Below are 56,274 nucleotides of genomic sequence, written 5' to 3'. Positions count from 1 at the left end.
CGCCGGCAAACCGCAGGCCCAGATGGTCGAGCAGATGCTGGCGTTCAAGAACGGCCAACGCGCGGGCACCGTCATGCCGCAGCTCGCGCGCGGCTATAGCGACGCGGAGATCGTCGCCATCGCGGCGTGGTTCGCCGACAGGGGAGGCAACGGCGGCGACAATCCCCGCGGCATCGACGCCATCGACCACGGACAGCCCCGGAGATAGCAGGCCATGCAACGACGATCGTTCCTCCGCGCGCTGTCCGGCGCCGCGGCACTGAGTACGGGTCTGGGCATGCTGACCGCACGCGATGCCCGCGCCGCCGCCAACGCAAAGGTGGTGGTCATCGGCGGCGGCTACGGCGGCGCCACAGCGGCGCGGTATCTGCGCGCGTGGAGCCGCAACACGATCGACGTTACGCTCGTCGAGCCCGACGCGTCGTTCGTCTCGTGCCCGCTGTCGAACCTCGTGGTCGCCGGCCTGCGTTCCATGGCCGATATCACGCGGCCCTACGACACCCTCGCCAGCCGTCATGGCATCCACATCGTCCGCGACACCGTCACCGCCATCGATCCCGCGCGCCGGACGGTCAGGCTGGCCGGCGGTACCACACTCGCTTACGACCGGCTGGTGCTGTCCCCCGGCGTGGAGATGCAGACCAGCGCGATCGCGGGACTGGGCCGTCCCGGCGCCGACCAGATCGTGCATGCATGGAAGGCCGGCCCGCAGACCGAGGTCCTCGCGAAACAGCTGGCCGCCATGCCCGACGGTGGCACATTCGCGATCACCGTGCCGCTGGCTCCGTACCGCTGCCCGCCCGGCCCCTACGAGCGCGCGAGCCTCGTGGCCGACTACCTCAAGCGCAACAAGCCGCGCAGCAAGGTGCTCATCCTCGACGCGAACCCTGACATCACGTCCAAGGGCGCGCTGTTCCGGCAGGTCTGGCAAACGCGTTACGCGGGAATGATCGAGTACCGCCCGCAATACGACACCATCGACGTCGATCCCGCCACGCGGACACTCAAGTTCGATGTGCAGGACGACGAAAAGGCCGACGTGATCAACCTCCTGCCGCCGCAGCGCGCGGGCGCGATCGCGGTGGCCACGGGCCTCGCCACGGCCAACGGCCGCTGGTGCGAGGTGGACTTCATGACGATGGAGTCGCGCGTCGCACCCAATATCCACATCATCGGCGACGCGATCCAGATCGCGCCGCTGATGCCGAAGTCGGGCCACATGGCCAACCAGCATGGCAAGGTGGCCGCGGGCGCCATCGTCGCGCTGCTGGCGGGGCAACCGCCGAATCCCACGCCGCTCTATAACAACACCTGCTACAGCTTCACGTCCGCAGACGAGGCGATCCACATCGCCAGCGTGCATCGCTACGATGCCGCGCAGAAGACGATGGTGACGGTGCCGGGTTCGGGCGGCCTCTCGCCGGCACCGAGTCCGCTCGAGGGCCGCTACGCGCAGGCCTGGGCGCAGGGCATCTGGACGGACATGCTAGGCTAGCGGCCCCCCAGGTCCCTTGTCCGCCCCGGCGGCTCCCCCCTCATGCTAGCTAAAGACCGCCTGCTCGCCCTCGGCATCATCCTCGTGTGGGGTCTGAACTTCGTGGTGATCCGGGTCGGACTGAACGGCATGCCGCCGATGCTGCTTGGCGCGCTGCGATTCCTGTTCGTCGCCTTCCCCGCCATCCTCTTCGTGCCGCGCCCGCGCGTGCCATGGCGGAAGCTGCTGGCCTACGGCGGCTTCATCAGCCTGGGGCAGTTCGCGTTCCTGTTCTATGCGATGGCCGTCGGCATGCCCGCCGGGCTGGCCTCCCTCGTGCTGCAATCGCAGGTGTTCTTCACCGTCGCGTTCGCGGCCCTGTATCTGCGCGAGCCCGTGCGCTGGCACCATCTGGCGGGGATGCTCGTCGCCGCGGGCGGCCTCGCGCTGATCGGCACGGGAATGTCCGGCAGCGCGGGAAGCGGCCACGGCATGACGCTCGCCGGCTTCGTGCTGACGCTGTGCGCCGCGGCCAGCTGGGCCACCGGCAATATCGTCAGCAAGACGATCGGCCCCGTGGATCTGCTCGGGCTGGTCGTGTGGGGCGCGCTCGTGCCCATCGTGCCATTCGCGCTGCTGTCGCTCGCGTTCGAGGGCCCCGCGCGCATCGAGGCCAGTCTGACGCACCTGTCGGGCATGGCCATCTTCGCGGTTGCCTATCTCGCGTACGCCGCCACGATCTTCGGCTACACGATCTGGGGCCGCCTGCTGAACCGCTATCCGGCCAGCAAGGTCGCGCCGCTCACGCTGCTGGTGCCGCCGGTGGGGCTGATCTCCTCGCACCTGCTGCTGGGCGAGGACCTTGCCGCCGCGCAATGGATCGGCGCCGCCGTTGTCATGGCGGGCCTGCTCGTCAGCGTGTTCGGCGGGCGCCTGCCCGTTGCAGGACGGCTGGCCGCATCGCCGGCCTCGTCACGATCGCCCCAAAATAAGGGTTAACCCTCGGGTCGGGGCCGCGACCATTCGCCGCGGGTATATCGCGCTGTCATATCGCGCTGTCATATCGCGCTGTCATATCGATATCACCGCAGCGTCCGTAGGGCATTGGATTCTTGAGGCAAAATAGCGGACTGGCCGCTTATGCCCGGGGAACATCGGGCACCGCCCCCCATCCTGATCACCGATTCGATGCGGGTGGCCAGCCCGCGCCGCGCGACTGCGGCGCCTTTTGCCGTCCCCACGGCTTACGAGTTTGGAGCCAACGAAACATGAAGCAGTTCGTAATCGCAACGCTGATGCTGGCGGCCGCCGCGTCGGCGCACGCCGTCGATGCCGCCAAGGCGCAGGACATCGCCAGCAAGAATGCCTGCATGGGTTGCCATCAGGTGGACAAGAAACTGGTGGGTCCGTCGTTCAAGGACGTGGCGGCTAAGTACAAGGGTGACAAGGGCGCGCTGGCCAAGCTGACCGCCAAGGTCAAGAACGGCGGCGCCGGTGTCTGGGGTCCCGTGCCGATGCCCGCGAACGCGGGTGTCAGCGATGCGGACATCAAGACGGTGGTCGAGTGGGTCCTCGCGGGCGCGCCGGCGAAGTAAGCCTGACAACGTAAGTTGCAGAAGTAAGTTGCAGAAATAAGCGTCATCAGCAGTCACGGCGGCGGCCACCGACACGACAGGGTGGCCACCGCCGGCAGCGCAGTCAAAACGGGTAGAGACAAGAGACGACATGAACCAGAAACGACGAGACGTCCTGCGGGTCACCGCCGTGCTGTCGCTGATGGCCGCCACCGGCCTGATCAGCGAGGCGCAGGCCGCCGAATGGAACAAGAATGCGTTTGACGGCAAGAGCGTGGCCGACGTGATCAAGGCGCTCGGCGGCAATGGTACGGAGAAGTCCGGTTCCATCACCTTCACCGCGCCCGACATCGCCGAGAACGGCGCCGTGGTGCCCGTGGCCGTGACGAGCAGCATCCCCGATACCGAACAGATCGCGATCCTGGTGGAGAAGAACCCGTACACGCTGGCGGCGGATTTCAGGATCCCGGCGGGTACGGAGCCGTTCGTTTCCACGCGCGTCAAGATGGGCCAGACCTCGGTCGTCTACGCGGCGGTCAAGGCCGGTGGCAAGTGGTACGTGGCACAGAAGGAAATCAAGGTCACGCTCGGCGGCTGCGGCGGCTGACGACCTGACGACTTTCATCCCCATCCACGACCAGCAGGAGAGAACACATGGCAGATCCGATGCGCGTCCGCGCCACCGAGAACGGTGGTGTCGTTGACGTCAAGATTCTGATGAAGCACGACATGGAAACGGGCCAGCGCAAGGATGCGAGCGGCAAGACCGTTCCGGCCTGGCATATCCAGACCGTCGTCGCGCAGTGCAATGGCAAGGAAGTCTTCAACGCGCAGTTCGGCACGGCGGTGTCCAAGGATCCGTTCCTGAACTTCAAGTTCAAGGGCGGCAACAAGGGCGACAAGGTCACGGTGACCTGGGTCGATAACCGCGGCGACAAGCGCACCGACGAAGCGACCATCGCCTGAGTCGGCAACGCGTTCACACGCAAAACAGGAAGGAACGCAGCATGCGGCGAGCATTCTTCAAGGCCACCGCGGCGCTCGCCGCGGCGGGTCTGTCCGCGAAGGCGATGGCGCAGGGTGGCGCTGCCACGCAAGCGAAGGGCGGAAACCAGGTCAAGGTCGTCTATCAGATGTCGGAGGGGCTCGATCAGGCCGTTCGCATGATGAGCAACCTGCGAAACCATCTGAACGGGGCGCCGGGCACGAAGATCGTGGTGGTGGCGTTCGGGTACGGCATCGACTTCCTGCTGGAAGGCGCCAAGGATTCGCGCGGCAATGCATTCGATGCTCCCGTGGCCGCGCTGGCCGCCGACGGCATCGAGTTCCGCGCCTGTGGCAACACGCTGGCCGCGCGCCGGATATCGCCGTCGAGCCTGCTGCTCGAGGCCAAGGTCGTTCCCGCGGGCGTGGTGGAAGTTGCCAACCTGCAGTTCAACGAAGGGTACGCGTACATCAAGCCGTAACGCTGTCACGGCCCGTACGCCCGAATCCCTCCATAACGCGAACGATGCGGGAGCCACCGCATCGCGAGGAGAAGGTCCCCATGCAGAACCATCGACGCCGCCCCGCTGCGGCGCTGCTGGCCATCGCCGGCGCAGCCGCCGTGGCTGCCACGGTCGCCGCGCTGCCCGCACAGGCGCAGGGCAGCACCGCCGAAGAGCTCGCCAAGTACCGCCAGATGCTGGCCGAAGGCAATCCCGCCGAGCTGTGGGAAGCCGCCGGCGAGGAACTGTGGAAAAAGCCGGCCGGCCCGAAGAACGCATCGCTGGAACAGTGCGACCTGGGCAAGGGCCCGGGCGTGACCAAGGGTGCGTACGCCGAGCTGCCGCGCTACTTCAAGGATGCGGGCAAGGTCATGGACCTCGAGCAGCGGCTGGCCTGGTGCCGCGTGACGCTGCAGGGCCTGACGCCCGCGCAGGCGACGGCGAACCCGTTCTCCTCGCCGGGCAAGGCCTCCGATATCGAGCGCCTGGTGTCGTTCGTCACCGGCGAATCCCGCGGCGTGAAGATCAACGTCCAGCTGAACACGCCGGAAGAGAAGAAGACGTACGCCCTCGGACAGAAGATGTTCTTCTACCGCGGCGGCGCCTACGACTTCGCCTGCGCCACCTGCCATGCGGTGGATGGCCAGCGCATCCGTCTGCAGGACCTGCCGAACCTGCTGCACGCGAGCGGCGCGCAGGCGGCCTACACGACATGGCCCGCCTATCGCGTCTCGCAGGGGGAGGTCCGCACGATGCAGCACCGGCTGTACGACTGCCTCCGCCAGCAGCGCTTTCCCGAACCCGACTACGGTTCCGACGTGATCACCGCCCTGACGATGTTCCTCGCGAAAAATGCGAATGGCGGCACGTATGACGGTCCGAACCTGAAGCGCTGAGCGGGAGAGCCAATATGAATCGAATCCATGCATGGATGCTGACGACCGCCGTTTCCATGGCGGCGGGCGGCATCGGAACCCACGCGCTCGCACAGGATGCGAAGTCCGTGGCGCCGAAGGCCAGGGCTGCGGCCAGCAAGGCGGTGCCGGTTGCCGACGTTGGCGACGGCGACCTCAAGAAGCTCATCGCGCTGTCATTCCACTCCAAGGGGCCCGCCACGCTCGATGGCGTGCTTCAGCAGGACCCGACGCAGCAGGCGTGCAGCCAGTACCCGGATCGCACCAGCGTGCCCGAGCCGGTGGCGAAGAAGATCGAGGCCGCCGAGATCAGGCAGGTCAAGTATCCCGCCGACGGCAAGTACCTCGGCGACTGGAAGGTGGGCGAGCAGATCGCGCAGAACGGCCGCGGCATGCAGTTCTCCGATCCTGTCGGCGGCACCAACGGCGCCAACTGCTACGCGTGCCACCAACTCACCAAGGCCGAGATCTCGTTCGGCAATATCGGTCCGTCGCTGTATCAGTACGGCAAGCTGCGCGGTAACTCTGAAGCGGTCATCAAGTACACGTGGGGCAAGATCTGGGACTCGAACGCGTTCAGCGCCTGTTCCAACATGCCGCGCTTCGGGCACAAGGGCATCCTCACCGAGCAGCAGATCCGCGATGTGATGGCGCTGCTGCTGGACCCGGCCTCGCCGGTCAACCAGTAAGCCCGATGCGCGCGCGCCGTCGGTTCCTGACGCTCGCGCTCGCCGCCGGACTTGCGTCCGTGGCCGGCGTGGGTGGCGTGGCGGGGGCAGCCGAGGTGGGTGACGTCGTCACGCTGCCCGCCGTGCCACTGCTCGACGGCCGTACGGTGCCGCCATCCCACTGGGCCGGCAAGCCGCTGGTCATCGAGGTGTGGGCGTCATGGTGTCCGTTCTGCGCGCTGCAGAACCCGCGTCTGCAGGCGCTCTACGACAGCACGCGCAAGGCCGGGCATCCGCTTCAGGTGCTGACCATCAGCATCGACAAGGAACCGAAAGTCGCCGCCGACTACCTGAAGCAGCGCGGCTACACGTTCCCGGCCACGATGGACTCGCCCGATCTGCGCAAGGCGCTGGGTCCGCGCAAGGGCCTGCCGGAACTGTATGTCCTGGACGCGCGCGGACGCGTCGTCCAGAAGGAGCTCGGCGAGATGCTCGACGACGACGTGGCCGCGCTGGCCCGTTACGCGAAGTAGGCCAAACACGCATGAATCGGCGCGAATTTCTCCAGATACTGGCCGTCGCGGGGGCTGGCGGCATGGCGTTCCCCACGAACGATGCGCTGGCCGCGAAGGCTGTGGATAACCTCTATGACGTGCCGCGCTTCGGCAACGTCCATCTGCTGCACTACACCGATTGCCATGCGCAACTGCGGCCGATCCATTTCCGCGAACCCAACGTCAATCTCGGCGTGGGAGAGTGGGCCGGCAAGCCGCCGCATCTGGTGGGCGACGCGTTCCTGCGCACCTACGGCATCGCGCCGGGCAGTGCCGCCGCGCATGCATTTACCTGTCTCGACTTCACGCAGGCGGCGCGTCGCTATGGCAAGGTCGGCGGGTTTGCGCATCTCTCCACGCTGGTCCAGCGCATGAAGGCGAGCCGGCCGGGCGCGTTGCTGCTCGACGGCGGGGACACGTGGCAGGGTTCCGCCACCGCGTTGTGGACGCAGGGGCAGGACATGATCGATGCCGCGCTGCTGCTCGGCGTCGATATCATGACGGCACACTGGGAAATGACGCTCGGCGCGGAGCGGGTGCGCGAGGTCGTGGACAAGGATTTCAAGGGGCGGGTCGCGTTCCTGGCCCAGAACATCAAGACCAGCGATTTCGGCGATCCGGTGTTCGACGCGTACACGATGCGCGAGATGAACGGCGTGCCGGTGGCGATCATCGGTCAGGCGTTTCCGTACACACCGATCGCCAACCCGCGTTATTTCGTGCCGGACTGGACGTTCGGCATTCAGGAAGAGAGCCTCCAGCAGGTCATCGACGATGCGCGCGGCAAGGGCGCAAAGGTCGTGGTGCTGCTGTCGCACAACGGCATGGATGTGGACCTGAAACTCGCCTCGCGCGTGCGCGGGCTGGATGCCATTCTCGGCGGCCACACGCACGACGGCATCCCCGCGCCGGTGCCGGTACGCAATGCGGGTGGCACGACGCTGGTGACCAACGCGGGCTCCAACGGCAAGTTCCTCGGCGTGCTCGACTTCGACGTCCGCAACGGCCGCGTGATGGACTTCCGCTACAAGCTGCTGCCGGTCTTCGCGAACTACCTGCCGGCGGACGCACGGATGAACGACCTGATCACGCGCGTCAGGGCACCGTTCGAACCAAAGCTCAACGAAGTGCTGGCGGTGAACAAAGGCCTGCTGTACCGCCGCGGCAACTTCAATGGCACCTTCGACCAGCTGATCCTGGACGGCCTGATGGCGGTGCAGGACGCCGACATCGCGTTCTCGCCGGGCTTCCGCTGGGGCACGACGCTGCTACCGGGCGAACCGATCACGATGGAGGCGCTGATGGACCAGACGGCCATCACGTACCCGTACACCACCGTCACGCCGATGACCGGCGAGACGATCAAGACGGTGCTGGAGGACGTGGCGGACAACCTGTTCAATCCGGACCCGTACTACCAGCAGGGCGGGGACATGGTCCGGGTGGGCGGCCTGCAATACACGATCGACCCCAACCAAACGATCGGCCACCGCATCACGGATATGCGCCTGAACGGCAAACCGCTGGAGGCCGGCAAAACCTACAAGGTCGCCGGCTGGGCCCCCGTCTCCGAAGACGCCCGCCAGTCCGGCGGCAAGCCGATTTGGGACGTGATGGCCCAATGGCTCCGCACGAACAAGGAAGTCACCGCCCGCCCGCTGAACGTCCCCAAAGTGGTCGGCATGGACGGCAACCACGGCATATCCCCCGCCTGAATCCCATGGTCGTGCGCCTGCAACGGCACGATTGAAAACGCAAAAGGTTTTGCGCTAGAATCATCCGCTACGGGCCGATAGCTCAGCTGGGAGAGCGCTGCGTTCGCAATGCAGAGGTCGGGAGTTCGATCCTCCTTCGGTCCACCAATTTCCTTTCAGAACAACGCACTACGTCTGACGATGTGGTGCGTTGTTTTGTTTTATGCGGCGGAAGATCCTAGGGACAGATATGTCACGTTAAGCGTCCTGATCTCGTCATAGCGCAGAACGAAAACGTCCCCCGCGATGGGATAGAAGCGACTTGTGTCTTCCTTGTGCTGACCCATTGCGGCGTCGTACGCACGATCGGGGGCTAGCTTACGGCGCTGGGCATGCACCAGGAGGAGCCGGTCCAGGTCGCCGGCTTCGCTAACTTCGTAGTCCAGCATCATGCCTTGATACAGGTACGAGCCTTCTGCCTTGAACTCGACGACTGCCGCCACCACCGTACCGTCCACCTCTCGGGCGTCGGGATGGTCGAGCCCCGAGAAAAGGTAATACCAGGGTGCCTCTCCTCGTACCCACTGTGTCGACCATTTCCCGCGGCAGTCCAGACCGCAGCATTCGACGAGCAGACGCCAGGCCAAGGCGCTTGCCAATGCCAGGCCGATGGTAGAGGCGAAGTACTTCAGCGGCGCCGTCGGATGGTCATTCAGCCAGGCGAGGCCGCTCGCGACATCCGTCAGCGCGCTAGTGCCGCCGACAAGGAGTCGGACAGCGTCTCCGATATCGATTCTGTAACCCAGCCACTGTGTGGCAATCGCGGCCACAACGAGGTTCGCGCAGGCGGCACATAGCAACGCTTGCAGCGCAACGGCACTGAATGCGGTGTGGTCAAACGTTCTGACTTCCCGTCTCTGGACGAAGAGCCGGAAGACAAAGCCCGGAAGGACCAGTAGAAAGAGAAGGACGGCCGGAAATGCAATATTCATCTCACGCGCCGCTGCCGAAGACCCGAAGCAGCTTGGGCCAATAGCAGACAGGCTTGCCTTCCGCATCAAGGGTTTCGATCTTCATCTGGGCTTCGCCACCAACGTTTGCGGATGCCAGAAAGACGCGCAATTGCTCCGCCGCTGCGGGGTCGCGTAGAACGTTTTCGAGCCTTTTGCTGCGTATCACTTTCATGCGTCGCGGCATGGTCTTCTCCAAGATCAGGGCAAGGCGACGCTTCAGATGCGCGCTTCCTCATAGCCCTCGCGATCCTCGCAAGCGGTCATCAACCGGTGCGCGAAGCGGAAGACCATGAAGGCAAATCCGCCCGCAACCAGCCAGCCGGCGGCGAGCAAGGCGTGCTCCGACCATGGAGCGTCCGGGCGATAGGCAGCGACGAGGCTTGCGACCCCGGGAATCAATCCGAGGACGCCGTACATATGGGCGACAAAATGGGAAGCGCGCATGGCGGGCATGGGTCGATCTCCGGCGGGGAGGTGCCCGGCTCGCCTCGATGTTTGCGACGCTGGGCAGCAATGTTTCCGGCCATGCTAGCGCGCTTCGCAATGGCGCTGGTGTGTCAACTTGTTAAATCGCGAGGGCAGCCGGTTCGCCCTGTCGCAATCAAGGGACAGTCGGCGAAATTAAGCGTAGAGCGATTTCCATCGCCATGCTCAGGCCCTACCGCGTCGCGTCGATGATTGACCCCAGCCGCTCCAGCGTCGGAATCCGCAACCGTTCGATTTCCTTCGGCTCGAACTTCGTCAAGCCTCCCGCATAGGTCCGCCCACCGCCGGTATCGATATTGGCATTGAGCCACGCCGTCAGCCCATGCATGACCTCCGGCGCCAGCACCTCGCGCGGATACAGCCCGTGCGCGATGTTGATATGCCGCGCGTCGCATGTGTTGACCGTGAACTGCGGCGGGCGTCTGGCCATGTAGGTGCAGAGGATCGGGGCAGGGGCCTTGAGGCCGACTGACCACCATGCCTTGCGGTGGGTCGCGATATAGCCCTCGTGCGCGCCTTGCTCCCGGGCCCACGACAGGAATGCGTCGATATGTTTTCGCTCCTCGTGCGAGAAGCCGTCGAAGTCTCTCGGCAGGTCGATGACGAGCCGTAATGCCCCGGCCTTATGCAGATGCGCGCCCGCCTGAATCAGGTCCATCGCCTTGGTGACCGATGGATACTTGACCCGCGCCGGGAGATCGCGCGCGTGGGGGCCCGCGATCCAGATGTCGTTAGCGCCCGTGACCTGTCCGCGATGCACGCGGAACAAGTCACCGAGTTCGATCTCGCCGGCGCGCGGCGCCGTCGAGGGGCGCACGATGATCGACCACTTGTGCGCGGACTGCAGTGTCTTGCGCGCGATGGGTGTGCCGCCGTCGAGCGTACCTAACGCCGGCAGCGCGTCCACCGCGTGCACGGTGACGGGCTCGGTCTGCTCGCCAACCCGGAAGCACGTGATCGCCGCGGTCGTGGCCGTGCCGGGAAACGCCTCGACCGTTGGTGCGAGCACGTGCAGTGCCGTGCCACCCAGTTGATCGATCAGCAGCTTGCGAAGCGCGGACCCATAGTTCACGTCCATCCACTCGGCCGATGTGATGAACGCGCCGACATCGCCCTCTTGCGCCAGCAACCGCGTTTGCAGAAAGAAATGCAGATGGAGCCCTGCCAGCGCGCTCGCCTTGATGCCGAGCGATGCAAAGCGCTCGGCGTACCAGGCCTTCCATTCCTCGCCGATATCGTGGTGCCGCACATAAGGCGGATTGCCGATGAACGCCGTCATGCCGGCCACGCGCGGCAAGCTGACTCTGCGGTAATCGTCGACTATCACCGTCACGCGATCCTGCCACCCGCGCGCGGCCACGTTCGCTCGCAGCATCAGCGCGGCAAGCGGGTCCATTTCCACGGCGACGAGCTCCGCATCGGGGAACCTCTCGCCCGCGGCGAGGATAAAGCGCCCGGAACCGGCGCCGGGATCGACGATCCTTGCGGGCGTGCCCCGCGTGACCAGCCACGCCATCATCGCGTCCACGATCCGCTGCGGCGTGTAGACGGCACCCGCGGCGCGACGGTCCTCGGCTGCGCGAAGGATGGCAAACGCGTCGCCCAGCGGATCGCCACCCGACGCGATCTGCGCGCGCACCGCGCGCACGGCGATGTGATCCACAGCCTCGGCTGAGGCCGACCACCCGCGCTCGGCTTCGGACAAGCCGCTGCCGTCTCCCGCGAGATCGCCCATGACAGCGCCACCGACAGCGCCACCGACAGCGCCCATAGCGTCGTCCATCGCGTCATCCATAGCGTCCCCGATGAGCGCGCGACACATCGCCACCAACGCCCCTTGGGTCCGCAACGCGAACGCCTCGCGCGGAACGTCTTCGGCCGTGATACGCATGCGGGGATCTTTGAGCGACATGACCCGGAGCGTAGCATGCTAGTCTCGTACGCTCACACTCAGCACCGCAAGGCCGTTCAAGCCCGGTACCATCAAGCCCATGATCCCGAGCCAAGCCGAAACCGCCACGCCCTCGGTGGACTCCTCCATCGACGCCTCCATCGACGCCGACGCGATGGAAGTCCGCCACGCCGCCGCCCGCCGCAGCACCCTCGTCAGCGTGTTCGTCAACATCGCGCTGACCATCGTGCAGGCGGTCATCGGCGTCATCGCCGGCTCGCAGGCGCTGATCGCCGATGCCGCGCACTCGCTCTCGGACCTCGTTTCGGACTTCGTGGTGCTCATCGCGGGCCATCACAGCCGCAAGGACGCCGACCTCGATCACCCCTATGGTCACCAGCGCTTCGAGACCGCCGCCTCGCTGGCGCTGGGCGCGCTGCTGCTCGCCGTCGGTGTGGGCATGCTGTGGACGGCGGTCCAGAAGATCGAGCATCCGGAGCAGGTCCAGCCCGTCAAGCTCGTCGCATTATGGGTGGCCATCGGCGCGCTCATCGCCAAGGAACTGCTGTTCCGCTACATGCTGCGCGTGGCCGAACGCGTGCGCTCGAGCATGCTGGTCGCCAATGCGTGGCACGCCCGTTCGGACGCCGCGTCATCGCTCGTGGTCGCGCTCGGTATCGGCGGCAACCTGCTCGGCTATCACGTCCTCGATCCCGTGGCCGCGATCGTGGTCGGCCTGATGGTCGCGCGCATGGGCTTGCAGTTCGGATGGGACGCGCTCAGCGACCTGATGGACCGCGCGGCCGACGAGGATACGGTTGAAGCGCTACGCCAGGCGATGCTGGAAACCCCCGGCGTGCTCGGGCTGCACGACCTCAAGACGCGCAAGATGGGCGACCTGATCCTGGTCGATGTCCATCTGGAAATTGCCGCGGATCTGACCGTCGAGCAGGGACACGCGATCGCGGTCGCCGCCCGCGAAAGCGCGATGCGCCGCGACGACGTGCTCAACGTGATGACGCACGTCGATCCGGTAAGACGATAAGGCGCGATGCCTGGTCAGCGCAGGTCAGCCCGCCTATAGAGACTCAAGCCTACCGCCAGAAACGCCAGCATTCCCGCGCAGCTCCGGTTGATCCATTTGAGCGTCCGGGCCGATAACGTGCGCACCGCGTGGCGTCCCCCCAGCGCATAGATCGTCATCACGATCAGGTTGATCGTCGCGCTGATCGCCGCCAGCACCGTGTACTGCAGGGCGATGGGCCCATCCGCATGCACGAACTGCGGCAGGAACGCCGACACGAACAGCAGCGCCTTGGGGTTGGACAGCGCCACGAACAGCGCGCGCAGGAACGCGGCCCGCCCGCTGGCGGAAGCATCGTCTCGCTCGGCCACTAGCGCGTGCGTCGGCGAACGCCAGATGACCCACGCCAGATAGAGCAGATACACCGCGCCGATCCACTTGATAGCCTCGAACAGCCGCTCGGACGCCAGCAGCAGCGCGCCCAGCCCGCAGCCGACCGTCCCGATCAGGATCAGGTCCGCCAGCACGGCGCCCGCCATGCCGCAGGCGGCCACGCGCATGCCACGCGTCGCGCCATTGTTGAGAGCAAGCAGCACGGTGGGGCCCGGCGTGGCGATCACCGCCGATACCGCCATCGTGTAAAGCAGCAACGTCGTCGCGTCCATCGATCCAGTCCTGTGGAAAACTTCGGGAAAACCCTGTGGTCACGCTGGGGGCTCGCCAGGGGATGCGCTGTGGAGCGTATACGAACAACTCGGCCGCCTCGACGTATACGCGAAAGGGCCTGTGGATGAATCGACGTATACGCACAGCGTTGCCCAGATGGTTGTGGGCGCCGCAACTCCCTGAACCAGAAGAGAAAGTTACGGTTATCCACGGCGAGTGGCGTGCGTTAACTACTACTACTACTATTTTTGTATACGTAAACCTTACGGTAAACCGTAAACGTATACGCGCCGCGCCCAGATCAGCGCGGCACCTTGAAAGACTTCCTCGCCCGCAGAACTTCCGCGCGCGTCGCGCAACCTTCCACGTGATCGTTGACGAGGCCCATGGCCTGCATCAACGCATACATCGTGGTCGGCCCGACAAACTTCCAGCCACGCTTCTTGAGATCTTTGGACAGTGCAATCGATTCGGGCGACGTCGTCATGGCGGCCAGCGCCTCGCGCGTGATCTTCTTCGGCCGGGTGGCGGGTTTGGGTTCAAAGCGCCAGAAGTAGGCGGCGAGCGAAGGCTCGGTCTCGAGCAGCTCCAGTGCGCGCTGGGCATTGTTGATGGCGGCCTCGATCTTGCCGCGATGGCGCACGATGCCCGCATCGCCCAGCAGCCGCTCCACGTCGCGCTCGTCGAAGCGTGCGACCTTGCGGATGTCAAAATTGGCGAAAGCCTTGCGGAAGGCCTCGCGCTTGCGAAGGATCGTCAGCCAGCTCAGGCCGGACTGGAAGCCTTCCAGGCAGAGCTTCTCGAACAGGCGCCGGTCATCGTCGACCGGAAAGCCCCATTCGTTGTCGTGATAGTGGCAGTAGTCCTCGATGGTGCCGCACCAGCTGCACCGTTGGGGAACCGCACTCTGGGATTGGGTCATCTTGATAAATCCGCGGGAAGAAGGGTGAATATACCCAATCTCCCCCCGGGTGAGCGCGCCCGTTGCAGGCGCGCCCCGGCCTCGAATCACGAGGCCGGAAACAGCCAATCAGGCGATCGGCTTGCCGGTACGATCGTGCATGAACAGCAGCGCGAGGAAGCTCACCGCGGCCGCGGCAATCGCGTAATAGGCGGGCGCATGCTTGTCGCCGCTCGACTGGATCAGCCAGGTCACGATCAGCGGCGAAAAGCCGCCAAAGATGGTCACGGCGAAGTTGTACGCCAGCGACAGGCCCGTGGAACGCACGTCGGTTGGGAACTGCTCGGCCAGTACAGCCGGTGCCGGGCCCGTGAACGCGGCCAGCAGGATGCCCAGCACGATCTGCACCTGCAGCAGCGTGCTCGTGGTCGGCGACACGTTGAGCCAGTGGAACAGCGGGTACGCGAGCACGCCGATAAGGAGCGCCACGGTGCCGAGCATGCGCTTGCGGCCCACGCGGTCGGACAGCATGCCCATCAGCGGGCACAGCACGAGGATGATCGCGCCGCAGATCGCGGTCGATTCGAACGTCGCGCCCAGCGGCAGGCCGAGCTGCTGCTTCGCGTACGACGGCATGTAGAACACGAGCACGTAGGTGCAGACGGTCCACAGCACGGTCACGCCGAGACCGGCGACGACTTCGCGCGGATGCTCGCGCAGGACCTGCGACAGCGGCGAGAACTTGACCTTGGCCGCGGCGCGCTCCGCCTGGCGTGCCTCGAACTCGGGCGGCTCCTCCAGCTGCGAGCGGATGTACATGCCAACCGGCGCGATCAGCAGACCGAACAGGAACGGAATGCGCCAGCCCCAGGCATCGACCTGTGCGGGCTCGAGGCCGTTGATGACCAGCGCGCCCATCGCGGCGCCGAGCATGAACGAGATGCCCTGGCTCGCCTGCTGCCAGCTCGCGTAGGCGCCGCGCTCGCTGTCGGGCGCGTGTTCGATCAGGAAGGCGGTGGCGCCGCCGACTTCGCCGCCGGCCGAGAAGCCCTGGATCAGGCGGGCCAGCACGATCAGCGCCGGCGCCCACGGGCCGATCGACGCATAGGTCGGCGCGAAGCCGATGATCGCCGTGCCGAGTGCCATCAGCAGGATGGTCAGCGTGAGCGCCGCCTTGCGGCCAACGCGGTCGGCATAGACGCCGAGCACGACCGCGCCCACCGGGCGCATGACGAAGCCGACGCCGAACGTCGCCACCGTCAGCAGGAATGACGTGATGTCATCGCCGGTGGGGAAGAACAGCCGCGAAATGATGACCGCGAAGAAGCTGTAGACCGTGAAGTCGAACCATTCGAGACCGTTGCCGATGGTCGCGGCGAGGATGGTGCGTCGTCGCTTGGCGGCGGAAGGAAGGGAATGTTGCGTAGCAGTGGCTTGCATGAATTGTTTTAGGAATCACCGAAATTGGGCATTGGACGCCCAACGCCATCTTAAGCGATTCCTTACATGCCGCCGAGCGAACCGGGGGCCGCCGAGCCCGCCAACAGGCGACCGGGCCTCAGCCCGGGTGATGCGGTTCGTGCGAGGGATCGGCCGATGCGGCACGTCCCGCGTGCGCGGCAGGCCGCCCATGCGGACGCCGGCGGGTGAACCAGAGCCAGACCGCGCTCGCCAGCCAGCCCGTCACGAAGACGGTGTCGCCGGCGTGGTTGAACAGCGCCGCCGCCGTCATGGCATTGCCGAATAACAGATACAGGATTTCCGCGGGAAGGCGCGCCACGATCCACAGCAGCACGGCCGGCAGGCTGCCATAGACGCCAGCCTGCCACCACAGCGCGTGGGGCAGGGTCGGGTCATGGGGCGTGCGCTTGGCCACGGTCGTGAGGGGGCGAAAAAGGAGTGGAAAACACGCGTGGGCGGGACCGTCCTCGCGTTGCCGGGCGGTACGTATCCGCATTGGCCGCCCTGTTTGCATCATAGGCCTATTCCGTTGAGTCCGGCCGCTCCAGTGCCGTGTATGCCATCCGGGTGTGTGCGTTCACCCACGCTTTTGTGGCGCCCCGGTGCCGACCGGAACTTCAGTTTTTTTGCACGACCCCTTCGCATTTGACTCCCTCCACGTCCATCCATATTGGCCACACTGAATACATCGAAGAAAGCGTTTGAAGGGTGCAACATGCTTCCCGCCATTTATGTTTCGCACGGTTCCCCCATGCTGGCGATCGATCCGGGCCCTACGGGCGCGGCGTTCGACGCGCTCGGCGCGCGCCTGCGCGCGCTCGCGCCCAAGGGCATTGTGGTGATTTCCGCGCATTGGATCTACAGCACGCTGGCCGTGAGCACACGTGAGCGCCAGGAGGCGTGGCACGACTTCGGCGGCTTTCCGCGCGAGTTGTATGCGCTGCGCTACGACGCGCCGGGCTCGCCCGCGCTGGCCGGCCGCGTCAAGCAGGCGCTGGAGCGCGCAAAGCTCCCCGGCATCAGCTACGTGGCCGAGGACAACGACCGTCCGCTGGACCACGGCGCGTGGATGCCGCTGCGGTATTTCTTTCCCGATGCCGATGTGCCCGTGATCCAGCTCGCGTTGAACCCGTATTTGCCGCCCTCGCGCCAGATCGAGATCGGTCGCGCGCTCGCGCCGCTGCGCGAAGAGGGTTACCTGATCATCGGATCGGGCAGCTTCACGCATAACCTGCAGGAAGTGTTCGGCGGCGGCCGACCGGTACAGCACGGCACGGACGTGGCGCCGTACGTGGACGCGTTCCGCGACTGGATGCGGGCGGCGCTCGACGAGGCCCTGGCGACGGGCGATACCAGCCGCATCGCCGCTTACCGAGAGCAGGCACCCTACGCACGGCGCGCGCACCCCAGCGACGAGCATCTGCTGCCGTTTTATGTCGCGCTGGGGGCGGCCCTTGGTCCAGTGCCCGGGGAAGGCGACGCACGCGTAGCGCGTGTGGCCGACGACGTCACCTACGGCGTACTGGCCATGGACACGTTCGTGTTCGAAGGCATGGGCGCCGGCGCCCATGCGCCTGCACACGCCTGACCGCTCAGGCGGGCGTCGTGAGGTAACGCCGCGCGGCACGGGCGCCGAATAGCGCGATCCAGCCCATGGTCAGCGCCACGAGCGCCAGCCCGATGCGCAGGTTCGTCAGATGTGCCGCGCCGCCAATCAGGACGGGTCCAAGCAGCAGGCCGACGTAGGCGAAGCGCGCCACCCGCGCGATCGCTTCGGCCGGCGCCACGCCCGGCAGCCGCGATGCCGCCACGAAGAAGATCGGCACCATGTTCGCGGCGCCCAGGCCCATCAGGCAGAAGCCTCCGAGCGCTGCAATGGGTACGGGCAGCAGCAGCGCGAGCACGATACCCGCGAAGCCCATCCAAGCGCTCGCCGTGAGCGTTGGCCCGTCGCCAAGCCGCGCGCGCAGCCAGTCGCCCCCGAAGCGGCCGCATGCCATGCCCCCCGAGAACGCGGCGTAGCCGAAGCTGACCCAGTCCGCCGGCGATGCCGCAACGTCACGCATATAGACGCTTGTCCAGTCGTACATCGCGCCTTCGCCGATCAGGCCGAGGAAGGCCATCAGACCGAGCAGCCACAGCGCGCGCGTCGCATGCTCGCGATGATGCGCCGCGGACGGCATGACCGGATGATCGGCGAGCAGACCGGGCAGGGTGACCACGGCCACGGTCGCCGTCAGCGCGGCCATCATCGCCGCATGGACGAGCGGCGCGACGCCCAGCGACAGCATCAACCCGCCGAACGCGGCGCCGGCCATGCCGCCGAGGCTGAACATGCCGTGCAGCGCTGACATCACGGGCCGCGTGCGGCTTGCCTCCACGGTGGCCGCCTGCGCGTTCATGCCGACGTCGAACGCTGCATTGCACATGCCGAACATCAGGAGCGCGGGCAACAGCAGGACGAACGACGGCATGGCAAGGATGGCGATGGTCGCGAGGGCGTAGGCCAGCCCGCTGAGCATCGAGGCGCGCGCGCTGCCGACGCGCGCGACCCAGCGTCCGACGGGACCCATGGCGAGAATGGCGCCGCCGGCCACGGCCAGCATCGCGAACGACAGCATCGCGTCGGATAGCGCGAAGCGCGCCTTGATGGTCGGGATATGCACGCCCCACGTCGCGAACGTCGCGCCGTTGACGAAGAACAGGGTCATGGTGCCGCGCGTGGCGCGGGAGACTGAATCAGTCGATACGGTAGTGGGATCGGACATCGGGGGCCATGCGAAGGACAAGCCGCATGGTCTCACAATGCCGTGGCGGTCGCGTGCAGCAACCCCCGCCGTCGCAACGCGAAGCCGAACGCGGCAAGGCCGCCAAAGGCCAGCAGCACCATCGTCCACAGCATCAGCCAGTACCCGTCGGCCGCCCGCCACATCAGCGCGCCGAGCCACGGCGCGACGGCCTGCGCGAGCAGCACCGGCGTCATCATCAGCCCGTTCAGCGTCGCGTAGTGGTGGCGCGAGATCAGCTCGGGCATCGCCATCGCGCGCAGCATCGTGTTGACGCCGTTCGCGCAGCCATAGAGCACGGCCGCGAGCATCAGCCACCAGCCCTTGCCGAGCGCCAGGCAGGCGAGGCCGATGCCCAGGACCGTATAGGTGGGCAGCGACAGCCGGATTGGCTGCCGTACCGGCCATTGCGTCATCACGAGCCGGCCCGCGACCTGCGCGGGGCCGATCAGCGCGGCCACGACGAGCTGCTCCGCCAGCGGCAGGCCCTTCTCGTTGAGCATCGGAATCAGATGCGCGCCTAGCAACGAGGCGATGACCGCAGTCGCCGTGAAGGCGAGAACGACCGCCCAGAACACGGGCTCGCGCAGCGTCGCGCGCGCGATACCGGCATTGGCGCCTGCGGCGGCGCCCTCCAGCGGCGTGGCGGGCTGGACCGCGTGGTAGGTCGGATGGATCGTATAGCGCAGCAGCCGCGCATGCATCGGCGCGCAGACCAGCAGGTTCAGCGCCGCAAAGCCGATCAGCGTGGGACGCCAGCCGAGATGCAGCACGAGCCATTGGGCGAGCGGAATGAACACCGTGCTGGCGAGGCCCGCCATCAGCGTCACGTGGACGATCGGCTTCTGATACCCGTCGCCGAACGCCTGCCGCAGCACCACGAACGCGGGTTCGTACAGCGTGGACGCCATCGCCACGCCGAGCGGCAACCACATCAGCAGGAACATCGTCTCCGACGGACTCCATGCCCACAGCAACAGTCCGATTCCGGCCAGCACCGATCCGCCGCACATCACGCGGTGCGCGGGCACGCGGTCAAGCAGCCGACCCACGGCGAACGAGCACAGCGCCCAGACCAGCAGCCCGAGCGAGAACCCGCCCGCGAGGAACGGCTTGCTGAAGCCGAGCGCCCTCTGCATGGGATCGATCAGCACGGTGAAGGAGAAGTACAGCGTGCCCCAGCTGATGACTTCGGTCAGGCCGAGGGTCCAGACGAGCGTCCGGGGGGAAGGTAAAGGCCGGCGATGCGCGTTCTGCGGTGAGGGAGCGGACTGGGTCATGGCGCGCCCGCGGCTGCGCGCGGGTCACGGAGATGGGGTCGGCTCATTGTATCGGCGGCAGCCGCGCGTGACCATGGCGTCGCATCGCGGCCACACGTCATGGCACGTCGTCGGCAAGGTCTGGCGGCCCCTTGAGTTCGACCATGTTGCCGTCGGGATCGTGCAGATAGATCGACGGGCCCAGACCCTCGGCGCCGTAACGCTGCTCGATGGGCCCCGCATCCACGCCATGAATACGGAAATGCTCGTAGATGTCCTTTGCATCGAATGGATCGATGCGCACGCAGAAATGATCGAGGTTCCGCCCCTCGCGGCCCGGACCGGCCCCGCCCATGCGGCCCAACTGGCCATCCAGCGAGATCACGTCGATCAGGGCATTGCCCGCGCGAAGCTGCGTCAGGCCGAGCGCGGCCTGCTCGCGTTCGACGTGGCAGCCGAGCACATCGACATAGAACCGCACGAGGCGCGGCACGTCGGCTGTGCGGAGCACGAGATGATCGATACCGGCAATGCGGAACATGCTCGCTCCTGGTCAGTGATCGGGAATCAGACGTTTGCCAAGACTCACGGCGGCATCGGCCCCATACCCAAGCTTCTCGTAGAACGCCATCACGGCGTCGTTGCCCTTGCGCACGAGCAGATTGATCTTCGGGCAGCCGCGTTCCAGCAGCAGCGCCTCGGCGCGCGCCATCAGCATGCGCCCGTAGCCGCGGCCCTGCAATGCGGGCTCGACCGCCACGTAATACACCCAGCCGCGATGGCCGTCGTACCCGATCATCGCCGTGGCGACGACGCGGCCTTCCACGTCGCCGACGAGGAACAGCTCGGGCTGCTCGGTAAGCTTGCGCGCGATGTCGCGCTTTGGATCGTTCCAGGGACGCGTGAGGCCACAGGCGTGCCACAGGGCGATGACGGCCGTTTCGTCGGCCGGGGTGTAGGAGCGAAGGTGCATGGGGACTGGTGTCGGGCCAAACCACCAGTGTAGCCAACACTGGTGGCAGGCCCATTACGGTTCGTCAGCGGAAGCGTCCCCAGCCAATCAAGCCGCGCGCTGTCCCGCCTCCGGATGCCGGAACTGCTCGAGCAGTTTCGCCCAGCGCGAGCGCGCCGCCGCGAGGTTGTTCTCCTTCACGTGGCCGAAGCCGCGAATATCGTCCGGCAGGTTAGCCAGCGCGACCGCGGTCTCATGATTCGCCTGCGACAACCCGCCCGCCAGTTCCTCGACCAGCGCCCGATACTCGCCGATCAGCGCGCGTTCCGTCCGGCGCTCCTCGGTGCGGCCGAAGATATCGAGCGCACCGCCACGCAGCCCCTTGAGCTTCGCCAGCATGCGGAACAACGTCATCGTGGACGGCCCGAAACGGCGCTTCACCAGATGTCCCTTCTCGTCGCGCCTGGCCATCAGCGGGGGCGCGAGCCAGAAGTTCAGCTGATAGTCGCGGCCGGGCTCGCCTTCGAACTGCGCGCGCAGCTTGTCGAGGAACACGGGGTCCGTATAGAGCCGCGCCACCTCGTACTCGTCCTTGTACGCCATGAGCCTGGCCAGATTGCGCGCCACGCCCTCGGTCACCGGCAGCGGCTTGCCACTCCCCACCAACGCCGACTCCGCAGCCCGCATCCGCTGCACCACCTCGCGATACTGCTCGGCATACCGAGCGTTCTGGTACTTCGTCAGCAGCTCCACTCGGCTGGCGATCAGTTTCTCCAGCAGCGCGCCGGTCGACGTCGGCAGCTTCACCACGTCGCCACCCTCGGCGACGTTGCCAAGCTTGCCCGTCAGCGACAGCACATGCTCGGGGTCATGCGCCATATGGCGGCCCCAGTCGAAGGCGGCCTTGTTCTTCTCGACGGACACGCCGTTGAGTTCGATGGCGCGTTCGAGCGCTTCGAGCGAGAGCGGAATCCAGCCCTTCTGCCACGCATACCCCAGCACGAGCGGGTTCGTATAGATGGCGTCGCCGATCAGCGCGACGGCCAGCGCGCTCGCGTTGATGAAATCGCAAGACTCGCCCACCGCATTGCGCAGATCCTGCTCCGCCGACAACCCGGGGAACTGCCACTTCGGATTGCGGATGAACTCGGCCGTCGGGGTTTGCGCGGTATTGACCACCGCGCGCGTGCGCCCCGCCTGCGTCTTCGAGATGACCTCGTCGGTCGCGGAGACGATCGCGTCGCAGCCGATCACGAGGTCGGCTTCGCCCATGGCAATGCGCGTCGCATGCAGGTCATCGGGCCGCGCGGCGATCTGCACGTGCGACAGCACGGCGCCACCCTTCTGCGCGAGGCCGGCCATGTCGAGTACCGTCACACCCTTGTTCTCGAGGTGCGCGGCCATGCCAAGCAGCCCGCCGATCGTCACGACGCCTGTACCGCCAACGCCCGTCACCAGGACGCCATACGCGCGGTTCAGCGCGGGCAGTGCCGGCATCGGAAGCGCGGGCAGGCTCGACATCGAGATGCCATGCGCCTCGGGTTTGCGCACCTGCGCGCCTTCCGCCGTCACGAAGCTCGGGCAGAAGCCGTTGAGGCACGAGAAATCCTTGTTGCAGGACGATTGGTTGATCTGGCGCTTGGTGCCGAGGTCGGTCTCGAGCGGCTCCACCGACAAGCAGTTCGACTTCACCGAGCAGTCGCCGCAACCCTCGCACACCGCGTCGTTGATGAAGGCGCGGCGCGCGGGATCCGGATACGTGCCGCGCTTCCGGCGGCGGCGCTTCTCGGTGGCGCAGGTCTGGTCGTAGATCAGGATCGTGCAGCCGGGGACTTCCCGCAATTCGCGCTGCATGGCGTCGAGCTGTTCGCGGCCATGCACGGTCACGCCTTCGGGCAGCTTGATCGCGCTGTTGTACTTCTCCGGCTGGTCCGTGACGATGACGATGCGCTTCGCGCCTTCCGCATGCACCTGGAACGCGATGTCCTGCACGGACAGCTGCCCATCGACAGGCTGCCCACCAGTCATGGCCACCGCGTCGTTGTAGAGAATCTTGTAGGTGATGTTCACCCCCGCGGCGATCGACGCGCGCACCGCGAGCAGCCCCGAGTGGAAGTACGTGCCATCGCCGAGGTTCGCGAACACGTGCTTGTCGCCCGCGAACGGCGCCTGCCCGATCCACGCCACGCCTTCACCGCCCATCTGGCTGAACGTGCTCGTGTTGCGGTCCATCCAGACCGTCATGTAGTGGCAGCCGATGCCGGCGAGCGCGCGCGACCCCTCGGGCACGTTGGTCGACGTGTTGTGCGGACAGCCCGAGCAGAACCACGGCTTGCGCTCCGCCGTCACGCGCGGCGTGGCCAGCGCGCGTTCCTTCGCTTCGATGATCGCGAGGCGCGAGGCGATGCGCGCGCGCACATCGGCGGGCAGGTCGAATTTTTCCAGCCGCGTGGCGATCGCCTTCGCGATGATCGCGGGCGACAACTCGTAGTGCGCCGGCAGCAGCCAGTTGTTCTGCGGAATCGACCATTCGCCGCCCGCATTGTCCTTCTCGTCGAACTTGCCGTAGACCTTGGGCCGCACGTCGTCGCGCCAGTTGTACAGCTCTTCCTTGAGCGCGTACTCCATGATCTGGCGCTTCTCCTCGACCACGAGGATCTCCTGCAGGCCTTCGGCGAACGCGCGCGCGCCGTGCGCTTCCAACGGCCAGACGCAACCGACCTTGTACAACCGGATGCCCAGCTGCGCGCAGGTCTCGTTGTCGAGGCCGAGATCGCACAGCGCCTGGCGCGTATCGAGGTAGGCCTTGCCGCCGGTCATGATGCCGAAGCGCGCGTGCGGGGAATCGATCTCGATACGGTCGATCTTGTTGGCGCGCACGTACGACAGCGCCGCGTACCATTTGAAGTCGAGCAGCCGCGCTTCCTGCTCCAGCGGCGGATCGGGCCAGCGGATATTGAGGCCGCCCGGCGGCAGGATGAAGTCCTCCGGCAGCACGATGCGCACACGGTGCGGATCGAGTTCGACCGATGCCGACGATTCCACCACGTCGGTCACGCACTTCATTGCCACCCAAAGGCCCGAATAGCGACTCATCGCCCAGCCATGCAGGCCGTAGTCGAGGTACTCCTGCACGTTGGAAGGGAACAGCACCGGCAGGCCGCATGCCTTGAAAATGTGCTCGGACTGGTGCGCGAGCGTCGAGGACTTGGCCGAATGGTCGTCGCCGGCGAGAACCAGCACGCCGCCATGGCGCGAAGAGCCCGCGGAATTCGCATGCTTGAACACATCGCCCGTGCGATCGACGCCCGGTCCCTTGCCGTACCACATGCCGAACACGCCATCGAACTTCGCGTCCGGGTACATGTTGACCTGCTGCGAGCCCCACACCGCGGTGGCGGCGAGGTCCTCGTTGAGTCCGGGCTGGAATACCACCTCGTGCGCGGCCAGATGCTTCTTGGCCTTCCACAGCGACTGGTCTAGCGCGCCGAGCGGGGAGCCGCGATAGCCGGAGATAAAGCCGGCGGTGTTCAATCCGGCGGCGCGGTCGCGCTCGCGCTGGAGCATCGGCAGGCGTACCAGAGCCTGCGTGCCGCTGATGTAGATACGGCCGCGCTCGAGCGTGTATTTGTCGTCCAGGGAAACGTTGTCGAGCGCGCGACGGATGGCGTCGCTGACCGGGGCGGTCAGGGGTGCGTTCATGAAGGCTCCTCTATGGGGCATGCTGTCGGGATCACCGACACATCATTTATGGGGCAGCCAGGCATTGCCTCTTGTGAAGGCGCCGCATGGCCGTGTCTCTGCGGCGATGGTAGCACTCCCTCCACGCCGGCGGTACCTTGCCATGCAGCATAAAACGGGCCAGCTACCCCATGGTTTCCCCTAGGGGCGCGGCTATCGCGTGTACACTGCGGTGCATCCAGGACCGCGCCGCCGGGTGTCTTTCCCGTGCCAATGAAGCGCATGCGCCGCATCGCATCTCGCCCCTTACCGGCCCGGCCGCTGATTTCGCCTGCTTACTCCGCAAACGACATGACCATTGTTTCCCGCCAGGGCACCGCGACCCTGGCCGTGCTGATCGACGCCGACAACGCGGCGCCCGCCATCGTCGAAGGCCTGCTGGCCGAAGTGGCCAAGTACGGCGTGGCCGCCGTCAAGCGCATCTACGGCGACTGGACCAAGCCCAACCTCGCTGGCTGGAAGGAAAAGCTGCTGTCGCACTCCATTCAGCCGATCCAGCAGTTCCGCTACACCGTAGGCAAGAACGCCACCGACAGCGCGATGATCATCGACGCGATGGATCTGCTCTACACGGGCCGCTTCCAGGGCTTCTGCATCGTGTCGTCCGACAGCGACTTCACGCGGCTGGCTTCGCGCATTCGCGAGCAGGGGCTGACGGTCTATGGCTTCGGCGAGCGCAAGACGCCCAAGCCGTTCGTGACGGCTTGCGACAAGTTCATCTACTCGGACGTGTTGCGTGCGGAGGTGGATGTGGAAGGCGAGGGCGTGGAAGGCGCGGAAGGCGTCGAGGGCGCGGCCGCGCCGGCACGCCGACGCAGCACGGGCGAACTGCGTCAGGACTCGCGCCTCGTGCGTCTGCTGCAGAGCGCCTCGAAGGCGGTGTCCGACGAGGACGGCTGGTCGACGCTCGGCGGTATGGGCAACCACATCGCCAAGCAGGCGCCGGAATTCGACTCGCGCAACTATGGCTACGGCAAGCTCTCCGAGCTCGTGGCGGCCACGGGCCTGTTCGAGGTCGAGACGCGCAATGGCGGCAACAACAAGACGATCTGGGTCCGCCTGAAGAAGCGGAACAAGGGCGGCGGTCAGGACGTAAAGACCCCGCCGCCGCAGCAGCAGGCGCAGCGCCCCGTACCTGCGCCTGCGCCCATGCCGCACATCTCGGCGGACGCCTTGCCGGAAAACCCACCAGAAACATCTCCGGTCGAATTCGACCCGATGGCGGCCGCATCCGCCCTCGACACCGGGCTGGATGCGGAACCCGAACTCGACCTGACCCCGGAACCGGCACCGGTCACGCTGACGCCAGAGGTGGAAGAAAACGCGGGCTCGGCGTCGACGCTGATTCCGGAAACCGTCGAGCCGGAAGAGGAAGAGGCTCCCCGCCCCTCGCGCTCGCGGGGCAAACGCCCGAAGCGCCCCGAGGTCACCCTCGGCGAAAAACCGTGGCCCATCGACGCCTCCGTGTTCGCGGCGCCGGGCACCACCGTGCTATCCGCCCAACCGGCCTCGACCGTGCAGTCCGAACCAACCCCGGAACCCGAACCCACGGCGGAACCGGAAGCCGCGGCACAGGCCAGGAAAGCTCCGGCCAAGAAAGCTCCCGCCCAACGCGCGCCAAGAAAACGCGCACCGAAGAAGAACGAGGCTTGATGCTTACCGCACCAGCTGGTTGATCTCGATAATCGGCATCAACACCGCCAATACGATGAGCAGCACCACCACGCCCATCGTCAGGATCAACAGCGGCTCGAGCAGGCTGGTCAGAAACAGCGTCCGGCGCTCGAGTTCCTGCCCCTCGCCGGTGGCGGCCCGCTCGAGCATCACGGGCAGGTTCCCGGTAGCCTCGCCGGAACGAATCAGATGCACCAGCACGGGCGGAAACTGGTTCTGCGCCGCGAGCGCGCGGGCCAGTGACGCGCCTTCCCGCACGCGCGTCGTCGCATCGTCGACGTTGGTCTTGAGCGCCTGATTGGTCAGGGTCTCTCCAGCCGCCTGCAGGCTGCGCAAGATCGGCACCCCCGCGGAAACGAGAATCGCCAGCGTGCTGGCAAACCGCGCGGTGTTGTAGCCGCGAATCAGCTTGCCCATCAGCGGCGCCGTCAGCAGCCACCGATGCCACGCCAGCTTGATATCGGGCTGCCGCAACAGGCTCCGCACGATCAGCGCGATCACCGCGATTACCCCCAGCGCCGCCCACCACCAGTTCCGCACGAAATCCGACAGCGCGAGCATGACGATCGTCAACGTCGGCAGCTTCTGCTTGGTGTTGGCAAACACGCTGACGACCTGCGGCACAACATAGGACAGCAGGAAGATCACGATCGCAAACGCCACCACCGTGACGATCGCCGGATAGGTAAAAGCCAGCCGGATCTTCGATGTCAGCGTATTGCGCGTCTCGATATACGTTGCGAGCCGCTCGAGCACCAGCCCCAGATGCCCCGAGTGCTCACCCGCGGACACCAGCGCACGGTAGATATCCGGAAAATCCTTTGGATGCTGCGACAAGGCCACGGACAGCGAACTGCCCCCCATGACCTCCGCACGAATCCCCGCCAGCAACTCGTGCACATACTGGCGTTCCGCCTGATCGGCCAGCGCGCCAAGCGCCTCGTCGAGCGGCAGTCCGGAGACGATCAGGCTGGCGAGCTGCCGCGTGAACAGCGCCTGCTCCTGCGTGCTCAGGCGCCGCACAAAAAGCGCGCTGCCACCCCGCTGAGCCGCGCCGCTCCCCGCAAGCGGATCGACGATGATGGGCGTCAGCCCCCGCGCGCGCAACTGACTGCGCGCCTGCTTGGGACTGTCGGCTTCGATGACGCCGCGATCGGCACGCCCTGCGGCGTCCGCGGCTTCGTAACGATAGGCGGGCATGCTGCGTCAGGCTCCCCGGCTAGTCGCGCGTGACACGCAGCACTTCCTCGAGTGCCGTCGCGCCACTGTCGATCCAGCGCTGCGCATCGCCACGCATGGTGTGCATGCCCTTGGCCAGCGCGGTCTGCTTGATTTCGGACTCGGGCACCTGTCGATGGATCATCGTGCGAATCTCGTCATCGACACTCAGGAGTTCGTACACGCCCATTCGTCCCTGATAGCCCGAATGGCCGCACTTGTCGCAGCCCACCGCATGCCAGACGCGCTGCAGCGGCTTCCCTTCAGCCTTCAGCACGTCGGCCTCCGCCGCGGTGACCTCGATCACCTCCTCGCGCTTGCAGTGCGGGCACAGCCGCCGTACTAGCCGCTGCGCGAGCACGCCCAGCAGCGACGACGACAGCAGGAATGGCTCGATCCCCATATCGACGAGACGCGTCACGGCCGAAGCCGAGTCGTTCGTGTGCAGCGTGGCGAGCACGAGGTGACCCGTCAGCGAGGCCTGCACGGCAATCTGCGCGGTCTCGAGGTCCCGGATTTCCCCGATCATCACCACGTCCGGATCCTGCCGCAGAATCGCGCGCAGGGCCTTGCCGAACGTCATGTCGATCCGCGGATTGACTTGCGTCTGACCGATACCGTCGAGGTCGTACTCGATCGGATCCTCCACGGTCATGATGTTGGTCGTGTGCGAATCCAGCCGCGACAGCGCGGCGTACAGCGTCGTGGTCTTGCCCGAACCCGTCGGCCCCGTCACGAGCACGATGCCGTGCGGCTGATGGATCAGGTGATCGAAATTGACGAGCGTCTCGCGCGCCATACCGAGCTTGGCGAGGTCGAGGCGGCCCGCTTCCTTGTCCAGCAGACGCAGCACCGCGCGTTCGCCATGACCGGTCGGAAGCGTTGACACACGAACGTCGACCGGACGCCCGCCCACCCGCAGCGTGATCCGGCCATCCTGCGGCAGGCGCTTCTCGGCGATATCGAGTTGCGCCATGATCTTGATCCGCGAAATCAGCGCGCCATGCAGCGCCTTCTTCGGCCGCACCACGTCGCGCAGCGTGCCATCCACACGGAAGCGCACCACGGAGGACGACTCGAACGGCTCGATATGGATATCGGAGGCGCCTTCGCGCGCGGCCTGCGTCAGCAGCGCGTTGATCATGCGGATGATCGGCGCGTCGTCCTCGGACTCCAGCAGATCCTCGACCGCCGGAATGTCCTGCATCAGGCGCGACAGATCGACTTCGCCTTCCACCTCGCCCACCACCTGTGCGGCGCTGCCATCCTGGCGGTTGTAGGCGTCGGACATCGCGCGCTCGAGCGCGTCGGGTTCCAGCACGCGCAGGCGCAGCGCGCCATGGACGCGCGTCACTTCGGCCAGCGCGGACGGCGAAGTCGCGCGGCTGACCCAGACCTCGAGGCCGTCGGGACGCTGATGCGCGATCAGCAACCCGGCTTCGCGCGCAAAGCTGTACGACACAAGCCGCGCGGCGATGGCCGAAGGCGGCTCGAACACGTCGAGCGCGCCCGGTGCAAGGTCGGTCTCGTCAGGCTGGGTGGAAACGTCGGTGGCCATGACAGGACTTTAGTTGATGGGGCCGCGCGAGAAAGCATCGGCCAGCGCGATAGCCGGATTCTGGCGCGACGCCTGCGGTGCCGGCACCTGCACGGAAGGCTTGGGCTGCTCAGGTAGCGACGACGGTTGCGACGTCGCTTGCGGCGACGGCTGCGACCGTTGCGACAGCGGCCGCGACGGCTGCAGCGCCGGATCCGGCACCTGCTGCGGCGGCATCATCGGCTGCGGCGACTGCTGCAGCGGCAGCGGCGGCGCGAGCGGCGTCGTGCTGCGCGGATCGACGAACGGCGCCACCGGCGCCTCGGGCGGCGGCAGGACCGGCGTGTTGCGATCCGGAATCATGATGTTCGGCGACACGTAGCCGGTCTGCTGCGCGCGCATGAAGTCGTAGCGATCCTGCGCCAGGCGATCGGTCGCCCCGCCCGTGCGCATGACATAAGGCCGCAGGAACACGAGCAGGTTGGTCTTCGCGCGGTTCTTGTTTTCGTAGCGGAACAGGCCGCCGATCCACGGCAGGTCGCCGAGGCCCGGCACTTTCTGCACGCTGTCGCCGTAGTTGTCTTCGATCAGGCCGCCGAGCACGATGATCTGGCCATCGTCCACCAGCACGTTGGTCTCGATCGACCGCACGTTGGTCGTGGGACCCGCCGTGTTGTTCTGCGTGCCTTGCACCACCGACGACGATTCCTGGTAGATCTGCATCTTCACCAGGCCGCCATCGGTGATCTGCGGCCGCACGCGCAGCGTGATACCCACATCCTTGCGGTCGAACGTGTTGAACGGCGTCACCGTGGAGGTGCTGCCCGTCTGCGCATAGGAACCGGTCGTGATCGGAATGTTCTGCCCGATCAGGATCTTCGCCTCCTCGTTCTCGAGCGTGATCAGGTTCGGCGTGGACAGCAGGTTCACGCTGGAATTGGTGCCGAGCGCGCGCAGCAGGGCGCCAAGGCCGATGGCCCGGTTGACGATGCCGAGGTTCAGGCCGCCAAGGTCCGGCACGAGCTGGGTCGCCGCCGCGAGGCCCGCCGTGGGATTCTGGTTGTACGCCGCCACCGCGCCGGTCAGGTTGATGATGTTCTGGCCGCCCGACCCGAAGTTCGTGCCCGCGAACACACCGGTGTTGTTGTTGTTCGAGGTCAGCAGACCCTGCCACTGAATACCCAGCTCGGCCGAGTTCGTGGACGACACTTCCACGATCATCGACTCGATGTAGACCTGCGCGCGGCGCTGGTCGAGGTCGTCAATCACGGTGCGCAGGTTGCGGTAGACCGGCTCGGTCGCCGTGATGATCAGCGTGTTGGTCGACGGATCGGCCTGGATGATGCCGCCCGTGGTCGGCTGCTGGTTCGTCGCGAACGAGGCCGAGAACGCGTTGCCGCCGCCGCTGCCGAAACTCGAACCGCTGCTGCCGGACCGGCCGCCACCGAAGCCGCCATAGCCGCCCGAGCTGCTCGAACCGCCGTATTGGCCACCGGTCTGCGCGGTCTGCGATTGCCCGTACGCCCCCGTACCCCCGGCCGCGGTCCCGCCCGCGCCGCCCGGCGTCGTCGCGGAGACGAAGCTGCTATCGGCGGCGACGATCGCGCGCAGCGTGGCCGCGAGCTTGACCGCATCGGCATTGCGCAGGGGCACGACCCAGATGTTGCCGGGGCGCGCGTAGGGCTGGTCGATCTTCTCGATCAGCATGCGCGCCTGTTGGACGCGCGCGCGGCTCGAGGCGCGGATCATCAGCGAATTGCTGCGCGGCTCGGCCACCACGGTCGTGCGCAGGCTTGCGTCGCCCGTACCCGCCGCCGCGGTACCGCCGGCGGCGGATGGGTCGAGCAGCTTCTGCAGCGTGACGGCCGCATCGCTGGCAATCGCATTCTTGAGCGGCACGATCTCGACTTCCCCCGTGGCCGGCGCATCGACGGCCGCGATGATGCGGGCGAGGCGGCGCAGGTTGTCGGCGTAGTCGGTGATGACGAGCGTATTGTTCGCCGGGTACGCGGTAATCGTGTTGTTCGGCGCGATCATCGGGCGCAGCACCGGCACGAGGTTGTTGGCCGACTCGTAGTTCAGCCGGAACACCTGCGTCACGACCTGATCGCCACGGCCCGCCGCGCCGCCGATGACGGTGGGCGATCCCTGCAGCTTGGCATCGGCTTCCGGCACGACCTTGGTGAAGCCGTTGCTCTCGACCATCGCATAGCCCTGCATGCGCAGCACGGAGCCGAGTGTTTCAAGCGCCTGTGCGCGCGACACCGGCTGTTCGGTCACCAGGTTGACGGTGCCCTTCACGCGCGGGTCGATCACGAAATTCTTGCCCGTGGCCTGGCCCACCGCCTTCACGACGGAGTCGAGGTCGGCGTTGACGAAGTTCAGCACGACCTGGTCGCGGTTTGGCGGCGAGACGTCGGTCTGCTGGGCCCACAGCGGCGCCGGGGCCAGCAGGGAGAGGCCGCACAGCAGGGCGGTGGCGCGCGCGAGGGCGGTGCGGATGAAGGGTCGGTGTGCTTGGGTTCTCATAATCGGTTCCAGCCGGCTTCGGTTGCGTCGTGGTTCAGAAGCGCAGCCTTGTCACATTGTCCTCTCGTCGTCCCAGCAGGCTCAGCAGCCCAGCCAGTTGCGCGGCGGCTTCGGGGTCGGCTTTCGCCGTGCCTTCGAAGCGCGCCGTCTTGCCCAGCGTGCCGCTGCCCTCCAGGTACAGCGGCCCCGCCATGGTCTTCAAATCCAGTCTTCCCGCGGCGCCGGTCCAGTCGATTTCGGCGCGGTAGCTGCCCAGCGGCCGCAGCCGGCTGACCGCCGATGATACTTGCTCGATGCGCAGGGTCAGATGACCCTCCAGCGCGCCATCGGCAAAGCGTCCGCGCATCGCCGTCCAGTCCAGACGCATCTGCCCATCGGGGCGCAGCGTGTTGAAGGGCGCGCCCACGCCTTCCAGCAGCGACGCGGGCAGACGCATCGCGCCGGCCTGCGCGGTCCAGCCGCGCGGCGTCACCGCCAGCGCAACCGGCGCGGCGAGCGAATGGTCGTGCGACACGACCACGCGCAACGTGCCCGTGAGCAGCGGCCAGAACGGCACGGTCCACGCCAGCCTTCCCGGCAATACCGTCGCCGTCTGGCTGCCGGCGCCCGCGGACAGCGCCACCGTCGCGCTGCCATGCCATATCGTGCCGGCCGCGTCGGCGAGCAGCACGCGCTGCCCAGACCGCGCGGCCACGCTGTCCGCCAGCCACGCGGCGGGCAGCTGCGCGATCAGCGTGACGATGACCACCAGCACGCCCAGCAGCGCCCAGCGCAGGCGCCGCCAGAAACTCGACTCGCGCCGGCGCCGGCGCGGCAGCCGGAGGGACTCCAGCCGCGCCATCAGTTGCGCCCGCCAGCGCCGGGGCCTTGCAACGTGGCGGTGACGTTGACCAGCGCCGTGGCGCCGACGTACTGGAATCGCGCATCCGTGATCTTGAGGCGCTGCTGCAGACGCACGTCCTGCAGCCAGCTCGCCACCGATCCAAAGGCTACCTTCTCGAGTTGCACCTGCACGGCGTTGTCCCCGGTCGTCGCCAGACGCGTGGCCTTGAGGCCGTGCTGGCCCAGGCTGTCCTGCAGCGCCTGCGTCAGGGCGTCGCCGCGCAGGGACGGCGCGGGGCTCGCGGACAGGCCGCGCGCTTCCTGCGCCAGCGTTTCCATTTCCGCGAGGTCCGCGCGCAGGCCCGGCAGCTGCTTGGTCAGCGCCACGCGTCCCGCCGCGGCCGGCTCCCACAGCAACGTGTAGCCGACGACCAGTACCAGGATCAGCGAACCGCCGCCGAGAATCGCCTGCTCGCGCGGGTTGCGCGCTTCCCAGAACGCATCGAAGCGCTCATGCCACCGCTCGGGGATGCGCGGACGCAGCCGGGAGAAGCGGGCCATCACGTTCGCGCCGCGCGCGCTCTTGCGGCGGCCGGCGCTGGTCCCGGAGGTTGTCGTGTCTTTCATGATCCGGGCTTCACCATCCAGCGCGAGCCCGCGGGCCCGGGCGTGCCGGTGGCGCGCGTCATCGCGTCCGGCGGGTTCTTGTCTTCATCCATCTGCAGGCCCGACTGGCGCACGGTGTTGCGCAGCGCGTTGGTGTCGGTGCCGGGCTTCAGCGTGACGTACAGCGTGCGGCCGCGATATTCAAGCGACTGCAGCGCATCGGGCGCGAGGCTGCGCGCGGCGTTCGCGAAACGGTCCGCGAGCGGCAGGAAATCGTCGGGCGTGCTGCGTCCGGACGCCAGGCGAAGCTGCTCGACCTGACGGCGCATCTGCAGCGGCGGGTCGATGACCACGGGAATCTGCGGGAACGCCGTGCGGAGTGCCTGCGTCTGTGCCGCCTCCAGCCGATCGCGCTCCTTGCGCAGCATCAGCCAGTGAGCGTTCATGCCCACGATCTGCACGAGCAGCACGCCGCAGGCCAGCGCGAGCGGCAGGCGCCAGGCGCGCAGGTTCCAGCGATCGATGCGGCCCTGGGCGAATTCGAACTGCGCGAGGTCGAGGTCGCGTTGCCGCAGGCAATCCTCGGCGCCCTCGAGCCAGACGCGCCAGTCGTCGAGGGGCCGGGGCGCGCGGCCCGTATGCCGGCGCTCGTAGAGCGCGGGTACCGGCGCGTGCGCGAGCGCCGTGCGGTCGCCATGCCAGCGGCCGGCCGGCGCCAGCGCCTGCCATGCCGCCAGCGCGTCGTCGCCCAGCAGCAGGCCATAGCCTTCGTAGGCGCCCGTGCGGACCGTCACCTGCCAGAGCCGGTCATTGCCGATGCGCGTGGCCGGCGCATTCTCGAGCAGGGCCGCGGATTCGGCGAGCGCCGCCGTGGCGGCCTCGACGACCAGCGTCGCCAGCTGCACCGGTGCCTCCGCAGGTGTGGCGGCTCCGCTTGCCGCACCACCGTCCGTACCCGGCTCTGCGCTCGGGTCCGCGCTCTCATCCTCCGGATCCGCCAGCGGATCGACCTCGGCATCCACGCCCTCGGTCGCCGTGGCCAGCTTCGGCTCATACCGGCGCAGGACCTCCGGCGACGCCAGCGGCGTCAGCGGAATGCACAACTGGGCGGGCACCACATGGCGCCGCCGGTGCTTGTGATCGGCAAAGGCATCGAGCACTGCCCGCAGCCAGGCCCGGTCGGCGACCATCAGCAACCGTCGCCGTGCCCCGCGCGGCGGCGCGCCGGGCTCCAGACCCGGGCCGATCGCGATATGGCAGGGCTGCGCGTCGGTCGCGAGCGCATCCTCGACCAGATTGGGCAGCGCGAGCTTGAGCCGGGCCGGCGGCAGCGGCGGCACCATCGCGTGGGTCAGCAGCACATCGCTGGCGGCGACGATGAGCACGAGGCGATCCGCAGCCGGCAGCTCCGACACGGAAGCGTGGCCTTCGCGCAACAGATCGGGCGCGCTCGCTTCGCCGACGCGGCGGCTCTTGTCCACCACGGGCGTGCGTACCAACGCAAACGGCATCGCGCCGAGCTGCCACGGTTGCGGCTGGTCATGCGGCCGTTGCGGCAGGCGGACGTAGAGGGTGGTACTCAAAATATCCTTGGATTCACGGAATACGGATCTGATGGACGCTTGTCGCCGTCACATCGCGAACGTTGGCGCCGATTTTCGCGCAGGAACTCACGCGGAAACCCATGCGGGCATGTCACGCGATCATGCGAGAACGTCTCGGCGGCCGCCCGCAGGCGGTCTCGATGACCGGTGCGCCGGGCAGGCGCAGCAGCATACCTTGCCTGTGTGACTAACTGGCGTCAATAGCAGTCCGTCTGATTGCGCGCGCCCCGAAATGGCCCTAGTTGACACGCGCCGCGCGCGGACAGGGCTAGCGCACCTCGGGCAGACGGTCGGTGTCGTGCACCCACACGACGCGCGTCGTGTTCCCGCTGCCGAGCACGTCCGCGCGGAACACCAGCGACACCTGCAGCCGGTTGGCACGCTCATGCCGGACCAGCCCGTAGATGAAGAAATAGTGCGTGCGCACGTCCAGCAGGCTGGTGGCGGTACTCGCATTCACCTGCGGGGCAATCGCGGAGAGCTGGTTGACGACGTCGTTGGTATTGTTGAAGTACGCGCGATCGCGCTGGCGCACGAGTTCGCGCGCCTTGTCGATCGGCATGTTCATGACCGCCGCGAGCACTTCTGGGTCCGCGGTGTTGGCATTCACCTTCGTGGACTCGGGCAGCACCGCCACGAACGGTTCGAGCAGCGCCACCATGTCCGGCGAGAAGCCCGGCACCGCGAGCAGATCGTCGGCGCTCTCGGGCGGGCGCGGCGCGGGCTCGCCGTTGCTGCTCGTGCCGCGCGCCGCGCGCACCATGTACTGCGCGGTGGGCTCGGCCAATGACGCATTGAGCCCGAGCATCTGCAGCAGGCGCTGGAAGGCGACCATCTGCGTATTGTCCACGCTGTACGCGCGCGTATTGCCGTCCGCCGACCGCAGCACGAGGTTCGTCAGATTGAACCGCGCCTGCGCATCCATGATGCGGCCGGACAGGAACGAGACCTCGCCCGCCTGGTCCGTCCGCAGCCCGGCGCCAAGGAAGTCGGAAAGCTTGGTCTCGGCCACGGGCACCGACCACGGCTCGCCGATGTAGTCCACCTGCGAGCGCCGCTGGTCGTCGCGCAGGATCAGCCGCGCCCAGTCCACGGCCGCGCGCTGGATCCACGTAGCCTGCGCAAGCAGCCGCTGGTTCTCGATCGAGCGGATCTGCACCTGCTGCCGCCACAGCATCCCGGATACCACCACCACCGCAAGCGTGACGACGAGCAGCGCCGTCACCACCGCGGCGCCGCGCTGGGCGCGCCCCCGTAAGTGTCGCCGTAAGTGTCGCCGTGAGTGTCCCGGTGAGTGTCCCGCAGAGTGTCCCGGTGAGCGCGCACGGTCCGCCGGGCGGGCGGACGAAGGGCGGCCGGAAGGGCGGCCGGAAGGGCGGACCGATGAGAATAGGGAAGGGCGTACGTCCGGCATGCTCATAGCCCCGTCATGCAGACTTTCTGGAACTGCCGCGGCGAATCGCCATCGCCCATGCGCGCGATGATCGTGAGTTCCACCGCGCGGATCGCCGTAGCGTTGGCCACATTGCCGAAGTCCGCCTGGGCATCGCTCGCGCCCGTCGCGCCGGCGATCGCCGCGCCCGCCGCCGCGGCGGCACTGGCGGCCGCAATGCCCTGGACCAACGCGCCATAGATACGGCCCGTGTCCGCCTGCCAGCCGCCCGGTTCCACCCAGGCGCGGGCGGACATACTGTTCACGTCGCGCACCAGCGGCCGCACCTGTACCGCCTGCCCCCCGGCCTGCCGCATGTTCAGCAGCGCGCCGCGCACCTCGTTCCGCGAACCAAGATACGGGCTCGCCGCGCGAACCAGCGTATTGCCGTCGAGCCGGTACGCAATGACCTGCCACGCCGTGGGCTGGCCTGTGTCGCGGCGGTCGCGCACCATCAGCAACTGGCCCGGACCGAGCTCGAGCGGGCTCGCCTGCAGCAGCGACGCGGTCGCAAGATGCTCGCAATCGGACTGGAGCTGGCCGTACAACACCTTGAGCGCGTCCAGACGAAGATCGTGGTCGGTCAGCCGCTCGCGGCTGCGCGTCAACGAGTCCAGCGCGCGCCAGCCAATCACGGCCATGACCGCCAGCAGCGTGATCGCAACCAGCATCTCCAGCAGCGTGAAGCCGCGTGCGTGCGGTCGGTCAGAGCATGTTGCGCGTTTCATTGGGGACGAGGGTGACGAGCCACGCGAGCCGCACGGACTTGTTCGCAGCGGAAGGGTAGACCGCGATCTCCACGCGGCGAAAAGACGGATTCGGTGTGCCGGAGACCGTTTCCTCGCACCACAGCGGCGTGCCGCCCTGCGGGCAGTCGTACCCGCGCGTGCCCGGTTCGGGCCAGGTCTTGGCGAGGCGCAGCGTGGCGAGGTGATTCTCGGCGCTCCACTCGGCGAGCATGCGCGACTGCAGCGAGATACCGGCTTCCACCATGGACCCCATGGCGCGCATGGCTGCGGTGAGCGCCACGGCGAGAATGGTGAGCGCCACGAGGACTTCAATCAGCGTGAAGCCCCGCGCGGGGCGTTGGCGTCGGATCATGGCCGCGCCGTGGCGAGATAACGGCCGCTGCCGTCGCCGGTCACATCGACGCGGATCGCACCGCGCGCGAGGACCAGCCGCTGCGGGCCATCGACGAGCTCCCGGCCGAAGACCAGCCGGAAGATACCGTTGCCGCCCGAACGGCCGCCCTCGGCGATCGCCACGCTGTCCATGGCGAGCCGCCATTTGCCGGGCGCGAACACGTCGGTGCGCATCGGTTGCCAGCCCTGTGGCGTGGCCTCCAGAAACCGCCATCCCCGCGCGTCGCCTTCCCATGCGATAGGACGCGCGCCGAGCTGCGCTTCTTCCTGCGCGAGTTCGAACAGTCTGGCAATGCGCTGGCCGTCGTCAAGAATGCGCCCGCGCTCGTTCGGCGAGGCATTGACGGCGACCAGCGAGATCACGATGCCGGCAATCACCATGACCACCAGCAGTTCCAGCAGCGTGAAGCCGCGGGTGGCAAGGGAATGTCGGCGCATCGGAGGCGGGTGGCTTAGTCCCAGTTGCCGATGTCGGCGTCGTTACCGGCGCCGCCGGCCTGACCGTCGGCGCCAAAGCTGAAGACGTCGATCTCGCCGCGCACGCCGGGGTTCAGGTACTGGTACGGATGGCCCCAGGGATCCTTGGGCAGCTTCTCGAGGTAACCCTCGCCCTTCCAGTTGTTGGGCACGGGTTCGGTCGTCGGCTTGGAGACCAGCGCGGGCAGGCCCTGCTCGGTCGTCGGATAGCGGCCGTTGTCGAGACGGTACAGCTTGAGCGCCTGCATGATCGACGAGATGTCCTGGCGCGCGGCCACGACCCGCGCCTCATCGGGACGGCTCATGATCTTGGGGACCACCAGTGCCGCCAGCACGCCGAGGATCACGATCACCACCATGATTTCGATCAGCGTGAAGCCACGCGCACGATGGTTGCGGGCGAGCGGGTGTCGGGTACGGGTGGAATTGGCGAATCTATGCATCGTATCTGGCCTCGTGCCTGGTCTGCCGGGATCATCCCCGCCGGGCAACGTCGGCGTGGCCGGAATGGCCAGCCAGTATAACGCCACGGGGATGACCGTTTGATGTGCGGGCGCATCCCGTTCCACATTTCGTCATTCGGCGTCCTGCCATCAAAAACTTGCATATAAGATGCATCTTATCTATCATGGGCCTCAGAATTCGTGGTTTCCCGAGCCGGCACATCCACCGCCGGCTTTTGATTGCCCTAAAACATGCATTTTCCATGCATTATTAACGGAGTTTCCCGATGCTGTCCGCTGCTTCCCGCCCCTACATCGATGCAAGCATCCCCGTCCTGCGCCAGCACGGCGTCGCCATCACCACGCGCTTTTACGCGGACATGTTCGCGGCGCGGCCGGAGCTGACCCGCCTATTCAACATGGGCAACCAGGCCAACGGGTCCCAGCAGCAATCGCTCGCATCGGGCCTGTTCGCCTACGCGGCCAACATCGACAACGGTGCCGCGCTGGCGCCCGTGATCGAACGCATTGTCCACAAGCACGTCGCCGTCGGGCTGACGCCCGCGCACTATCCGATCGTTGGCAAGTACCTGATTGGCGCGATCAAGACCGTGCTCGGCGATGCAGCGACACCCGAACTCATTGCTGCGTGGGACGAAGCGTACTGGCTGCTCGCCGGCGAGTTCATCGCCGCCGAATCGCGTCTCTACGATCGCAGCGGCATGGCCGCGGGCCAGTTGCTGCCGGTGCGCGTCATCGCCCGCGAGGCGCAGAGCGAGGCCGTGATGTCGCTCACGCTCGCGTCGCCGGACGGCAAGCCCCTGCGCGATTTCGAGCCGGGCCAGTACATCAGCGTGGAGGCGACGTTCCCCGACGGCCGGCGCCAGCTGCGCCAGTACTCGCTCTCCGCCGAGCGTGGCCTGCCGACGTGGCGCATCTCGATCAAGCGCGAGACCGGCGGGGCGGACACGCCCGAGGGTGCGGTCTCGAATTGGCTCCATGACACCGTGCAGGTCGGCGCGACGCTCCATGTGAGCACGCCATGGGGCGAGTTCACGCCCGAAATCGACGACCGGTCGCCGATCGCGCTGCTGTCCGCCGGCATCGGCATCACGCCGATGCTCTCCGTGCTGCGCACGCTCGCGGTCGAGCAGCCGAACCGCCCGGTGCTGTTCGCCCACGCGGCGCGCCACGGCGGCCATCACGCCCACCGCGCGGACCTCGCATGGGCGCGGGAGAGGCTCACGACGCTCCATACCCATATCAGCTACGAAACCCCGACCGACGCGGATGTGGCTGGCCGCGATTACGACCATGCCGGCACCATGCCGACCGCCGCGCTACTCGCGCACCGCGACACCGCGCGGTTCGCGGATGGGCGCTTCTATCTGTGTGGCCCGCTCGGCTTCATGCAGGCTCAGCGGCATGCACTGATCTCCGCGGGCGTGCCTGTGCAGAACATCCATCGGGAAGTCTTCGGTCCGGACCTGCTCGACGATCTGCTCTGATCCCCGGCCGCATCAATTGTCGGTCTTGTATGACAGACAGTTGCCGCATGGCTCTGGTACGCTTGGCGCCTGACTTCATCCGACCCAGCGTACCCGTGCCTGCGATCTCCCGGCCTGCTCTCCGGCCTGCTTTCCGCTTCGACCCCTCCGCCGCCTGGCTGCCGAGGCTTGCGAGCCTCGTGTGCTTCGTTGCCTTGTGCGCGCTCGCCACGCATTGGGTACTCACTTTCAGCGCGATGAAGACGATCCCGGTGCCGAACACCGCGCGCGTCGCGCAGACGGAAGCCGTGGAGACCGGGGCGATCGCCACGCTGTTCGGTGGCAGCGCGCAGGCAGGCGTCCGCGACGTGCAGTTGATCGGGGTCGTGGCGAATGTCGATGGCACCGGCCCGAGCGCGGCCATCCTGTCGCTCGACGGCGGCGCGCCGAAGGCCGTTCGCGCGGGCGCCGCGCTGTCGCCGCAGATCAAGGTAGTCGAGATCCGCGGCCGTGGCATCGTGATCGAGCGCAATGGCGCGCGTCAGGAAATCGCGCTGCCTATCCAGAACAACGCGCTGGCGGGCCGTGGCGCGGGCCTGCCCGCGGCGCCGCCGTCGGGCGCCGCCGCGCCGCTCTCCACGCCGATGCCGGCAACGGCCGCTCCGGCCCCGGCGGTGAGCCAGCCGACCACCATTCCTCAGCAGTCGTTCACGCCGCAGCCGCAGCAGCAGCCGTATCCACAGCAGATCCCGGCACCCTCGCAGCCCATTCCGGCGCCGCCGGGCTACACGCCGCAGGGCGTGCCGGCCGACCAGATGGTGCCGAAGGACTGAAATCCGGGCCCAGGCCCCGTCGAACCGTAACGCACTGTTAGCGCAACATATGGCTTAGATTTCGTTCGATTACGACAGAGTACGACTTCTGTGAGCCCGGTAACATCCTATTAAAAGCGCCAACTTCGCACGATCCACTGCGTTCTAATCCGTACATGCACAACGCATGAAGAGGAGCACGGATATGCAACGCATGCAGAAGACCCACACGATCAAGACCTTCCTGGCCACGTCGGCGCTGTTCCTGGCAGCTGGCGCCGCCTTCGCCCAGACCACCGCGCCGGCGCCGTCGGCACCGACCGCCCCGGCGGCCACGGCAGCGCCTTCGGCTCCGCCGGCAGGCGGCCCCGGCCAGATGCGCGGCGAGCACCGGCACCACCATCACGGCGGTGGCATGTGGCTGAAGTCGGTGGACACCGACGGCGATGGCGCGATCTCGAAGGCGGAGGCCGACGCGGTCTTCAACAAGATCGACACCAACCACGACGGCAAGCTGGACAAGGCGGAACTGGCCGCCTATCACAAGGCCCAATGGGAAGCCCGCCGCACTGAGATGAAGGCGAAGTTCGACGCCAAATTCAAGGAAGCGGACAAGAACGGTGACGGCGCGCTGACCCGCGACGAGATGAAGGCCGCGTTCCCGCGCATGGCCGCCCATTTCGACCAGATCGACGTCAACAAGGACGGCAAGGTCACGCAGGACGAAATCCAGAAGGCCATGGCGAAGATGCACCGCGACGGCCCGCGCGATGGCGCCAAGCGCCGCGGCCCGCCGCCGGCTTCGGCACCGGCTGCCAACTGATCGTCTGCTGGCAGTACAAAGCGACCCCGCGGGGTCGCTTTTTTTGTTCTTGCCTTGCCGGCGCAAGGCGTTGGCACCACTCTTGCCTGTCCCGTTGAGGTAGGCCCAGGGTAGGCCCGCGCGCTTTGTGCTAGGGGAAAGTACGGGTCCCGCATCAAAAAAATTGCAGGCTTGTGCACGACTTGTTAAATTTGCGCAAAAAAATTGCCGACAAACATATTGCGGAGCAACAAACCGTGAGCAAGGTGGAGCTGGATAAGATCGATCGCAAAATCCTCGAGGTGCTGCAGACCAACGGAAGGCTGACGAACCTCGAAGTGGCGGAACGCGTGAACCTCTCGCCGAGCCCCTGCCTCCGCCGCATCCGGCGGCTCGAGGAAATCGGCGTGATTCGCCAGTATGCCGCGCTGCTCGAGCCCAACAAGATCGGGCTCGGACTGCTGGCCTACATCAACGTCCGACTGGAGAAGCAGGGCGGCACGCCAAAGGGCAAGGCCCCGTTGGATCTGTTCCGCGCGGCCATCGCGACGTGGCCCGAGGTGGCCGCATGCCATGCGATGACGGGCGAGATGGACCTGCTGCTCAAGGTGTATGTCGAAGACATGGAGCATTTCGCGCGCTTCATGCAGGAGCAGTTGCTTGCCCATCCGTCGGTGATCGACGTGCGTTCGAGCTTCGCGCTGGAATCGATCAAGGACACCACCGCGTTGCCCGTCGCGGGCGGTTGACCGGTCCACTGAATTCGGGCGGCACAAACGCAAACGGCGCACCACTGCGGTGCGCCGTTTGTATTTGGACGGGGAGCGATGCGCTCAGACCGTACGCTTTTGCGGCACCATCGAGCGCCAGAAGCGCAGGCCGAAGCGGCGCGCGTCGCGCAGGTTGCGGCGGACCACGTAGTCGAGGTCGGCCATCTGCTCGTCCAGCGCTTCGGTCAGGCGGCTGACGGTGTCGGCGGGCGGCAGTTCCAGATACGCATCGGCTTCGCCGTAGGCATACTGCACCTTCATGCCAGCCTTCTTGGCGATGTGCATCATCGCGGCATTGCGGGAGAGGCAGTGCATGTACAGCGTGCGGACATGGGAGTTGCGGCCGTGCATCGCGGCGCGCTGGAACAGCGCACTGCCGATACCGCGACCGCGCGCGCTCTTCGACACCGATACGCCGAACTCGGCGACGCGGCCCTGCGCGTTGTCACGCAGGTTCGCAAAGTGACCCACGCCAACCAGCTCCAGATGCTCGTCGTAGACGCCGAACACGGTGTCGTGGTCGAAGTCGATGCTCTCGACATAGGCCTCGATGACATGGTCCCCGACCGATTGGCCGAAACGGAGCAGGCGATCTTCCTCGCCCAGCGCGAGGAAATGCTTCACCAGCCGCGAGCGATGATGGGCGGCCAGTTCGCGCACCAGCGCATTCGGGCGCTGGGTGGCCTTGGCGGCGCGGCGAAGATCTTCGTCGGAGACAGCGCCGACGGCCTTGCTCAGTTCGAGCGGGTTCACGATGAGGTCCTTACTGTTGAATGTTGTGCAACAACCAAGTTGCCGCAATCCGGGTATAACAACGCGAGACGAGAAACTCTCTTATGCGGGCAAACACTAGGTTGCTGCAACGCGGAAAGTATTGTAGTGGATTTGTCAGTCTCGCGTAAGCTGCCCCCGGCGGTCGCTTGCCCGGCGGCCGCATGCCACTAAAAAACGTCATGGATTCAGACACTTATCCGTGAGACGATTACGTCATGCCTTCGGCGAGTGTGGGTTTGCTGCAACGCGGCACGTCACACGTCCGCCTGACGCGTCCCCGACACCAACCGAAACACCCCTCTCTCAGCCTTCGTTTTGATGACCGAGCCCACGATCGTAGTCATTTACGCGCATCCCGCGCCGCGCCGCTCGCGCGTCAATCATCCGCTAGCCGAAGCGCTGGCTGCATTGCCCCACGTCGAAGTCCGCGAACTCTATCGCCGCTACGTGGACTACGACATCGACGTCGTCGCCGAGCAGCGCATACTCGCCACGGCCGACACCGTTGTCCTCCAGTTTCCGCTGCGCTGGTACAGCGTGCCGGCGCTCCTCAAGCTGTGGCTCGATGACGTCCTCGAGTATGGCTGGGCGTACGGCCCCGGCGGCACCGCGTTGCGCGGCAAGTCGATGCTCGCGGTTGTGAGCACGGGCGGGCAGGCCGATGCTTACGGACCGGACGGGCTCCACGGCCGTCCGATCGAAGACTTCCTGCTCCCGCTTCAGCAGACCGCCACGCGCTGCGACATGGAGTGGATGGCGCCGATCGTCCTGCACGACGCCGACAATGCCGATGCGGACGCGCTCGCGCTCCATATCGAGCATGTGGCCCGTCACCTCTCCCCCTCTTCGCCGCTGCCGCCGGACATCGAGCCCGAGACGGAAGCCTCGCAGGAGGTCGAGCCATGAATCAGCACGACTTCCTCATCGCGCTGCTGGTATTCCTTGTCGCCGCCGTCGTCGCCGTGCCGCTCGCCCGCCGGTTCGGGCTAGGCGCGGTGCTTGGCTACCTGATCGCCGGCGCCGCCATCGGCCCGCATGCGCTGCGGCTCGTCACCAATGTCGAATCGATCCTCCATTTCTCGGAGTTCGGCGTCGTGATGATGCTGTTCGTGATCGGCCTGGAACTGGAGCCGAAAAAGCTGCGCGCGCTCAAGCAGACCATCTTCCGCTACGGCTCCATGCAGTTGGCCGGATGCGCGCTCGCGCTCGGCGGCATTGCCGCGTTGCTCGGGGCGTCATGGCAGGTCGCGCTGGTGGCCGGCCTCGGCCTCGCCCTCTCGTCCACCGCGATCGCGTTCGCCACGCTGGCCGAGCGCAACCTCATGAGCACGCCGGCCGGTGCCGCCAGCTTCGGCATCCTGTTATTCCAGGACATCGCGGCGATTCCGATGATCGCGCTCTTGCCGCTGCTGGCCATCGATGCCTCCGATGCGCTCCATCACACGGGTGCCCCCCATTGGCAGACCGCCGCGAAGGCCGTGGCCGTGATGGGTGCCGTCGTCGTGGGCGGCCGCTATCTCGTCCGGCCGGCACTGCGCTTCATCGCGCGTACCGACATGCGTGAGATGTTCACGGCGTTTGCGCTGCTGCTCGTGATTGGCATTGCGCTGATGATGGACGCGGTAGGCCTCTCGATGGCGCTTGGCACCTTCGTGGCCGGCGTGCTGCTCGCGGACTCGGAGTATCGCCATGCGCTGGAGGCTGACATCGAGCCGTTCAAGGGCCTGCTGCTCGGCCTGTTCTTCATGGCGGTCGGCATGTCGATCGACTTTGGGATCTTCGCGCAGTCGCCCCTGCAGGTGACGGGCCTCGTGCTCGGCTTCGTCCTCGTCAAGACGGCGGTGCTGATGCTGCTCGCCCGCCGCTTCGCGATCGCGCGGGGGCAGCGCATGCTGTTCGCGCTGCTGATCTCACAGGGCGGCGAGTTCGCGTTCGTGGTGTTCTCGGTCGCCGGCGGCGCGGGCCTGCTGCCCGAGCGGACGGAGGCGCTGCTCGTCCTGATGGTCGCCCTGTCGATGGTCGCGACCCCGCTGCTGTTGCTGCTGTTCGACCGTTTCGTGGCACCGGGCCTGAACGCGAGCGGCCGCCCCGACGACGTCATCCCGCCGCAGCACGACCCCGTGATCATCGCGGGCTTCGGACGCTTCGGGCAGATCATCGGCCGTCTGCTCTATGCACAGGGCATCGGCGTCACCGTGCTGGACCACGATCCCGACCAGATCGAGTTCCTGCGCGAGTTCGGTTTCAATGTGTACTACGGCGACGCCACGCGCGTGGACCTGCTCGAAGCCGCCGGCGCGGGCCGCGCGAAGATCCTCGTCGTGGCGTTGGACGGCATGGAAGACAGTCTTGCCCTGATCGACCGGGTCCGCGAACGCTGGCCCGACTTGAAGATCTACGCCCGGGCCCGGCACGTGTCTCACGTCTACCAACTGAAAGACCGTGGCGTGGAGACGTGGGAACGGGAACTGTTCGAAGGCTCCCTGATGATGGGGCGGCGGGTGCTGGAAGGCCTCGGGTTCGACCCCTCCGACGCCCGCAATGTGGCCCTACGCTTCCGTCGCCACAACAAGGCGGCCATTGACCGGTTCTACCCGCACTACACGGACCAGAAAAAGCTGGTCTCGCTGGCCCGCCAGGCGCGCGACGAACTTGAAGAAATGTTCCGCCAGGACCGGGAACAACGCCAGAAGAACCAGGACGCCGAGTGGTCCTAAGGAAGAGATGTTGGGGGGGAGGGCACAACCAATCCCCCTTCAATCAACCCCACCACCATCTCGGCAAACGCCGCATACGACAACCGGCCCCCCGGCTTCAGCCAGGTGAACGTCCAGTTGATCATCCCGAACACGGTCATCGTCAACGGCGTCTGATTCTCTGCCGTGACGCGCTCCGGATAGGCCAGCCGAAGCTGCCGCCCGAACGCGGCAACCACATCGCGCTCCCGCTGCAGAATCCGATCCCGCTGTTCCTCGGCAAGGAACTTCACGTCATTGATCAACGCGATATGTCGCGTCTGCGAATTCTCGTACTCGGCCAGAAACGCCCGCAATAGATCCGCAAACCGTTCGCGAGCCGTCCGGCCGAGCCGCTCGCCCTCCGCCTCGACCCGCGTCACCACAGCCGTCAGCCGTTGTGTATAACGATCGAGCAGATCGAAGAGAATCGCTTCCTTGCTCTCGTAATAGTGATAAAGCCGAGCCTTCGACGTACCGCAAGCCGCGGCAAGATCCGACATCGACGTGCTTGGATAACTGCTCGCGGCAAACGCCGCCGCCGCAAGCTCGAGAATCCGTTCGCGCTGGGCCTCGAAATCGGGCGCCTTGGTCCTGGCCATGGAAACGAAATCTACTCGGCGCTCAGCGAAGGATTCCACCGCAGTTCGCAGTTCTGCATCGCATCCGCATTGCCGCGCAACACGAGCTGCCCCGCGCTGATCAACTCGCGGCAGCGCCAGAATACGAACCAGTCGCTGGCCAGCAGGCCATCCACCGCGCCCATCACACTGCCGACTACCTGAATCGCTGGCGTCCAGTCATCCGGCGTCCGATCGAGAATCACGTCATCCACCGTGTGATAGGCCGCGGGCACGATCGTGTTGCCCTTCCATAGCCGCACATCGGCGTTCTCCTTCACGTTCTGCTGCCACTCGTAACCGAGCCGCCCAAGGCGAAGGACGGAAACCGGCGCGATGGTCGAGAACCGCCGCGCCAACCGCGCCGCCGGATACATCCCGATGGACGCAAGGTTGCCCTGCGGCGGCGTCTCGAGCTCCCGCAGATCCATCGATACCTCGTTGATCCGCTGCGGCGCCTGATAGAGATGGGACACCACACGACGGAGCATCAGCTGGTCCGCGGCACTCTGGCCATGCCAGATGGCCACTTCCTTGTCGTCGCGGCGCAGCGCCTGCAGCTGGTCGAGCGCATGCCGCATCTCCGCCGCGAAATCGATATCGGTCTTGGGCGCCACGCGCTGCCAGAACCCCGAACGGATCAGACCCGTGCTATCGACGTCGGCGATCGGCCCGACGGCGAGATCGTCGCGCAGCACGACAACCGGGTCGGGGCGGGAGGCTTGTGCCAGCGCCTGACGCAGCGTATTGCCCGCGGCATCGCCATTGACGACGTGGATATATTGCATGGCCGTGATTGGTTGAGTAGAACGACGCCCTCCAGAGCAAGCGGCGCCGCCGGGGCCGCCGCTGATGCCGGGAATGCGGGGCGCGAGTTACCCGTCATTGTAATCACGGTGCGCAGCGCTGCGCGACTTCAGCGTTCGTCGTAGCTCACGACGACCCGCTGCGTGAGGGCGCGCGCCTGACAGGTCAGCACGAATCCCTTCTCCATTTCCCAGGCCTCGAGCGTGTAGTTCTTCTCCATGTCCACCTTGCCCTCGAGCACGCGCGCGCGGCAGGTACAACAGACGCCGCCCTTGCATGCGTAGGGCAGATCGAGCCCGGCGGCCAGCGCGGTGTCCAGCACTTTCGCCTCGGGCCCCGGCAGCCGCATGCGATGCTGCTTGCCATCGAGCACGACCACCAGTTCGCTGCCGACGCCAGTGTCAGCCGATGCCGCGCGGGCGGGCGCCACCCCAGCCACCGGCACCCCGAACCGTTCCGCATGAATCCGGCGCGGATCGACCCCAGCCTCGCGCAACGCCAGTTCCACCTCATCGATCATCGACGCCGGCCCGCAAACGAACGCGGCGTCGATATCGTCTACCGGCAGCAGGGAAGACAGAAACCGCCCCACGCGCTCGCGATCGAGCCGTCCATGGAGCAGATCTACCTCCTGAGGCTGCCGCGACAGTACGTGATAGAGCGTGAAGCGCGACAGGTAAGCGTTCTTGAGATCCTCGAGCGCCTCCGAAAAGATGATGCTATCCACGCTACGATTCCCGTAGACCAGCGTAAAACGGCTGTTCGGCTCATGCGCCAGCGTGGTGCGAATCAGCGAGAGCACGGGCGTGATCCCGCTGCCCGCGGCGAAGGCCACGTAATGCCGCGCGGCGTCCGCATCCAGCGGCACATGAAACCGGCCATCGGGCACCATCACGTCGAGCGTGCGTCCCGGTGCCACGTTCTCATGCAGCCATGTCGAGAAGACGCCGTCGCGCACGCGCTTCACGGCCACACGCAATTCGCCGCGCGCCGCGTAGTCCTGTACCCCGCAGCAGATGGAGTACGACCGGCGCAGCTCGGTGCCATCGACGGCCGCCTTGAGCGTGAGGAACTGTCCCTGCGTGAATCGGTACACCTCGCGCAGAGCGGGCGGCACATCGAACGCAATGGACACCGTATCGGCGGTCTCGGATCGGACCTGCGCCACGCGCAGCGGATGGAACTGAGGTGTCATGGTTCGATCGGGCTCAATACGGTTTGAAGTAATCGAACGGCTCGCGGCAGGCGAGGCAGCGGTAGAGCGCCTTGCACGCGGTGGAGGCGAACCGCGCCAGCTCCTCGGTATGCAGGCTGCCGCAACGCGGGCAGGCAACCGCAGTCGCAGCCGCAGTCGAAGTCGTAACCGAAGTCGCAACCGAAGTCGTCACCGCATCCGGCATCGTCTGCGCCCGGCCCCCACGCGGCACAAACCGCAACGGCCTGACGTCCCCGGCGGCATGCCCCGCCGCGGCATGCGGCGGCGCAATCCCATACTCCCGCAGCCGCGCCTGTCCCAACGCGGTAATCCAGTCCGTCGTCCATGCCGGCGCCAGGACGGTCAGCACACGCCAGGGCCGCAAACCGGCCGCATCCAGCGCCCGCCCGACATCCTCCTCGATCTGCGACATCGCCGGACATCCCGAATACGTAGGCGTAATCACCGCCTCGATCGTCTCGCCATCCTCGGCCAGCCGCACGTCACGCAAGATGCCGAGGTCGCGGATCGACACGACGGGAATCTCCGGATCCGGCACGGCGTCCAGCGCCTCCCATCCGCGCGCGATGCGTGCAACCGCTGTCATGGCATCACCACTGCGCACCCGGGTGCGCGCGCGCGAGCCCCTGCATTTCACCCAGCAGGTAGCTCATATGCTCCGAATGCACCCCGCGCTTGCCCGTGGAGATAAAGCCCGACCGCTCCGGCATCCGCAGCGTCGCCTCGGCAAAGGTGTCCCGCACGGTAGCCTCCCACCGCGCCCGCAGATCCGCCATCTCCACGCCGATCCCCTGCGCGACGGCGGCCCGCTCGATGTCGTCCGTCTCGAAGCATTCATTCAGATAGGGCATCAGATGGTCGACCGCCTGCTGCATCCGCGCATGCGAAACTTCCGTCCCGTCGCCGAGCCGCACGACCCACCCCGCGGCATGCTGCAGGTGATACCGCGCCTCCTTGACCGACTTCGCCGCAATCGCGGCCAGTCCTTCATCGCTGCTATCGATGAGCGCGGTCCAAACTTCGACCATCAACGCACTGAACAGGAAATTCCGAACGGTCGTCACCGCGTAGTCCCGTGGCGTCCGAGCCGTGCCGGCCAGCGGCCCATGATGCGGCAACTCGACGAGCGTCCAGTTGCGAAACTCGCGCTCGTCGCGCCAGTACGCGTAATCGTCTTCCTGCCGCGCATGGCCGGTGACCGCCGCCTCGAGCGTCCCCGCATGCGTGTACAGCAGCCGCGCCTGCCCGATCAAATCGAGGCTCAGGTTCGCGAGCGCGATGTCCTCCTCGAGCACGGGTCCATGCCCGCACCACTCGGCATTGCGTTGTCCGAGGATCAGCGCGTTGTCCGCCAGCCGCAGCACATACTGCACGGCCACGGGCAGGGCATCACATGTGATTGACTTCATCGGGCAGCTCGTAAAACGTGGGATGCCGATAGATCTTGTCGGCCATCGGATCGAACAGGGCCTCCTTCTCGTCGGGCGCGCTCGCGGTAATCGCCGACGACGGCACCACCCAGATCGACACGCCTTCCTGCCGTCGCGTATAGACGTCCCGCGCCATATGCAGCGCCTGCTGGGCGTCGGCCGCATGCAGGCTGCCGCAGTGCTTGTGCTCGAGCCCCTGCTTGCTGCGGACAAAGACTTCCCACAGCGGCCACGGATCAGCGTGCATCGCATTCTCCCGAATCGTCACCGTTGCGCCGCCGGGCATGTGCCATGGCGGCCTCGCGCACCCATTCGCCTTCCTCGTGCGCCCGCACCCGTGTTGCCAGCCGCTCGCGATTGCAGGGGCCATCCCCATTGAGCACGCGGCGAAACTCGTCCCAGTCGAGCGGGCTGAAATCGTAATGCCCGCGCGCCTCGTTCCATTGCAGGCCCGGGTCGGGCAGCGTCACGCCGAGGACGCGCGCCTGCTCGACCGTGGCATCGACGAACTTCTGGCGCAGGTCGTCGTTGGATATCCGCTTGATGCCCCATGCCATCGTCTGCGTGCTGTTGGGGGAGGCCGCGTCCGGGGGGCCGAACATCATCAGCACCGGAAACCACCATCGATCGACCGCGTCCTGCACCATCGCGCGCTGCGCCTCGGTACCGCCCATCATCGCGCGCAGCGCGTCGAAGCCCTGCCGCTGATGGAACGACTCCTCCTTGCAGATGCGGATCATCGCGCGCGCATACGGGCCGTACGAACACCGGCACAGCGGCACCTGGTTCATGATCGCGGCGCCATCGACCAGCCAGCCGATCACGCCGACATCCGCCCAGGTCAGCGTCGGGTAATTGAAGATGGAGGAATATTTGGCGCGCCCCGTGTGCAACGCCTCCACGAGGTCGTCCCGCGAGACGTTCAGCGTCTCGGCGGCGCTATAGAGATACAGCCCGTGGCCGCCTTCATCCTGCACCTTGGCCAGCAGGATCGCCTTGCGCTTGAGCGAAGGCGCCCGGCTGATCCAGTTGCCTTCCGGCTGCATGCCGATGATCTCCGAATGCGCATGCTGGGAGATTTGCCGCACGAGCGTCTTGCGGTAGGCATCGGGCATCCAGTCCTGCGGCTCGATCTTCGCGTCCGCGGCGATCCGGGCATCGAAAGCGGCCTGCCGCGTATCGCGGTGTATGACGCGGTCCGTCTCTGGATCGGCCTCCGCTTGTGGCGGACCCGCTAAGTCCAGGCTCTGGGTGTACATCGCAGCTCCTTGCAGGGGCCCGGGGACGGCCCTCGACGTTCGTACTATATATATACGCCGACCGGTCGGTCAATTTATCGGGGCGCGACTTTCTCCGTGTGGAGTAATATCAATACGAGTCCACACCTCGGGAGAAAGACAATGACCAATGCGGCATATCAAAGAATCGTGGTGGCCGTCGATGGCAGCGCCACATCGGACCTCGCGCTGGGCGAGGCGATTCGCGTGGCAAGCGGCGGTGGCGCGACGGTTCTGGCCCTCTTCGTCGTCGATAGCGGCGTGATGCTGTTCGACGCGGGCTATTACGACGTCGGCCAGATGGAGAAGGCGTACGTCGACAGTGGCAAGAAGACCCTCGAAGACGCTGCGGCACGGCTGTCCGCGGCCGGCGTCGCCTATGAGACGCGGCTGGTGACGGAACCTGCAGTGGTGGGCGACATTGCGGCCTCGCTCAACGAGGCCGCGCGCGAATGGAATGGCGATCTGCTCGTCATCGGCACGCACGGCCGCCGCGGCGTGCGCCGCATTGTGCTGGGGAGCGTGGCGGAAGCCGTGATCCGCGAATCGACGATGCCCGTGCTGCTCGTCCGCGGAAAGGCCGCCGAGAAGTAAGCGAAGCCCGGCGCGGGTCAGGCCGCAAAGCGGAAATGTCCGCTGCGCAGCACGATCTCGCGCGCCTCGGTCAGCTGGAACAGGCTCTCGGCGAGTTCTTCGATGCGCGACCGGTTGCTCGTGAACGCATCGACGAGGTCCTCCTTGCGCGTCGATCTGGCCCCGAAGTGCGACTCGAGCGCTTCCGCGGTAATCGAGTAGAGCGTGTCGTTGCCATCGACCATGGCCGGGCAGGAGAGCGTCAGGCTGGCGGCGCAGTAGGTGGGCGTGGTGTGCGGGAACGAGATGGACATGGCGGACCTCGGGCGGTAGGGCGGCCGGGTTTGTAAAGCGGGTGAAACGGCCGCAAAGGTTCCAGTCATTCTAGGATATGGCCGTCGTCCGTAAAGGCCGGTCCAGTGCCGCCACCGCTTCCCGGACGCCGCGCATTGCAGCATGGCCGCCATCGATGCAATGCAGCACGAACCGCGTCTGTTCCAGTAGGAACACGTCCAGATCGTTGTCCGCCGCCGGCATATCGTCCATATCCGCCACACCCGCGCTCTCGGCAATACCGACATCCACGCGCCCCGCGCCGCCGGGCCGCACCGCAAGCTCGGCAAGCCGCGCCTCGATCCCCTCCAGCATCGCCTGCACCGCTTCCGACGGCAACGCTTCGCTACCGCCAGCCCGCACCACGCCAGCCAGCGCGGCCATCCGTCGCGCCACCGTATGCACGCGCCCGTACGCCGTCCTGAGATCGGCGCCCAGATCCTCCGCGCTCTGCGCCAAGGTATCTTCGGCCCGCGTCGAAGCACGGCCCGCCGCCACGCGCAGCGCCTCGAGCCGCGTGTGGGCGGAAGACGGCGCGGATGATCCGGTCCGCGCCGCCCCAATGGCCGCCCGCAGATACACCGCATTCGCCGCCAGCGCATCCAGCCCATGTCGGAACGCGCGCGACAGTTCCGCACGCGGCGACAACACGAAATAACTGGCCAGCGCGATCAGGCACCCGATCGCCGTATCCACTCCGCGCAACGCCGCTACATGGCTGCTGCTCGCGGCGGGCTCGCCCGTCCACGAAAACAAGATCACTGCGGGCGTCAGACAGAACGCGAACAAGCCCGCGTTCCCCGCCAGCCGCCCGGCGTAAGCTGCGGCCAGGAATACGGCGCTGATGCACAGCGCGAACACCGGGCCTGGATGCGCCAGGCTGATCAGGCACGCGGCAACGGCGCCGGCGAGCGAACCAGCAAACCGCTTGAACGAAATCTGCCGTGTCGTCTGCAGACGCGGGCTCAGCACCATGATCACGGTCACCGCGACCCAATAGCCGTGGTCGAGCCGCCAGATCTGCGAGGGCAACAGGCTCAGCCCGCCAGCCATTGCCAGCCGCAGCCCATGGCGTGTCACCTGCGCATCGCGCGCCGCGACTTCCGCCAGCCAGTGCCCCAATCGGTCAATCCCGTGATGGAGCCCGCGATGCGGCCACGCGAACGTTTCCTTCCAATCCCCAAACACCGGAAATTTTGCGAGCGCGGCCAGCGCCGACTGATAGGTCGGAGGCGCCGACGCATTCGCGCGCTGCGCCACGAGCCGCCGCAGTTCCTGCGCAAGAATCGCGCACAGCGCGGGCAGATCCGGCGCGTGCTGCGTCGTCAGGGCTTCACGCACCAGTTGCTCCATCTCACCGATGCATCGCGCCGCGTAGGCCAGCGGCAACTGGTGCGGCGCCGAGCCCGCGTGCCGCCCCCGCAATTCCGCCGCCACGATCAGCAGCGCGAAGATCGCATCCGCGACGGCTACCGCATACACATAGCGCAGCATGCCGATCGGATCGCGCCAGCCGCGCCGCGCCAGCACCGCAACGCGCGCGGCCTCGATCCGACGGCGAATGTCCTGCTTGTACGGCATGGTGTCGTCCGGGAATACCTCCGCCGCGATCGCCTGCGCCAGGCGGCTCAGCGCCTCGTACGCCGCGATGATTTCCGTGCGCGGCCGGGTATCGCGCTGCGAAGGCAGCAGCATCAGGCAAACGAGGCAAGCGAACAGGCCGCCGCGGAGGTAATCGAGGCTCGCGGCCACCGCGTGGGCCAGCACGGGCACGTCGGCCGTCATGGGTTGCAGGCAGGCGGCGATCAGCACTACATAGAGGAGCTTGGCACTCAGGGCCGCCGCAGGACCCCGAACCTCGGCCAGCCCCGCGGCGATTCCCGCGGCAACCACGATCGGCAGCGCTAGCCAGGGCGCCTGCGACACCGCGCTCCCGACCGCGCAGGCCAGCCCGCCCCCGATCCCCACTGCGCCGAGTACGCGCATGCGCGCGGCCGCCGTGCCCGGACGATCGGCGAGGCATGTCCAGATCGACGCCGTGGCCGACCACAGGTACCCGTTGTCGCCAGTGAGCACGCTCAGGCTTGCAAGCGCGAGAAACGCCAGCGCGTAGACCGCGCCGCGCCGCACGAAGGCGGTGTCCGGCCAATAGCGAAGGAGCCCATAGCGAAGGAGGCGTGGCGCGGCCGACATGGCGGGCATTCTTTAGTGGTCGAGCAGGCTTGGTGGAAACGCTGAGAAATACGACGATTGCATCGATTTGAATGTAATCGAAAGATTGTTGCGTCGCAACAAAACAGGATTTTTCAACGGGTTTGCGTCGCGGTTGTGCGGCTTTGCACCAACTTTGGGACAGGTTACACAGAAGGAGGGCAGAAATGGGGCCAGACTGTGGGCCCATGGAGCGGGAAGCAAAAAATGCCGAATGATCAGCCGCTTGCACGCCGATGCCCGGAAAAATGGGCAAAAAAAACCCGCGCAGGTTGGTGCGCGGGCTGGAATCCACCGAGGTGGTGGAGGAGACAGACTTCACTATACATGACTTGTTGCGTCGCACCAAGCTTCTTTTTCGCCGGATGACTGCAAGCCCGCACATTCGTTGTCATCGTACAACACGCGCAGTCAGAATCTAGCGGAACAGATAGGCGATCCACACCGCCGCGGCGAGTCCCACCGCATCCGCGAACAGGGCGCACCCGAGCGCATGCCGCGTATTCCGCACGTTCACGCTGCCAAAGTACACGGCAAGCACATAGAACGTTGTCTCCGTCGATCCCTGAATGATCGCAGCCAACCGCCCCTGAAACGAATCCACGCCATACGCGGTCATCACATCGACCATCAGCCCGCGCGCCCCGGCGCCGGACAGGATCTTCATCAGCCCGACCGGAAGCGCCGGCACGAAGTCCGTATTCATCCCGATCCAGGCGAAGAGGCCGGTCAGTCCGCCCATGAGTACATCCATGCAGCCAGTAACCCGAAACAGCCCGATGGCCACGAGGATGGCAACCAGATAGGGAATGATCTGCACCGCCACGCCGAAGCCTTCCTTGGCGCCGTCGATGAAGGCGTCATAGACATTGACGCGCCGAATCGCCCCGCATACCAGAAACACCATGATCAGCGTCAGAATGAAGCCGGCCCCGGCCAGTGCCGTCATCTGGCTGACCTGATCGGGCGGCGCGTGACGCAGCCACAAGCAGAGCAGGCCGATCAACGCCGCCACGATGGCGAAGGCTCCCAGCACCGCTGGCTTCAGCAAATTGAGCCGCTGCACCCACGCCACCGCCAGAAATCCCGCAATACAGGAAGCCCCCGTCGCCAGCAGCGTCGGCAGGAAAATATCGGCCGCATTGAACCCCACCAGCCCTTGCTTGACCGCGACCGCCTGCCGAATCGCGATCACGGACGTCGGAATCAGCGTCAGCCCCGCCGTATTGAGCACAATGAACATGATCTGCGCGTCGGTCGCCGTATCGGGCCTCCGATTCAGCGTCTGCAGCCCGCGCATGGCCGTGAGCCCCAGCGGGGTCGCCGCGTTGTCCAACCCAAGCAGGTTGGCGGACACGTTCATCATCATGGCTCCCTGCGCCGGATGGCCCTGCGGTACGCCGGGGAAGAAATGCCGCAGCAGCGGGTTCACGAGCCGGGCGAACAGATCGATGACGCCAGCGCGCTCGCCCACGCGCATGATGCCGATCCACAGGCTCATCACGCCGGCGAGACCGAGCGAAATCTCGAACGCCGTGCGTGCGCTGTCGAACAAGCTGGCAAGCATCGCCGGGAAGACCGACATGTCGCCGAGCGCCAGCTTCACGCAGGCGGCCGCAAAGGCAAGCAGGAAGAAGCCGAGCCAGACCAGGTTCAGTGCCATGAAGTGTTCACGAGCCCGCAAAGCTTGGCATCTTAGCCTGCCGGCACCTCGGTCAGGTCACCTTCGCGCCGCGCTCCGTCAGCAACTCGCGAAGGATCGACCGATGGCAGTAGCGCTCGTCCTCGCAGTAACACCCCATCGAGAAGTTTGTCTGGTGGGACAGCGCAGCCAGCACATCCAACGTACGGCTGGTATCCGCCACGGCCATCTCGGCCCGAAACTTCCGCACGAAAACACGCCACGCCCGCTCCCGCGCGCGCTCGTCCGTCATCTGCTGCACCGCCAGGGCCTCGGCGACGAGCGCTGGTGTGGGGGAGAGCACGGGATACCAGACATCGTAGTAGTCGCGACGCGCAAACTCGGCCTTCGGCACCCCACGCGGCGGCCGTCGCACGGTCCCCATCCTCAGTCCTTCATCCGCATGGCGCGGGCCGCCAAGACGCACGATTCGTATGCCCAAATGACCCTCCTGAAAAAAGTCCTTGCCAACCTCGTTTCGCCAGCTTAATATTCGCCCCCTCGCAACACAAACCGAAGACAGCAGCAGGCGGAAACGCAGCGCTGGCGCGGGTTTGTGGGTAGCAGGCGAGGTAGGTGGGAGGAAGTCAGCGAGCGAGTCGGTTGGAAAAATAAATCGACAAACCAGTTGACGCGAAGCAGGAAACGCTACATACTCTCGCTTCTTCGCTGCAACGAAATACGCAGCGACGCAGACGGCAAAGCCGGTTGCGCAAG

General features: G+C 66.5%; 56 protein-coding genes, 1 tRNA gene and 1 pseudogene (1 of these 58 only partly in view). 22 read left to right on the top strand and 36 right to left on the bottom strand.

Annotated elements, in window-relative coordinates:
* The 12 genes from KHP16_RS28650 to KHP16_RS22735 all read left to right on the top strand — a co-directional run.
* Positions 1–208, top strand: the end of a protein-coding gene (locus KHP16_RS28650) for a c-type cytochrome (RefSeq protein WP_211961207.1). The gene continues 422 nt to the left of window position 1, outside the view; the window shows 208 of its 630 coding nt (coding positions 423–630); its start codon lies beyond the left edge, outside the window; the stop codon is at positions 206–208.
* 6 nt (positions 209–214) lie between these two features.
* Positions 215–1,495, top strand: coding sequence for an NAD(P)/FAD-dependent oxidoreductase (locus tag KHP16_RS22785; RefSeq protein ID WP_211961206.1), 1,281 nt, complete (start codon positions 215–217; stop codon positions 1,493–1,495).
* Between the two features lie 42 nt (positions 1,496–1,537).
* Positions 1,538–2,473: an EamA family transporter gene (locus tag KHP16_RS22780; protein WP_211961205.1), complete on the top strand. Its 936-nt coding sequence runs from the start codon at positions 1,538–1,540 to the stop codon at positions 2,471–2,473.
* A 269-nt stretch (positions 2,474–2,742) separates the two neighbouring features.
* Positions 2,743–3,069 carry a c-type cytochrome gene (locus KHP16_RS22775; RefSeq protein WP_109585286.1) on the top strand — a complete coding sequence of 109 codons (327 nt, stop codon included), beginning with the start codon at positions 2,743–2,745 and terminating at the stop codon, positions 3,067–3,069.
* 130 nt (positions 3,070–3,199) lie between these two features.
* Positions 3,200–3,655, top strand: a complete 456-nt coding sequence (gene soxY, locus KHP16_RS22770; protein ID WP_109585285.1) for a thiosulfate oxidation carrier protein SoxY — start codon at positions 3,200–3,202, stop codon at positions 3,653–3,655.
* 47 nt (positions 3,656–3,702) lie between these two features.
* A complete protein-coding gene (soxZ, locus tag KHP16_RS22765; protein ID WP_109585284.1) occupies positions 3,703–4,014 on the top strand; it encodes a thiosulfate oxidation carrier complex protein SoxZ in 312 nt (103 codons plus the stop codon).
* 41 nt (positions 4,015–4,055) lie between these two features.
* A complete protein-coding gene (locus KHP16_RS22760) occupies positions 4,056–4,514 on the top strand; it encodes a DsrE family protein (protein ID WP_109585283.1) in 459 nt (152 codons plus the stop codon).
* 80 nt (positions 4,515–4,594) lie between these two features.
* Positions 4,595–5,431: a sulfur oxidation c-type cytochrome SoxA gene (gene soxA / locus KHP16_RS22755; protein WP_115955659.1), complete on the top strand. Its 837-nt coding sequence runs from the start codon at positions 4,595–4,597 to the stop codon at positions 5,429–5,431.
* 14 nt (positions 5,432–5,445) lie between these two features.
* Entirely contained in the window at positions 5,446–6,138 is a 693-nt protein-coding gene (soxX, locus tag KHP16_RS22750) for a sulfur oxidation c-type cytochrome SoxX (RefSeq protein ID WP_211961204.1), read from the top strand.
* A gap of 5 nt (positions 6,139–6,143) precedes the next feature.
* Positions 6,144–6,650 (top strand): TlpA disulfide reductase family protein, encoded by a 507-nt coding sequence (locus KHP16_RS22745; RefSeq protein WP_211961203.1) that lies wholly within the window; start codon positions 6,144–6,146, stop codon positions 6,648–6,650.
* A gap of 11 nt (positions 6,651–6,661) precedes the next feature.
* Positions 6,662–8,386: a thiosulfohydrolase SoxB gene (gene soxB / locus KHP16_RS22740; RefSeq protein ID WP_211961202.1), complete on the top strand. Its 1,725-nt coding sequence runs from the start codon at positions 6,662–6,664 to the stop codon at positions 8,384–8,386.
* Positions 8,387–8,457: 71 nt separating this feature from the next.
* A tRNA-Ala gene (locus KHP16_RS22735) sits at positions 8,458–8,533 on the top strand.
* A 53-nt stretch (positions 8,534–8,586) separates the two neighbouring features.
* On the opposite strand, the gene KHP16_RS22730 is transcribed toward KHP16_RS22735, so the two are convergent.
* The 4 genes from KHP16_RS22730 to KHP16_RS22715 form a co-directional block, all read right to left on the bottom strand.
* A complete protein-coding gene (locus KHP16_RS22730; RefSeq protein ID WP_211961201.1) occupies positions 8,587–9,357 on the bottom strand; it encodes a hypothetical protein in 771 nt (256 codons plus the stop codon).
* Between the two features lies 1 nt (position 9,358).
* On the bottom strand, positions 9,359–9,562 hold the full coding sequence (locus tag KHP16_RS22725; RefSeq protein WP_211961200.1) for a hypothetical protein: 204 nt from the start codon (positions 9,560–9,562) through the stop codon (positions 9,359–9,361).
* A gap of 32 nt (positions 9,563–9,594) precedes the next feature.
* Entirely contained in the window at positions 9,595–9,831 is a 237-nt protein-coding gene (locus KHP16_RS22720) for a hypothetical protein (RefSeq protein ID WP_211961199.1), read from the bottom strand.
* A gap of 205 nt (positions 9,832–10,036) precedes the next feature.
* The gene (locus tag KHP16_RS22715) at positions 10,037–11,647 is read right to left on the bottom strand and encodes an Eco57I restriction-modification methylase domain-containing protein (protein WP_244835961.1); all 1,611 of its coding nucleotides are present in this window, start codon (positions 11,645–11,647) and stop codon (positions 10,037–10,039) included.
* A 283-nt stretch (positions 11,648–11,930) separates the two neighbouring features.
* Between KHP16_RS22715 and KHP16_RS22710 the strand changes: the two genes are divergently transcribed.
* On the top strand, positions 11,931–12,800 hold the full coding sequence (locus tag KHP16_RS22710; RefSeq protein WP_244835992.1) for a cation diffusion facilitator family transporter: 870 nt from the start codon (positions 11,931–11,933) through the stop codon (positions 12,798–12,800).
* A gap of 14 nt (positions 12,801–12,814) precedes the next feature.
* On the opposite strand, the gene KHP16_RS22705 is transcribed toward KHP16_RS22710, so the two are convergent.
* From KHP16_RS22705 to KHP16_RS22690, 4 genes are all read right to left on the bottom strand, one after another.
* On the bottom strand, positions 12,815–13,444 hold the full coding sequence (locus KHP16_RS22705) for a LysE family translocator (protein WP_109585267.1): 630 nt from the start codon (positions 13,442–13,444) through the stop codon (positions 12,815–12,817).
* A 302-nt stretch (positions 13,445–13,746) separates the two neighbouring features.
* Positions 13,747–14,367, bottom strand: a complete 621-nt coding sequence (locus KHP16_RS22700) for a DNA-3-methyladenine glycosylase I (RefSeq protein WP_115955680.1) — start codon at positions 14,365–14,367, stop codon at positions 13,747–13,749.
* Positions 14,368–14,475: 108 nt separating this feature from the next.
* Complete coding sequence (locus KHP16_RS22695; RefSeq protein ID WP_109585265.1) at positions 14,476–15,786, bottom strand: MFS transporter; 1,311 nt, start codon at positions 15,784–15,786, stop codon at positions 14,476–14,478.
* 118 nt (positions 15,787–15,904) lie between these two features.
* Entirely contained in the window at positions 15,905–16,222 is a 318-nt protein-coding gene (locus KHP16_RS22690) for a hypothetical protein (RefSeq protein ID WP_109585264.1), read from the bottom strand.
* A 300-nt stretch (positions 16,223–16,522) separates the two neighbouring features.
* On the opposite strand from KHP16_RS22690, the gene KHP16_RS22685 reads away from it, so the two are divergent.
* The gene (locus tag KHP16_RS22685; protein WP_211961198.1) at positions 16,523–17,395 is read left to right on the top strand and encodes a DODA-type extradiol aromatic ring-opening family dioxygenase; all 873 of its coding nucleotides are present in this window, start codon (positions 16,523–16,525) and stop codon (positions 17,393–17,395) included.
* 4 nt (positions 17,396–17,399) lie between these two features.
* Here the strand turns inward: KHP16_RS22685 and KHP16_RS22680 are convergent, their stop codons facing one another.
* The 5 genes from KHP16_RS22680 to KHP16_RS22660 form a co-directional block, all read right to left on the bottom strand.
* Positions 17,400–18,518 (bottom strand): MFS transporter, encoded by a 1,119-nt coding sequence (locus KHP16_RS22680; RefSeq protein ID WP_211961197.1) that lies wholly within the window; start codon positions 18,516–18,518, stop codon positions 17,400–17,402.
* A gap of 89 nt (positions 18,519–18,607) precedes the next feature.
* Complete coding sequence (locus KHP16_RS22675) at positions 18,608–19,873, bottom strand: MFS transporter (RefSeq protein ID WP_109585261.1); 1,266 nt, start codon at positions 19,871–19,873, stop codon at positions 18,608–18,610.
* Between the two features lie 97 nt (positions 19,874–19,970).
* Positions 19,971–20,393, bottom strand: a complete 423-nt coding sequence (locus KHP16_RS22670; protein ID WP_109585260.1) for a VOC family protein — start codon at positions 20,391–20,393, stop codon at positions 19,971–19,973.
* Positions 20,394–20,405: 12 nt separating this feature from the next.
* On the bottom strand, positions 20,406–20,825 hold the full coding sequence (locus KHP16_RS22665) for a GNAT family acetyltransferase (protein WP_109585259.1): 420 nt from the start codon (positions 20,823–20,825) through the stop codon (positions 20,406–20,408).
* Positions 20,826–20,912: 87 nt separating this feature from the next.
* Complete coding sequence (locus tag KHP16_RS22660) at positions 20,913–24,506, bottom strand: indolepyruvate ferredoxin oxidoreductase family protein (protein WP_115955690.1); 3,594 nt, start codon at positions 24,504–24,506, stop codon at positions 20,913–20,915.
* A 330-nt stretch (positions 24,507–24,836) separates the two neighbouring features.
* Here KHP16_RS22660 and KHP16_RS22655 point away from each other — a divergent pair, with 330 nt between their 5' ends.
* The gene (locus tag KHP16_RS22655) at positions 24,837–26,198 is read left to right on the top strand and encodes an NYN domain-containing protein (RefSeq protein ID WP_211961196.1); all 1,362 of its coding nucleotides are present in this window, start codon (positions 24,837–24,839) and stop codon (positions 26,196–26,198) included.
* A gap of 3 nt (positions 26,199–26,201) precedes the next feature.
* On the opposite strand, the gene gspF is transcribed toward KHP16_RS22655, so the two are convergent.
* The 11 genes and pseudogenes from gspF to gspG all read right to left on the bottom strand — a co-directional run bounded on the left by gspF (position 26,202) and on the right by gspG (position 38,029).
* Positions 26,202–27,419 (bottom strand): type II secretion system inner membrane protein GspF, encoded by a 1,218-nt coding sequence (gspF, locus tag KHP16_RS22650; RefSeq protein ID WP_211961195.1) that lies wholly within the window; start codon positions 27,417–27,419, stop codon positions 26,202–26,204.
* Between the two features lie 19 nt (positions 27,420–27,438).
* Positions 27,439–28,995: a type II secretion system ATPase GspE gene (gene gspE, locus KHP16_RS22645; RefSeq protein WP_218891749.1), complete on the bottom strand. Its 1,557-nt coding sequence runs from the start codon at positions 28,993–28,995 to the stop codon at positions 27,439–27,441.
* 9 nt (positions 28,996–29,004) lie between these two features.
* On the bottom strand, positions 29,005–31,503 hold the full coding sequence (gene gspD / locus KHP16_RS22640; protein WP_211961194.1) for a type II secretion system secretin GspD: 2,499 nt from the start codon (positions 31,501–31,503) through the stop codon (positions 29,005–29,007).
* A gap of 34 nt (positions 31,504–31,537) precedes the next feature.
* Positions 31,538–32,344, bottom strand: a complete 807-nt coding sequence (locus KHP16_RS22635) for a type II secretion system protein N (protein WP_109585254.1) — start codon at positions 32,342–32,344, stop codon at positions 31,538–31,540.
* Positions 32,344–32,952, bottom strand: coding sequence for a type II secretion system protein M (locus KHP16_RS22630; RefSeq protein WP_109585253.1), 609 nt, complete (start codon positions 32,950–32,952; stop codon positions 32,344–32,346). The genes KHP16_RS22635 and KHP16_RS22630 overlap by 1 nt, the downstream gene beginning before the upstream one ends.
* Positions 32,949–34,514, bottom strand: coding sequence for a type II secretion system protein GspL (gene gspL / locus KHP16_RS22625; protein ID WP_211961193.1), 1,566 nt, complete (start codon positions 34,512–34,514; stop codon positions 32,949–32,951). Before gspL ends, KHP16_RS22630 begins: the two co-directional genes overlap by 4 nt.
* A gap of 289 nt (positions 34,515–34,803) precedes the next feature.
* Positions 34,804–35,784, bottom strand: a pseudogene (gspK, locus tag KHP16_RS22620) (type II secretion system minor pseudopilin GspK); the annotation flags it as partial.
* A gap of 167 nt (positions 35,785–35,951) precedes the next feature.
* Positions 35,952–36,695, bottom strand: coding sequence for a PulJ/GspJ family protein (locus KHP16_RS22615; RefSeq protein WP_115955701.1), 744 nt, complete (start codon positions 36,693–36,695; stop codon positions 35,952–35,954).
* Positions 36,673–37,068 carry a type II secretion system minor pseudopilin GspI gene (gene gspI / locus KHP16_RS22610; RefSeq protein ID WP_109585249.1) on the bottom strand — a complete coding sequence of 132 codons (396 nt, stop codon included), beginning with the start codon at positions 37,066–37,068 and terminating at the stop codon, positions 36,673–36,675. Before gspI ends, KHP16_RS22615 begins: the two co-directional genes overlap by 23 nt.
* Positions 37,065–37,547 carry a prepilin-type N-terminal cleavage/methylation domain-containing protein gene (locus tag KHP16_RS22605; protein ID WP_109585248.1) on the bottom strand — a complete coding sequence of 161 codons (483 nt, stop codon included), beginning with the start codon at positions 37,545–37,547 and terminating at the stop codon, positions 37,065–37,067. Before KHP16_RS22605 ends, gspI begins: the two co-directional genes overlap by 4 nt.
* 14 nt (positions 37,548–37,561) lie before the next feature.
* Positions 37,562–38,029, bottom strand: coding sequence for a type II secretion system major pseudopilin GspG (gene gspG, locus KHP16_RS22600; RefSeq protein WP_109585247.1), 468 nt, complete (start codon positions 38,027–38,029; stop codon positions 37,562–37,564).
* Between the two features lie 287 nt (positions 38,030–38,316).
* Here gspG and KHP16_RS22595 point away from each other — a divergent pair, with 287 nt between their 5' ends.
* From KHP16_RS22595 to KHP16_RS22580, 4 genes are all read left to right on the top strand, one after another.
* On the top strand, positions 38,317–39,537 hold the full coding sequence (locus KHP16_RS22595; RefSeq protein WP_109585246.1) for a globin domain-containing protein: 1,221 nt from the start codon (positions 38,317–38,319) through the stop codon (positions 39,535–39,537).
* Between the two features lie 104 nt (positions 39,538–39,641).
* Positions 39,642–40,349: a general secretion pathway protein gene (locus tag KHP16_RS22590; protein WP_121493019.1), complete on the top strand. Its 708-nt coding sequence runs from the start codon at positions 39,642–39,644 to the stop codon at positions 40,347–40,349.
* Between the two features lie 184 nt (positions 40,350–40,533).
* On the top strand, positions 40,534–41,151 hold the full coding sequence (locus KHP16_RS22585; protein ID WP_211961191.1) for an EF-hand domain-containing protein: 618 nt from the start codon (positions 40,534–40,536) through the stop codon (positions 41,149–41,151).
* 236 nt (positions 41,152–41,387) lie between these two features.
* Positions 41,388–41,879: an Lrp/AsnC family transcriptional regulator gene (locus KHP16_RS22580; RefSeq protein ID WP_109585244.1), complete on the top strand. Its 492-nt coding sequence runs from the start codon at positions 41,388–41,390 to the stop codon at positions 41,877–41,879.
* Between the two features lie 84 nt (positions 41,880–41,963).
* Here KHP16_RS22580 and KHP16_RS22575 read toward each other — a convergent pair whose 3' ends face one another.
* Positions 41,964–42,653 carry a GNAT family N-acetyltransferase gene (locus tag KHP16_RS22575; RefSeq protein WP_109585243.1) on the bottom strand — a complete coding sequence of 230 codons (690 nt, stop codon included), beginning with the start codon at positions 42,651–42,653 and terminating at the stop codon, positions 41,964–41,966.
* Between the two features lie 339 nt (positions 42,654–42,992).
* Here KHP16_RS22575 and kefF point away from each other — a divergent pair, with 339 nt between their 5' ends.
* Both kefF and kefC read left to right on the top strand, forming a co-directional pair.
* A complete protein-coding gene (kefF, locus tag KHP16_RS22570) occupies positions 42,993–43,580 on the top strand; it encodes a glutathione-regulated potassium-efflux system oxidoreductase KefF (RefSeq protein ID WP_115955707.1) in 588 nt (195 codons plus the stop codon).
* Positions 43,577–45,391 carry a glutathione-regulated potassium-efflux system protein KefC gene (kefC, locus tag KHP16_RS22565; RefSeq protein ID WP_211961190.1) on the top strand — a complete coding sequence of 605 codons (1,815 nt, stop codon included), beginning with the start codon at positions 43,577–43,579 and terminating at the stop codon, positions 45,389–45,391. Before kefF ends, kefC begins: the two co-directional genes overlap by 4 nt.
* Here kefC and KHP16_RS22560 read toward each other — a convergent pair.
* From KHP16_RS22560 to paaA, 7 genes are all read right to left on the bottom strand, one after another.
* Complete coding sequence (locus tag KHP16_RS22560) at positions 45,388–46,011, bottom strand: TetR/AcrR family transcriptional regulator (protein WP_121493007.1); 624 nt, start codon at positions 46,009–46,011, stop codon at positions 45,388–45,390. The two genes, kefC and KHP16_RS22560, sit on opposite strands and share 4 nt — an antisense overlap.
* Positions 46,012–46,022: 11 nt before the next feature.
* Positions 46,023–46,817, bottom strand: a complete 795-nt coding sequence (locus KHP16_RS22555; protein WP_211961189.1) for a DUF1835 domain-containing protein — start codon at positions 46,815–46,817, stop codon at positions 46,023–46,025.
* Positions 46,818–46,945: 128 nt separating this feature from the next.
* Positions 46,946–48,031 carry a 1,2-phenylacetyl-CoA epoxidase subunit PaaE gene (gene paaE, locus KHP16_RS22550; RefSeq protein ID WP_109585238.1) on the bottom strand — a complete coding sequence of 362 codons (1,086 nt, stop codon included), beginning with the start codon at positions 48,029–48,031 and terminating at the stop codon, positions 46,946–46,948.
* Positions 48,032–48,044: 13 nt separating this feature from the next.
* Positions 48,045–48,638: a 1,2-phenylacetyl-CoA epoxidase subunit PaaD gene (gene paaD, locus KHP16_RS22545; RefSeq protein WP_211961188.1), complete on the bottom strand. Its 594-nt coding sequence runs from the start codon at positions 48,636–48,638 to the stop codon at positions 48,045–48,047.
* A 4-nt stretch (positions 48,639–48,642) separates the two neighbouring features.
* Positions 48,643–49,461 carry a 1,2-phenylacetyl-CoA epoxidase subunit PaaC gene (paaC, locus tag KHP16_RS22540; RefSeq protein WP_211961187.1) on the bottom strand — a complete coding sequence of 273 codons (819 nt, stop codon included), beginning with the start codon at positions 49,459–49,461 and terminating at the stop codon, positions 48,643–48,645.
* Positions 49,442–49,729 (bottom strand): 1,2-phenylacetyl-CoA epoxidase subunit PaaB, encoded by a 288-nt coding sequence (paaB, locus tag KHP16_RS22535; RefSeq protein WP_109585235.1) that lies wholly within the window; start codon positions 49,727–49,729, stop codon positions 49,442–49,444. The genes paaC and paaB overlap by 20 nt, the downstream gene beginning before the upstream one ends.
* Complete coding sequence (gene paaA, locus KHP16_RS22530) at positions 49,719–50,741, bottom strand: 1,2-phenylacetyl-CoA epoxidase subunit PaaA (RefSeq protein WP_109585234.1); 1,023 nt, start codon at positions 50,739–50,741, stop codon at positions 49,719–49,721. The genes paaB and paaA overlap by 11 nt, the downstream gene beginning before the upstream one ends.
* Before the next feature lie 141 nt (positions 50,742–50,882).
* On the opposite strand from paaA, the gene KHP16_RS22525 reads away from it, so the two are divergent.
* On the top strand, positions 50,883–51,353 hold the full coding sequence (locus tag KHP16_RS22525; protein ID WP_109585233.1) for a universal stress protein: 471 nt from the start codon (positions 50,883–50,885) through the stop codon (positions 51,351–51,353).
* A 17-nt stretch (positions 51,354–51,370) separates the two neighbouring features.
* Here the strand turns inward: KHP16_RS22525 and KHP16_RS22520 are convergent, their stop codons facing one another.
* The 4 genes from KHP16_RS22520 to KHP16_RS22505 all read right to left on the bottom strand — a co-directional run bounded on the left by KHP16_RS22520 (position 51,371) and on the right by KHP16_RS22505 (position 55,999).
* Positions 51,371–51,646 (bottom strand): DUF1488 family protein, encoded by a 276-nt coding sequence (locus tag KHP16_RS22520; protein WP_211961186.1) that lies wholly within the window; start codon positions 51,644–51,646, stop codon positions 51,371–51,373.
* Positions 51,647–51,716: 70 nt separating this feature from the next.
* Positions 51,717–53,858, bottom strand: coding sequence for an FUSC family protein (locus tag KHP16_RS22515; RefSeq protein ID WP_211961185.1), 2,142 nt, complete (start codon positions 53,856–53,858; stop codon positions 51,717–51,719).
* A gap of 436 nt (positions 53,859–54,294) precedes the next feature.
* Positions 54,295–55,539: a nucleoside recognition domain-containing protein gene (locus KHP16_RS22510; protein WP_211961184.1), complete on the bottom strand. Its 1,245-nt coding sequence runs from the start codon at positions 55,537–55,539 to the stop codon at positions 54,295–54,297.
* 52 nt (positions 55,540–55,591) lie between these two features.
* Complete coding sequence (locus KHP16_RS22505) at positions 55,592–55,999, bottom strand: DUF488 domain-containing protein (RefSeq protein WP_109585229.1); 408 nt, start codon at positions 55,997–55,999, stop codon at positions 55,592–55,594.
* Positions 56,000–56,274: the final 275 nt, after the last annotated feature.

It is taken from the genome of Cupriavidus plantarum (assembly GCF_905397285.1).
In the GTDB taxonomy this organism is placed as follows: domain Bacteria; phylum Pseudomonadota; class Gammaproteobacteria; order Burkholderiales; family Burkholderiaceae; genus Cupriavidus; species Cupriavidus plantarum.
This window is presented reverse-complemented; position numbering and strand designations above follow the sequence as displayed.

Bases quoted from the DNA above. Each gene is read 5' to 3' on its own strand.
- KHP16_RS22775 (WP_109585286.1), top strand. From the start codon at position 2,743: ATGAAGCAGTTCGTAATCGCAACGCTGATGCTGGCGGCCGCCGCGTCG.
- KHP16_RS22525 (WP_109585233.1), top strand. From the start codon at position 50,883: ATGACCAATGCGGCATATCAAAGAATCGTGGTGGCCGTCGATGGCAGC.
- soxZ (WP_109585284.1), top strand. From the start codon at position 3,703: ATGGCAGATCCGATGCGCGTCCGCGCCACCGAGAACGGTGGTGTCGTT.
- KHP16_RS22685 (WP_211961198.1), top strand. From the start codon at position 16,523: ATGCTTCCCGCCATTTATGTTTCGCACGGTTCCCCCATGCTGGCGATC.
- KHP16_RS22515 (WP_211961185.1), bottom strand. From the start codon at position 53,858: ATGTCGGCCGCGCCACGCCTCCTTCGCTATGGGCTCCTTCGCTATTGG.
- KHP16_RS22635 (WP_109585254.1), bottom strand. From the start codon at position 32,344: ATGGCGCGGCTGGAGTCCCTCCGGCTGCCGCGCCGGCGCCGGCGCGAG.
- gspD (WP_211961194.1), bottom strand. From the start codon at position 31,503: ATGAGAACCCAAGCACACCGACCCTTCATCCGCACCGCCCTCGCGCGC.
- paaD (WP_211961188.1), bottom strand. From the start codon at position 48,638: ATGACAGCGGTTGCACGCATCGCGCGCGGATGGGAGGCGCTGGACGCC.
- soxX (WP_211961204.1), top strand. From the start codon at position 5,446: ATGAATCGAATCCATGCATGGATGCTGACGACCGCCGTTTCCATGGCG.
- KHP16_RS22630 (WP_109585253.1), bottom strand. From the start codon at position 32,952: ATGAAAGACACGACAACCTCCGGGACCAGCGCCGGCCGCCGCAAGAGC.
- soxB (WP_211961202.1), top strand. From the start codon at position 6,662: ATGAATCGGCGCGAATTTCTCCAGATACTGGCCGTCGCGGGGGCTGGC.
- KHP16_RS22665 (WP_109585259.1), bottom strand. From the start codon at position 20,825: ATGCACCTTCGCTCCTACACCCCGGCCGACGAAACGGCCGTCATCGCC.
- KHP16_RS22595 (WP_109585246.1), top strand. From the start codon at position 38,317: ATGCTGTCCGCTGCTTCCCGCCCCTACATCGATGCAAGCATCCCCGTC.
- gspE (WP_218891749.1), bottom strand. From the start codon at position 28,995: ATGGCCACCGACGTTTCCACCCAGCCTGACGAGACCGACCTTGCACCG.
- gspG (WP_109585247.1), bottom strand. From the start codon at position 38,029: ATGCATAGATTCGCCAATTCCACCCGTACCCGACACCCGCTCGCCCGC.
- KHP16_RS22745 (WP_211961203.1), top strand. From the start codon at position 6,144: ATGCGCGCGCGCCGTCGGTTCCTGACGCTCGCGCTCGCCGCCGGACTT.
- KHP16_RS22780 (WP_211961205.1), top strand. From the start codon at position 1,538: ATGCTAGCTAAAGACCGCCTGCTCGCCCTCGGCATCATCCTCGTGTGG.
- kefF (WP_115955707.1), top strand. From the start codon at position 42,993: ATGACCGAGCCCACGATCGTAGTCATTTACGCGCATCCCGCGCCGCGC.
- KHP16_RS22520 (WP_211961186.1), bottom strand. From the start codon at position 51,646: ATGTCCATCTCGTTCCCGCACACCACGCCCACCTACTGCGCCGCCAGC.
- soxA (WP_115955659.1), top strand. From the start codon at position 4,595: ATGCAGAACCATCGACGCCGCCCCGCTGCGGCGCTGCTGGCCATCGCC.
- KHP16_RS22605 (WP_109585248.1), bottom strand. From the start codon at position 37,547: ATGCGCCGACATTCCCTTGCCACCCGCGGCTTCACGCTGCTGGAACTG.
- KHP16_RS22725 (WP_211961200.1), bottom strand. From the start codon at position 9,562: ATGCCGCGACGCATGAAAGTGATACGCAGCAAAAGGCTCGAAAACGTT.
- KHP16_RS22680 (WP_211961197.1), bottom strand. From the start codon at position 18,518: ATGACCCTGTTCTTCGTCAACGGCGCGACGTTCGCGACGTGGGGCGTG.
- gspF (WP_211961195.1), bottom strand. From the start codon at position 27,419: ATGCCCGCCTATCGTTACGAAGCCGCGGACGCCGCAGGGCGTGCCGAT.
- KHP16_RS22760 (WP_109585283.1), top strand. From the start codon at position 4,056: ATGCGGCGAGCATTCTTCAAGGCCACCGCGGCGCTCGCCGCGGCGGGT.
- KHP16_RS22660 (WP_115955690.1), bottom strand. From the start codon at position 24,506: ATGAACGCACCCCTGACCGCCCCGGTCAGCGACGCCATCCGTCGCGCG.
- KHP16_RS22670 (WP_109585260.1), bottom strand. From the start codon at position 20,393: ATGTTCCGCATTGCCGGTATCGATCATCTCGTGCTCCGCACAGCCGAC.
- KHP16_RS22785 (WP_211961206.1), top strand. From the start codon at position 215: ATGCAACGACGATCGTTCCTCCGCGCGCTGTCCGGCGCCGCGGCACTG.
- KHP16_RS22555 (WP_211961189.1), bottom strand. From the start codon at position 46,817: ATGCAATATATCCACGTCGTCAATGGCGATGCCGCGGGCAATACGCTG.
- KHP16_RS22720 (WP_211961199.1), bottom strand. From the start codon at position 9,831: ATGCCCGCCATGCGCGCTTCCCATTTTGTCGCCCATATGTACGGCGTC.
- paaA (WP_109585234.1), bottom strand. From the start codon at position 50,741: ATGTACACCCAGAGCCTGGACTTAGCGGGTCCGCCACAAGCGGAGGCC.
- KHP16_RS22675 (WP_109585261.1), bottom strand. From the start codon at position 19,873: ATGACCCAGTCCGCTCCCTCACCGCAGAACGCGCATCGCCGGCCTTTA.
- kefC (WP_211961190.1), top strand. From the start codon at position 43,577: ATGAATCAGCACGACTTCCTCATCGCGCTGCTGGTATTCCTTGTCGCC.
- KHP16_RS22585 (WP_211961191.1), top strand. From the start codon at position 40,534: ATGCAACGCATGCAGAAGACCCACACGATCAAGACCTTCCTGGCCACG.
- KHP16_RS22615 (WP_115955701.1), bottom strand. From the start codon at position 36,695: ATGAAACGCGCAACATGCTCTGACCGACCGCACGCACGCGGCTTCACG.
- paaE (WP_109585238.1), bottom strand. From the start codon at position 48,031: ATGACACCTCAGTTCCATCCGCTGCGCGTGGCGCAGGTCCGATCCGAG.
- KHP16_RS22695 (WP_109585265.1), bottom strand. From the start codon at position 15,786: ATGCAAGCCACTGCTACGCAACATTCCCTTCCTTCCGCCGCCAAGCGA.
- KHP16_RS22715 (WP_244835961.1), bottom strand. From the start codon at position 11,647: ATGGACGACGCTATGGGCGCTGTCGGTGGCGCTGTCGGTGGCGCTGTC.
- KHP16_RS22730 (WP_211961201.1), bottom strand. From the start codon at position 9,357: ATGAATATTGCATTTCCGGCCGTCCTTCTCTTTCTACTGGTCCTTCCG.
- KHP16_RS22700 (WP_115955680.1), bottom strand. From the start codon at position 14,367: ATGACCCAATCCCAGAGTGCGGTTCCCCAACGGTGCAGCTGGTGCGGC.
- KHP16_RS22560 (WP_121493007.1), bottom strand. From the start codon at position 46,011: ATGGCCAGGACCAAGGCGCCCGATTTCGAGGCCCAGCGCGAACGGATT.
- paaB (WP_109585235.1), bottom strand. From the start codon at position 49,729: ATGCACGCTGATCCGTGGCCGCTGTGGGAAGTCTTTGTCCGCAGCAAG.
- soxY (WP_109585285.1), top strand. From the start codon at position 3,200: ATGAACCAGAAACGACGAGACGTCCTGCGGGTCACCGCCGTGCTGTCG.
- gspI (WP_109585249.1), bottom strand. From the start codon at position 37,068: ATGATCCGACGCCAACGCCCCGCGCGGGGCTTCACGCTGATTGAAGTC.
- KHP16_RS22655 (WP_211961196.1), top strand. From the start codon at position 24,837: ATGACCATTGTTTCCCGCCAGGGCACCGCGACCCTGGCCGTGCTGATC.
- KHP16_RS22705 (WP_109585267.1), bottom strand. From the start codon at position 13,444: ATGGACGCGACGACGTTGCTGCTTTACACGATGGCGGTATCGGCGGTG.
- KHP16_RS22710 (WP_244835992.1), top strand. From the start codon at position 11,931: ATGGAAGTCCGCCACGCCGCCGCCCGCCGCAGCACCCTCGTCAGCGTG.
- paaC (WP_211961187.1), bottom strand. From the start codon at position 49,461: ATGAAGTCAATCACATGTGATGCCCTGCCCGTGGCCGTGCAGTATGTG.
- KHP16_RS22510 (WP_211961184.1), bottom strand. From the start codon at position 55,539: ATGGCACTGAACCTGGTCTGGCTCGGCTTCTTCCTGCTTGCCTTTGCG.